This is a genomic window from Spirillospora sp. NPDC052269 (genome assembly GCF_040679435.1).
GTDB lineage: Bacteria > Actinomycetota > Actinomycetes > Streptosporangiales > Streptosporangiaceae > Spirillospora.
Genome location: NZ_JBFAUU010000026.1, coordinates 1 through 57,671 on the forward strand (window position 1 = coordinate 1; position 57,671 = coordinate 57,671).

Consider the following 57,671-nt stretch of genomic DNA (forward strand, 5'->3'; position numbering starts at 1 on the left):
ACTCACCATCGACAGTGAACCCCACACGCCCCGACACAGCGGACGCCATCCGGCGTGTCACCAGACCCGGCGAACGTATGTGGTCAGCGCACTAGCGTTTCGGTGACACCCATGTAGCGACAGACCCGTCTTAACGGGACGTACACCAACCAGTGACCTCAAAAGGCGATGCTCCTGAACGTTTCAGCCGCCGCGCAAAGGTCGGCGGCTCGACACCCAGGGAGTCGACGTGCCCCTTCACGTCCACACCGCCAAGGCCCTGGCCGTGCTCGGCGCAGCCGCTTGCGTCGCGGCCGCCGCCACGAGCTCCGCGACCGCCTCACCGATCGCTCCCAGCTCGTTCCCGCCCGGCTACTGCCACGCCTCGAGCCTCGACCCGGCGACCACGCACCCGGACCCGAACTGCACGCCCGGGGCCCTCAACCCCGACGTGACGCAGTCGACCATCCACCAGACCATCTGCGTCGGGGGCTACTCCGGCTCGATCCGCCCGCCGTCGTCGTACACCACGGCGCTGAAGAAGCAGCAGATCATCGAGTACGGCTACAGCGACACCAGCACGTCCTCCTACGAGGAGGACCACTTCATCCCGCTCAGCCTCGGCGGCGCGCCGCGCGACCCGCTGAACCTGTGGCCCGAGCCGGGCGGCTCCCCCAACCCCAAGGACTCCATCGAGTTCAAGCTATACAAGGCCGTCTGCGCGGACCAGGTCACCCTCGCGGCCGCGCAGCACGCGATGGTGACGGACTGGACCACCGCCGACCAGATCATCCCGTAGCCCCACACGAAGCACGATCCACACGAAGCACGACCCGCGAAGCACGACCCACGCGTGCCAACGCGTGCCGCAGGCCCCGGAAGCCCCTTCCGGGGCCTGCGGCCTGTTCGCCGCGAGGCGCGGCCACAGCGGCGATTCGGGCCAGAGTGGCGAAATATGACAATCGGTTATAATGGGTGCGCGATATGTGACCATTGGGGCTTGAATCCATCTTCGCCCCCAGTTGTGGGAAACCGAGACTCGCAGGCACGTCCGAATCCAGGTGGAGGAGTCGTGTCCACACCAGGTGTCAGACCCGCGACCATCGCCCCGCCGGCGGCCCGATCGACGCTGACGGTGGGAGTGGAGGAGGAGTTCCTTCTCGTCGACGCGCACACCTTCGAGCTGGCCGCCAAGGCGAAGACCGTGCTGGCCGACGCCGACGACGGCAGTGGAACCATGCACATGGAGGCCACCCGCTACCAGGTGGAGTCCGCGAGTCCCATCGCCCGGACCGCCGGCGAACTGCACGACGACCTGCTGCGGACGCGACAGCGGTTCGCCAAGGCGGCCGCCGCGCGCGGATGCCGGCTGGTCGCCACCGGCACACCCGTGATCCGCAGGATCGACGAGCCGATCCTCGCCGACGAGCCGCGCCGCCACGTGCAGCGCGCCCGGTTCGGCGCGCTCACCGACACCCTCGTCGACTCCGGCTGCCACGTCCACGTCGGCACGCTCGACCTGGACGAGGCGGTCCACGCAGCCGACCACCTGCGGCCCTGGCTGCCCGTGCTCATCGCACTCGGGGCCAACTCGCCGTTCAAGGACGGCACCGACACCGGTCACGCCAGCTGGCGCACCGTCGCCGCCTCCGAGTGGCCCTGCTCCGGGATCCCGCCGCGGCTGGGCTCCCCGGAGCACTACCTGGCGGCTTTGGACACGCTGATCGAGTCCGGCACCATCATGGACGAGAAGATGGTCTATTGGGACGTCCGCCCGTCCATGTCCTGGCCGACCGTCGAGGTCCGCGCGCCCGACGTCGCCATGAGCGTCGAGGAGGCCGTTCTGCAGGCCGTCCTGACGCGGGCCCTCGTGCGCGCCGCGCTGCGCGCCCAGAGCCAGGGGCAGCCCGCCCCCGAGGTCTCCGACGAGGTCCTGACGCTCGCGCGCTGGCGCGCCGCCCGGGACGGCCTGGAGGGGCAGGCCGTCCATCCCTGGACCGCCGAACTCGTCCCGGCCCACGTCCTCGTCGAGGACCTGATCGCCTACCTGGCCGACGACCTCGGCGACGCGGGCGACCTGGACTACGTCGACGCCGTCGTCGACCGGCTGCGGCGCGACGGCTGCGGAGCGCACCGCCAGCGCAACGCCTACGAGCGGCGGCTCCGCTTCACCGACGTCGTCCGGTACCTCGCGGACGTCACCGAGGCCCAGGAGCCGTGATCCGCACACCGACCAGGCGCAACGCTTTCCCAGACCGGTCGGGGCAACCTCAGGGGTGACCACACCCGTGTCCCGGCCCTGGTGTCAGCCGTCCAGGCTGCCCGCAGAGAAGGAGACCGAGCGATGACCAGCTGGCGTATGGCTCCCAACCTGGAGTTGAACCAGCTCGTGGACCGAAGGAACGCCGCCGGAGCCGACATCCTGAACCTGGCGTTCGGAGAATCCCGTCTACCGCTGCTCGCTTCGCTGGCCGCGCTGCTCTCCGCGGCGGCGTACCAGACCACCTACGGACCGGTCGCCGGGACACCGGCCGTCCGCGACGCGGGCGCCAGGTACTTCGCCCGCCGCGGGCTGCCCACCGACGCCGGCCAGGTCGTCGTCGCGCCGGGCAGCAAGCCGATCCTCGAGGCCATCCAGTTCGCCGTCGACGGTGACGTGCTGCTGCCGAAACCCTGCTGGAACAGCTACGCGCCGCAGGCGCGGCTCGCCGGCAAGGTCCCGATCAGCGTGCCCATCACCCGCCTGTACGGCGGCGTCCCCGATCCGAGCGCCCTGCGGGCCGCCATCCGGACCGCGCGGGCACGGCGCCTGAACCCCAGGCTGCTGATCTGCACGGTGCCCGACACTCCGACCGGCACCGTCGCGTCACCGGACCTGGTGCGGGCGATCTGCGAGATCGTCGAGGACGAGGACCTGATCCTCGTCTCCGACGAGATCTACCGCGACACCATCCACGACACCCGGACGCCGTTCCTCAGTCCGGCCGAGCTCATCCCGGACCGCACGGTGGTCACCACCGGCCTGTCCAAGAGCCTGGCCCTGGGCGGCTGGCGGATCGGCCTGGCCAGGTTCCCCACCGGTGAACGCGGGGAGCGGATCCTGACCGGCGTCATCTCGGTGGCGAGCGAGATGTGGTCGACACTGGCCCGTCCGATGCAGGAGGCCGCCGACTACGCGTTCGGCGATCCTCCCGAGGTCCGCCAGCGCCTGACCGCGAGCGCGCGCCTGCACGGCGCGGTCGCACGGGCGCTGCACTCGGTCCTGGTCGACGCCGGGGCCCAGTGCCGTCCGCCCACCGGGGCGTTCTACGTCTACCCCGACTTCGAACCGCTGCGGACGCCGCTGGAGACGCTGGGCATCACCGACTCCCGCACGCTCCAGAAGTACCTCTTCGACGAGTACGACATCGCCGTCTTCGCGGGCCACCTGCTGGGCGACGAGTCCGAGGGGCTGCGCTTCAGGGCGGCGACCAGCATGCTCTACGGCTGGACGCGCGAGGAGCAGGAGGACGCGCTGACCAGCGCGGACCCGGTGTCCCTGCCCCACATCCGCAAGTCCCTGACGCGCGTCGCGGACGCCATGGCCGACCTCCGCTCGCGCTGCTTCGCGGAGACCGCCATCTGACCGCCGTCCCATCCGAAGGGATTGTCGTAGGACACGGAAAGTGGCGGGTCGGGCCGTCGGGTCCCATGCCCATGATCAACTGGCATGCGGTGACCGAGGGCCCGACCCGACACCGTTTCCGCGGACGCGCGGGGGTTCAGCTCTCGCGGTCCAGGACGCCGGTCACGACGGCGTGCAGGTTGTCGCGGAAGCGGTCGAGGACGGCCAGGTCGTTCGAGCCCAGCCTGCGTCCCGTGGGGTCGATGACCCCCGCCTGGCCGTAGGAGTGCGCGGTCCACACGATCGTGTAGATCAGCATCTCGACGTCGACCCCGGCGCCGATGCCGGCGCGGTCAAGCACCGTGCGGACGGCGGTGGCGACCTCGGTGAGGAGGGGGCCGGCGAACTCGATCTCGATCTCCGCCACGTCGGCCCCCTCCGACAGCCAGCGGCGTATCCACAGCGTCCCGACCTCGGGACGGCTCAGGCAGAACGACAGGTAGGCGTCGACGAAGCCGAGCAGCCCGGCCCGGGTCTCCTCCGCCGAGGAGCCGCAGGTGTTCAGCTCCTCCAGGGCGGCGACGACCACCTCCCGCTGCGCCAGGTGGGTGCGGCGCATCACCGCGCGGTACAGGTCGGGCTTCCCGCCGACGTGGTAGGCGACCGTCGCGATGTTGAGTCCGACGGCGTCCGCGATGGCGCGGGTGCTGGTGGCGTCGTACCCGCGCTCGGCGAACAGCCGGGTGGCGGCCGTCAAAATGCGTTCGCGGCGGCTGGGGCCGTCGTCGGGCTGGGCGCTCATGCGCCGAGGCTATCGGACGCCCCCACCGGACGCAATCAAGTGATGGAGACAAAAAGACCAGGTCAGAAGGTATTGCACAGGTCTCCATCATTCGATTGAATGAGCGCCCTCGACGGAAGGGAGGGCCTGGCATGGGCGCGACGAGGGTGGCGGTGGTCGGCGCCGGGGCGGCGGGACTGGCCGCGGCCAAGGCACTGCTCGACGGCGGCCTGGCGGTCACCGTCCTGGAGCGGAGCGACCGTCCCGGCGGTCTGTGGGTGCAGGACGAGCCCGGCGGAACGTCCCCGGCCTACGACAGCCTGCACCTCAACACCAGCAAGGGCCGTACCGAGTTCGCCGACTTCCCCATGCCGAAGCGATGGCCGGACTATCCGTCGGCCTCGCTGATCGCCGGCTACCTCGCGGAGTACGCCGACAGGTTCGGCGTCACCGGCCGCATCCGGTTCGGGACCACCGTCACCGCCGTACGCCGCACCGGCCCGGCGTGGGAGGTCGACTCACAGGACGAGACCGGCACGAAGACGGAAGAGTACGACGCGGTGGTCGTCGCCAACGGCCACAACTGGGACCCCAAGTGGCCGTCCCCCGCCTATCCGGGCACGTTCGACGGCATCCAGATGCACGCCCACGACTACCGCAACCCGGACGTGTTCGCCGGCAAGCGGGTGCTCGTGGTGGGCATGGGCAACTCGGCCATGGACATCGCGGTCGACGCGTCCTACGTGTCCGAGGGGCCGGTGTCGCTGTCGGCCCGGCACGGCGCGCACATCGTCCCGAAATACCTCTTCGGCCGCCCCTCGGACGCGACGGGCGGGGCCCTCGCGGTGCTGCCCTGGCGCATCCGGCAGAAGATCGCGCAGACCATGCTCCGCCTGGCGGTCGGCACCCCCGAGAGCTACGGGCTGCCGCGCCCGGCCGGCGGCCTCTTCCAGAACCACCCGACGATCAGCGACACGATCCTGCACCGGCTCACCCACGGCGAGGTCGTCCCCCGTCCCGGCATCGAACGGCTCGACGGCGGCAAGGTGGTCTTCACCGACGGCGCCGCCGAGGACGTCGACGTGATCGTGTGGGCCACCGGCTACCGCGTCACCATCCCGTTCCTGGACCGCGACTGGACCGGCGACGACCCCGAGGCCCTGCCGCTCTACCAGCGGGTCTTCCACCTCAAGGAACCGACGCTGGCCTTCGTCGGCCTGATGCAGTCGACCGGTGCGGCGCTGCCGGTCGTGGAGGCGCAGGCCAAGCTCGCCGCCGCCTACCTCAGCGGGCGCTACGCCCTGCCGTCGCGGGCCGAGCAGCGCGCCGCGGTCGGACGCGCCCACGCCGCGGCCGTCCAGCGGTGGGGCGGGAAGCGGCCGATGATGCGCATCGACTTCGACCAGTACGTCGCCGCCCTCCCCCGCGAGATCCAGGCGGGCGTCCGCCGGGCGGCCGACGGCGCCGCCGTCCACTCCCCGACCGCAAAGGCAGACACGTGACGATCTCCTCCCGCGAACGGCTCCACGACCCCCGAGGACGGCGGGTCCTCATCACCGGCGCGTCCGGCACCATCGGCCGTTCCCTCGGCGAGCGGCTGACGCGCGCCGGGGCGCGTGTGGTCGGCCTCGACCTGCGGCCGTCCGGCGACGAGCCGTTCACCGTGATCGAATGCGACATCACCGACCCCGGCAGCGTGACGTCCGCGGTGGCCGAGGCCCTCGACGAACTGGGCGGGCTCGACATCCTGGTGAACAACGCCGGGATCGGCGGCCCCGCCCCGGCCGAGTTCGCCCCCGAGGACGAGGTGCGCCGCCAGCTCGAGATCAACCTGCTCGGCACCTGGCGCGTGACGGCCGCCTGCGTCGACGCCCTGGTCGCCGCGCGCGGACGCGTCGTGATGGTGACGTCCCGGATGGCGGTCATGCAGCTCCCGCTCGCCGCGGCGTACGGCGCGTCCAAGCGGGCCATGGTCGCCTACGCCGACGCGCTGCGCCTGGAACTCGGCACCCACGTCACGGTCAGCTGCGTCTACCCGTCCGCGGTCAAGAGCCCGATCCACGACTCGACGAAGGCGGCGGGACTGTCGCTAGAGGGCATGAGCGTGTACGAGTCGCTGGACGGCGTGGTCGGCGCGATCCTGCGGACCGCGCTGGCCGTGCGTCCGAGGCGGGACGTGACCACGACCCGCAAGGGCGCGGTGGAGTTCTTCCTGGCCCGCCACCTGCCCGCGCTCACCGACCGGATCGTGGCGCGCACCCTCGCCGCGCGGGCCAAGGCCGGCGCGTTCGACGGGGCGTCCCTCGCCGCCGGGGTGGTCGAGCGGCACCGGAACCGGCCGTGACCTCGCCTGACACGCGGCCCCGCTCCCTGGCCGGGGCGAGCCGGGGGACGCTCGCGGTGTACGCCTCGGGCTCGGTCGGCATGGGCGTCTGGGTCACCGTGCCCGGGCTCCTGCTGCTCTACTTCCTCACCGACGCGCTCGGCGTCCCCGCATTCCTCGCCGGTCTGGCCCTGCTGCTGCCCAAGGTGGTCGACATCGTCGTCCACCCGCTGCTGGGGTCGCGGTCGGACCGCGAGGCCCGCCGGTTCGGCCACCGCCGCCGGATGATGCGCACCGGGCTGCTGCTCGGCGTGGCCATGGTCGCGATGTTCAGCGTGCCGTCCGGCCTGTCCGGTCCGCCCGCGGCGCTGTGGGTGGGCGGCTGGTTCGTGGTGGGCAACCTGCTCTTCGCCGGTTTCCAGGTGCCGTACCTGACGACGCCGTCCGACCTGCTCGTCGGGTACCACGAGCGGACCCGGGTCTTCATGTTCCGGATGGTCCTGCTGACCCTCGGGCTGCTGGGCGCGGGCGTCGCCGCCCCCGCCCTGTCCTCGGCCGGGGGACGGGGCGACTACACGCGGATGGCGCTGCTGCTCGCGGTCGTCATGGTCGTCTCGGCGGCCGTCGCGCTGGTCGGCGTGCGCCGCCTCACCGACGCGTGCGGATTCCGCGCGCCGGACGAGCGGGCCGGGCACTCCACCCTCGCCGACCTGCGTGTCGCCTGGCGCGACCGGGACTACCGGGCGCTGGTGCTGTCCTACCTGTTCACCGGGACGACCACGCACCTCTTCCTGGCCGCGCTCCCCTACGTCACCGAGTACGTCTTCGACGACTCCAAGCTCACCGCGCTGTTCATGGGCCTGTTCCTCGGACCGGCGCTGTTCGCGGGCCCGGTCTGGACGGCCTGGTCGCGGCGGATCGGGAAGCAGCGCGGACTGCTGATCTCCCAGGCCGTGTTCGGCGCGGGTGCCGTGGCCCTGCTGCCGGGGTCCGCGCTCGGCGGGACGGCCGGTGTCGTCGCCACCGCCGTCGTCGTGATGGCGATGGGCATCGCGTTCTCCGGCCTGCAGCTGTTCGCGTTCTCGATGCTGCCCGACGCCGTCGCGGCGGCGGAGGAGGCCGGTTCGTCGAAGGCCGGGGCCTACACCGGGGTGTGGACCGCCACCGAGGCGACCGGCACCGCCGTCGGCCCCTACGTGTACTCCGCGGTCCTGGCGCTGGGCGGTTTCGTGTCCAGCACCGGCGGCGAGCACGTCGCCCAGTCCGGGACGGCGCTGACCGCGCTGCGCATCGGCGTCACCGCCGTCCCGGCCGTCCTGATGGGCGTCGCGCTGTGGTTCCAGCGGCGCTACACCCTGGACGGCAGGTGACCGGTTTCGAGCCGGTGGCCGTCGCGGCCGTCGCTCTGGGCGCGTTCGCGCAGGCGTCGACCGGGATGGGCTTCTCCCTGGTGGCGGCCCCGGCTCTGATCGCGACGCTGGGACCGCACCGGGGCGTCCCTATGGTCCTGCTCCTGGCCGTCCTCGCCTCCCTGCTTCCGCTGTCGCGCGATTGGCGGCACACCCGTCCGCGCGACGCCGGACGGCTCCTGCTCCCCACCCTGCTGGCCACGCCGGTGGCGGCCTGGCTGATGAGCGGGGTGGACACCCGGTTGCTGGCCGTGGCCGGCGGATGCGGCGTGCTCATCGGGGTGGCGCTGCTGGCGCGCGGGCTGCGCTCGTCGTTCCTGAGCCGTCCGGGCGGCGCCTGGTTGACCGGTCTCGGCAGCGCCGGACTCAACGTCATCGGCGGCGTGGGCGGCCCCCCGATCGGCATGTACGCCGCCAACGCCGGATGGCCCGCGCGCGAGACCCGCGCCACGCTGCACGTCTTCTTCCTCGTCCAGAACGCGGCCACGGCCGCCGTCCTGGGGTTCGTCCTCCCGTCCTGGCCCACCGTGCCCGCCCTCGCCGTCGGCGCGGCCACCGGCATGGCCCTGGCTCCCCGGCTCCCCTCTGCCGCGACCCGCACCGGCGTCCTCATCGTGTCCGGCGTCGGAGCCGTCACCCTCATCGCCACCGCCCTCACCTGACCCGCCCCGGCCGCACGCGCGTCACCGGTGCTCGCTCAGGAAGGCGGGGATCTGCCGGCGGGTGGGGAAGTTCGGCAGCGGTGCGGGCTGACCTTGGAGGAACGCGCTGATGACGGCGGCCGCCCGGTCGTTGTTGCGGTCCAGGCCGTTCCACATGTGATGCCCGACTCCGGGCATGTACTGCGTGCGCTGGATGGCGGGGTCTCCAGCCAGGACGGCCGTCTCCCACTGGCGGATCTGTGACGAACACTCGGCGATCATCAGCATGGCGGGCGTCTTCGAACGCGCCAGCTGCGGGGCGATGGACGGGGAGTCCCGCACCGTCCGCTGGATGTGGAGGCTGGCGGCGGCGCTGAAGGAGAAGTTGTCGGCCGTGTCCTCGCGCGGGATGCGATGCGCGTCGCGCGCGCAGTAGGCGGACGCCGTGTCGCTGCCGAGGTCGGCGGCCTTGAACGCGTTGACGCCCTCGGCCTGTCCGACCAGCCCGGTTTCGGGGCTGAGCAGTCCGAGTCGCATCAGGCCGAAGGCCACGGCGTACCGCGGGACGCGGGTCGACCGCGGTCCGGTCAGGCCCGGCGCGAGGCCGCGCGCGGACGGACGTCCCTTGTGCCCGGCGACCCTCGAGGTGACGCCGTCCATCGGGCCGGGCTCGGCGACGACCGCCCGGTGGAACCGCGCGGAGACGGAGGGGTCGGCCAGGGCCCGGGTCAGCACGGCCCCGCCCGAGGAGAAGCCGAGGACGTCGACCTCGCCCTTGCCCAGCCGCTGGACGAAGGCGCCGAGGTCCCGGACCGATCTGGAGATCGTGTACTGGCCCATGGGGAGCAGGTCGCTGCGCCCCCCGCCCGCCTGTTCGTAGGTGTAGACGTCGTAGCCCCGTCCTGCCAGGAGCTGCAGGAACCGGTGGTCGAGCACCGAGATGCCGCGGACCGGTCCCCCGTTGAGGTACACGAGCGGAATCGGATGCCGCGCGCCGGAGCCCGCGGCCGGGTAGTGGTACACGGCGACCGTGCTGCCGGTGTTCAGACTCCAGTGCTGTGTGGCCACGAAGGGCAGGTCAGGCGGGAGTCGCCGGGCCGTGGTCCCGGTCGGGACGCAGACCGTCGCCGTCAACGCCGCCGCGACGAGCACCGGCACGAACGGCACGAGCCGCGCCGCCCCGGTCCGGCGCCGACTCCGCCAGAACGCGAGGACGAGGGCGATCGCGAGAGTCGCCAGCCAAGCGGCGGCTCCCGAACCGGCCCCGTCCGTGAGGACGATCGCCACCAGGAAGAGAACGACCGCCGTCACGACGGCGGCCAATGCCAGAAGCAGGCGCCCGGTGAAGCGGAACAGACGTGGAGCGAAAGCGGACATGGGGGGTCCCATCGTTTTAAAACAGTGTTTCAAAACGACGTTATCACGCGCGGTAGGCTTCCCGGCATGGGCAGACCGAGGACGAACGACGAGGCGGTCGGGGAGCGGCTCGTCGCCTGCGCGACCGAACTGCTGGCCACCGGTTCACGTGACTCGGTCACCGTCCGCGCCGTGGCTGCCGCCGCCGACACGTCGACGACGGCGGTCTACTCCCTGTTCGGCGGCAAGGACGGCCTGTTCGGAGCAGTGCGCGACAGGGCCGTCGCCGGCCTGTTCCAGGAGCTGTCGGCAGTGCCGACCTCCGAAGACCCCCTCGCCGACCTCCACGCCCTGGCCGCCGCCTACCGGCGCTGGGGACGCGGCCACAGCCACCTCTACACGGTGCTGTTCGGAGGGGCCCAGTCCTTCGACCCGTCCGGCGCGGTCGGCGCCGCCGACCCCGTCCGCCCGCTCATCGCGGCGATCGACCGGGCCGTCGCATGTTCCGTCCTCGAGGGCGACGCGACGTCGATCGCCCTCTCACTCTGGATCACCCTGCACGGCCTGGTGGCACTCGAACTGGCCGAAGCCCTCGACACCCCCACGGCCGACGCCGCGTTCCACTCCGCGATCCCCGCCGCCCTACGCGGCTGGGCGACCCCCGCGACGTTCCGCACCCTCCGCCACCCCGACCCCGCGACCTGACGAGCACAGACCAGCGCACGCCGCCCCGGGCGGCTCCGTCCCGTCCCGGACCGGGTGCGCTGGCGGGCGCCATGGACATCCGACGAACCTCCGAACGACAGCACCGCGCCCCGAGCCCGCGTCGCACGGCCGACGCGAACGCCGTCGCCGCGCCGTACACCGCACGGCTGCGCACCACCCAGGGCACGATCGCGTTCGCGGCACTGACGGACAAGGCGCCCTGCACGGCCTACTCGTTCCGCTTCCTGGCCGAGCGCGGCTTCTTCGACAAGACGCACTGCCACCGCTCCACGACCCAGCGGATCTTCGTCCTGCAGTGCGGCGACCCCACCGGCACCCGCAGCGGAGCGCCCGGCTACCAGTTTCCGGACGAGAACCTGGACGGCGCCACCTACCCGGCCGGCACGGTGGCGATGGCGAACGCCGGCCCCGACACCAACGGCAGCCAGTTCTTCTTCACCTGGAAGGACACCAAGCTCTCACCCGCCCTAGCCGATTCGCCCCCTGAGCTGGGGACGCAACCTGCAGAAGAATGGCCGTGCGGTCCGCCTGCACCCGCAGTCGCGGCTCAGCGCGTGAACTTCACGCTCTGGAATTCGACCGACTGAGAACTCTCGCCCGGAGCCATGACCGTGACGGCTTTGCCACGGCAACCAGGTCCGCCGTACAGCTTGGCGGACCGGTCGGTCCCGTTGCTGGCCGCACCATCGGCGAGACCGACGTCATAGCACTGGTCGTCTACCGGCTTGTTGAACACCTGAGTGTCCCCCGGCCGATGGTGAAACATGAAGATGCCCGTGGCAGCGCCTGCGACACCACCGCCGGCCAGCGCGAATGTGGAACCTGCCAGCAGACCGCCCACGATGGCGGTGGCACGACCTCGCATACTGCCCCCCCGTGTTGATATGCACACCGTACGTGATCAAGTGGGAACGTCCACGGCTCTACCGAGGGGCCCGACGGAATCCTCCGGCAGCCGAACTCCGAGTTGACTTTCCAGCTCGGCCGGTTCCTGCGCCTTCAAGGGCTCGTCCAGCCGGTCGGTGAGGCTTGCGCCGGACCGTCGTCCTATCGTGTGATCACGGGCGAGTTCCTGTAGGACCCGGTCGCGTAGAAGTTGCGGTCGATGGCGTCGTCAGGCATCTCCCGCCGCATGTCGCGGGCTTGTTCGCAGACCAGCCGCAGTTGAGCAGCGGACAAGCGTCGCACCTCCCACAGCAGGGCGGCCACATCGGCGGCAGCGGGATCGTCCGGGGGCTGCCCGTCCGGCAAGGCGATTCCGATGATCGCAGCCAGGTCGCCGGCGGGGATGTCGAGCAGGGTGGTGAGGTTGGCCAGCCTGTCCGGAGTCAGCTCGGTCCGGCCCGCCGCGATCCGGAAGACCGTCGAAGGGGACACGTACATGCGGCCGTTGGAGCAACACGCGAGAGCCACCGCCACCTCCCACCCGAGGTTCCGGTTGCTGAGCAGCATGTTCCCGACCATGGCTCCGACCCCGGCCTCGCTCGGGTCGTACACCTGCGCCCCCGCATAGGCCACTTCACGCGGCTCCTGCGGGAGGTCTCGGACCATCCGGCGCACCCGCGATCGCTGTTCGGCCGGAAGGCAGATGACGTCGGGCACCAGGTCGTCGAGGTACCGCCCGGCGGAGGCGTCCAACGGGGCCAGCGCGTCCGGCACCGGCTGACCGGCCATCACGAACAGATCCGCCGCGTGCAGATCCAGCGCCTGAGCCAGTTCCCGCAACAACGTCGGGCTGGGTGGGCGTCCATCGAGGACGCTACGCAGCTCGTCTTCGGGCACCTCGACGGCTTGGGACAGCGAACTGAAACTCAACCCACGATGGTCGATGAGACGCGTCAAGAGGACGCCGAACTCCGGGGACTCCGCCACCGCCCCAGGCTAGTCCCGTGGGCTACCGCGCCACGGTCTTGGTGCGTGTGAACAGCCAGTGCAGGAACCAGATCGGCAGCCACAGCCCGCACGTGAGGACCGACAGCAGCAGGTGCACGGTGTGCGCGGTGCCGCTGAGCTTCTTTCGCGTCACCGTCGGCCCCTGCAAGATCACGATTTGCGGCGGTGGCTGATCGCCGTCGATGCGGCCGTGGTGCGCGGGGTCGTGCGGCTGATGCGGCGGCGGAGTATCCAAGATCCATCCCTCCCCGATGGGCTACTGGCCACAGTGTGGGGCCTGACCTGCGACAACCAGCCGCGGAACACGCGCTGCGGCCGTTGTTGGAGGCATGGCGGATCGGAGCGTTGCCGCGTGGTGATGTGTGGTGGCCTGGCAAGGACGGCACGGGCGATCGCACTAGGGACGAACCCCAGTTCAAGGCGATCGGCACACGGCGGGCTCTGGGGTGCGGCCCTGGTGCGAGGGCGTGGAGCCAGGTGGTGTCGTGGTCGTCCCAGGACGTCCCCAATGCCGAGAAGGTTCGTCATGCCGATCCCCGTCGTCTTCATCCACGGTCTGTGGCTGCACAGCACCTCGTGGCAGCCCTGGATCGACCTGTTCCGCGCCGAGGGGTACGCCCCGTCCGCGCCGGGCTGGCCCGGAGACCCCGACACCGTCGAGGAGGCCCGCCTGAACCCCGAGAGCATCGCCGACCACGGGATCGACGACGTCGTCGGCCACTACGCGGCGCTGATCGCCGACCTGCCGGCCCGGCCGATCCTGATCGGCCACTCCTTCGGCGGCATGATCGCCCAGAAGCTGCTCGGCCAGGACCGCGCCGCCGCCGCGGTCGCGATCGACGCCGCGCAGATCAAGGGCGTCCTGCCGCTCCCCCTGTCCGCGCTCCACGCCACACTCCCGGTCTTCAGGAACCCGGCCAACCGGCACCGCTCGGTCTCGCTCACCGCCGAGCAGTTCCGCTTCGCCTTCGGCAACGCCATCCCGGAGGACGAGTCCGACGAGCTGCACGGGAAGTGGACCATCCCGGCGCCCGGCAAGCCGCTCTACGAGGCGGCCGCCGCCAACTTCAACCCCCACTCGCCCGCGAAGGTCGACACCGGGAACTCCGGCCGGGGGCCGCTGCTGCTCATGTCCGGCGGCGAGGACCACACCGTCCCCGAGAGCGTCACGCGGGCCACGCTCAAGCAGTACCGCCACTCCGACGCCGTCACCGACCTCCTCACCCTCCCCGGCCGCGGCCACTCGCTGACGATCGACCACGGCTGGCGCGAGGTCGCGGACGCCGCCCTGGCATGGCTGAGCCGCCAGGACATCAAGGCCGAGGCATGACCGCCTTCCTCTGAGCCCCCATCGCACACCTGCAGGAGTACCGAGTGAGATTCCGCATGCCCAGGTTCCGGCGGCTGCTCACCACGCTGGCCACGCTGGCGGTCGGACTGGGCGCGATGACCGGCGCGACGGCCGCCACGCCACCGCGCCCTCCCGGCGAAAGCCTCCCCGCCGGATTCAGCGAGCACAGGACACGCGTCGCCGGGATCGGCGTCAACTACGTGATCGGCGGCCACGGCCCGGCCCTCATGCTGATCCACGGCTACCCGCAGACCTGGTACGAGTGGCACGGCGTCATGCCCGCGCTCGCCGAGCACTACACCGTCATCGCCCCCGACCTTCCCGGCGCCGGGAAGAGCGACGCCCCGGCCACCGGCTACGACAAGAAGACCATGGCCGGGGACCTGCACGCGCTCCTGGTCGAGCTGGGGCACGCCGACGACGTCCGGATCGTCGGCCACGACATCGGCACGATGGTCGCCTACTCCTACGCCGCCCAGTACCCCGGGACGGTCAGGAAGCTCGTCCTCAGCGAGGCGCCGATCCCCGATCCCGGCGTCTACCGGTTCCCCTCGCTGACCAGCCACGGTCCGGGCGTGTGGAACTTCGGCTTCTTCAATCTCACGAACGGCCTGCCCGAGGACATGATCCGCGGACGTGAGGTCACCTGGACCTCCGGGTTCATCGGCGGATATGAGGTCGTCAAGGGCGCGGTGAGCCCCGCCGACATCCAGGTGTTCGCCCACTACCTGCGCGACCCCGCCCACCTGGAGGCCGGCCTCGCCTGGTTCCGCGTCTTCCCGCAGGACATCCGCGACGACGCCCGGTTCCAGAGGACGCCGCTGCGCATGCCGGTGCTCGCGATCGGAGCGTCCGGCAGCCTCGGCGCGTTCGAGGAGACGCAGGCCAGGCAGTACGCGACGAACGTGACCGGCGCCGTCATCGCGGGCTCCGGCCACTGGATCTACGAGGAGCACCCCGGCGAGCTCACCCGCATGCTGCTGCGGTTCCTCGGCCGGCCATGACCCCAGGAGGACGACGCCGTGCACTTCCCCACGTTCGCCCCCGCCCCTGAACGCGAGCCCTTCTGGTTCCTCGGCGGCCAGGCCAGGATCCTCCTTCCCGGCGGCGCGACCGACGACGCGCTCAGCCTGATGGAGTTCGCCGACCCGGTCGGCCACGCGCCGCCGCTCCACGTCCACGAGAACGAGGACGAGCTCTGGTTCGTCCTCGACGGCGAGGTGACGTTCCTCGTCGGCGACGAAAGCCACGACCTGGTCGCCGGCCAGGTCGCCCACGGCCCGCGCGGCGTGCCCCACAGCTACCTGGTCCGCTCCCCGAAGGGGGCCCGGCTGGCGGTGGTGTTCAGCCCGGCCTCCATCGAGCGGTACTTCCGGGCCAACGGGACGCCCGTCGGCGAGGCCGGCGACCTCCCGCCGGAGTTCGACCTGGAGACCGTGATCGCCTCCGCCGCCGCCTTCGGCCTCCGAGTGGCCGGGCCGCCCCCCACCTTGTGACCGAGAAGACGAGAGGTCCCCACATGCCCGACACCAAGCCCCGTGGGCCGCGACGCGGAAGACTCGCGGTCTCCGCGCTGGCGGCCACGCTGCTGCTGGCGGTCCCCGCGGTCTCGAACGCCTCACCGGACGGGACGAGCCGCGCCACCGGCGCCCCCAAGCCGACCGTCGTCCTCGTGCACGGCGCCTTCGCCGACTCCTCCAGTTGGAACGACGTCGTCACCGGGCTGGAACGAGACGGCTATCCCGTGATCAGCGTCGCCAACCCGCTCCGGGACCTGGCCGGCGACTCCGCATACCTGTCCAGCGTCCTGAACACCGTCCCCGGTCCGGTCGTCCTGGTCGGCCACTCCTACGGCGGCGCCGTCATCACCGACGCCGCCACCGGTCACGCCAACGTCAAGGCCCTCGTCTACATCGCCGCGTTCGCCCCCGACCAAGGCGAGAGCGGCCTGGCGATCCTCGGCCGCTACCCAGGCAGCCAACTGCCGCCCGCCTTGGTCGTCCGCCCCTTCCCCGAAGGCCAGGACGCCTACATCAACGCCGCCGACTTCCGAGACGTCTTCGCCCAGGACGTCCCGGCGCGGCGGACCCGGCTGATGGCCGCCTCCCAGCGCCCGGTCGCGCTGGCCGCGTTCGCCGCCCCGTCCACCACACCCGCCTGGAGGACCATCCCGTCCTGGTACATGATCGCCGGGGCCGACCATGCCATCCCGCCCGCCGCCGAACGCGCCATGGCCGAACGTGCCCACGCCCACACCGTGGTCGTCCCGGACGCCTCCCACGCCGTCCTGGTCTCCCACGCCCGGGCCACCGCGAACCTCATCGAAGCCGCCGCGACGGCCACGTCCTGATCCGGCGGGCGGGGGGCCTCGGACGCGGGGTCCCCGCCCGCGACACGCCCCGGCCTGCCCACTGCCTCCACCGTCCGGCCCTGACCAGTACCGGCCTGTTCGCCGACAACGCCCTCTGCCGCCCGGCGGACACCTGGGGCCGACCGGTGCCGGGCAGTACGCTGCCATTTCAGGCAGAACGGCCAGTCAGGCCCGGCCGGAGAGGACCTCGTGGAGCTCATCGGCCGGGGAGGACCGCTGGAGTTCCTCCGCAGTGCCTTGGCGGACACCGGAGGCGGTGGGAGCGCGGTGCTGGTCCGCGGCGCCGCGGGCATCGGCAAGTCCGCGCTGTTGGGAGCGGTCTCCTCCGCCGCGGAGGCCCTGGGGTTCCGCGTGCTGCGGACCGTCGGGGTCGAGGCCGAGAGCAGGGTGCCCTTCGCCGGCCTGCAGCAGCTGCTCCGCCCGCTCGGCCCGGGGATGCCCGACCTGGCCGCGCCGCAGCGGTCGGCCCTGCGAGCCGCCCTGGGCCAGGTCGAGGCGGACGTGCCGGACGTCTTCCTGGTGGGTCTGGCCGCCCTCGACCTGGTGGCCGACGCTGCCACGACGGCGCCGGTCCTGGTCCTCGCCGACGACGTGCAGTGGCTGGACGACGCGACCGTCAGCGTCCTGGCGTTCATGGCGCGACGGGTCGTCGCCGAGCCGGTCGTCATGGTGGGGGCCGCCCGGGACGGCTACCGGTCACGGCTGGGCCGGGACGAGATCACCACCCTGGCCCTCGGGCCGCTCTCCGACGAGGAGGCCGCCGAGCTGCTGGTCGGCGTCGCCCCGGACCTGTCGCCGGCCGCGCGCCGCCGTGTGCTCCACGAGTCGGCGGGGAACCCGCTGGCGCTGACCGAACTGTCGCGTGCCCTCGGCGTCGACGTGGCCGGCTCCGGCCTGCCGTTGACCGAGAGGCTGCAGCGCGCGTTCACCGATCGCCTGAACACCCTGCCCGAGGCGACCCGCGGGCTCCTTCAGGTCGCGGCGCTGGACGACGGGCCCTCACTCTCGGAGATCTTCGGCGCGACCCGGCTGCTCATCGGCCGTCCGGTCGGCGCCGCCGACATCGATCCGGCCGTGCGCGCGGAACTGGTCGGCGTCGTCGGGTCGGAGCTGCGGTTCCGGCACCCGCTGATGCGCTCGGCGATCCGGCAGGCCATGGCGACGTCCCGGCGGCATGCCGCCCACGCCGCTCTCGCCGAGGTCCTGGAGGGCCAGCCGGACCGGCAGATCAGGCACCGGGCCGCCGGGGCGGCGGCCCCGGACGAGTCGGTCGCCGCCGCGCTCCAGAACGCCGCCGCCCGTGCCGCGCGCCGGGGCGGCATCTCAGCCGCGGTCGGCGCCCTGGAGCAGGCCGCCGCGCTCAGCGAGGACCCCGGACTCCGCGTCGAACGGCTGCTCCGCGCGGCCGACTTCGCCGTGGAACTCGGCCGTTCACAGGCCGTCGGCCAGATCCTCGACCAGGTGATGAACGCGGAGCTGACGCCACGCCAGCACGCGGCGGTCGTCTGGCTCCGTGGAAGCTTCGACGAGGGGCTGCACCACCACTCGTCCGGTGCGATCTCCCTGACCGCGCTCGCCGAGGACATCGCCGCCGTCGACCGGGTGCTGGCCCTGCGGATCCTGTGGAGCGCGGCCCAGCTCTGCTTCTGGTCCGATCCGGGGCCGGAGGGACGGCGCGGCGTCCTGGACGCGGTCGAGCGGATGGAACTCGGCGAGGCCGATCCCTGGCGGCTGGCGATCTGCGCGTACGCCGCGCCCGTCGAGCGAGGAGCGTACGTCCTGGACCGGGCCCGCCACGTCGCCTTCAACGACGGCGACGACGGCCGCGCCTACCGGATGCTCAGCACCGCCGCCCTCCTCGCCGGCGGTTTCGACCTTTCCCGGGCCTTCTCGTCCGCCGGCGGCGCGGGCCTGCGCGCACAGGGCCGCCTCGGCCTGCTGGCGCGCACGGTCGGCGCCGAGGCGTGGAGCGCCCTGGTGGTCGGCGACCTGGGAGCGGCGATCTCGGCGACCGAGGAGTCGCGCCGCCTGGCCCGCGAGACCACGCAGACGATGATGTACGCGCTGATGACGGCGACCGCGGCGAAGCTGGCGGCGCTGCGGGGCGACCACGACGGCGCGCTGCGTCTCGCCGAGGAGGCGGAGGGGATCGGCCTGCCGGTCGGCGCGCGGCCGGTCCTGGCGACGGCCGTGACCGCCCGGGGCCTCGCCGCTCTGAGCGCCGGCCGGTTCGAGGAGGCACTGGCCCATTTCCGGCGCCTGCACGACCCCTCGGACCCGTCGTACCAGCTCGCGCTCCGCCTGACCACGCTGGGCGACCTCGTCGACGCGGCGGTCCACTGCGGCCGTCCCGACGCCGCCGCGCCCATCGTCGCCGAGCTCCAGGACGTCGCGAAGCTCACCCCGGCGCCCGTCCTGCACGCCGACCTGCGCCTCGCGCACGCCCTTCTGGCCTCCGCCGAGGACGCCGACGCCCGTTTCGCCACCGCGCTCCAGGCCGACCTCGCGGCCTGGCCCCTGATCCGGGCGCGCACCCACCTGGCCTACGGCGAGTGGCTCCGGCGGCACCGGCGCCATGTCGAGGCCCGTGACCAGTTGCGCACCGCCCGGGACATGTTCGACGCCCTCGGCGCCATCCCGTGGGGCGAGCGGTCCCGCGCCGAACTCCGCGCGGCCGGGGAGACCAGCCGGCGCCGCCCGCCGGACGCCCGCGACCGGCTCACCCCCCACGAGCTGCAGATCGTCCAGCTCGCCGCCGAGGGCCTGACCAACCGGGAGATCGGCCAGCGCCTCTACCTCTCACACCGCACCGTCAGCTCCCACCTGCACCGCATCTTCCCCAAACTGGGCGTCACCTCCCGCACCGAACTCCGCGCACTCGTCCCCGCCCCGCGCCGACCCACCCGCGCCCGGTCGTGTGGCGGTGCGCGCCTTGCGCTCATCCACCGTCATGTGACGCTCGCTCGCGTCCGGACTCAGACCTAGCGTCGGTGGCGTCAACGCGTCGAGGGGATCCGTCTCGTGGTACGGCGAGGTGTCACGGTCATGTCCGAAATGCCGCTGGTCGGCCGCCGAGCGGAGTGCGCGGCCATCGACGAGATGCTGGAGGCCTTGCGGGACGGCTTCGGCGCGGTCCTGGTGCTCACCGGCGAGCCAGGGGTGGGGAAGACGCGGCTGCTCCAGTACGCCGCCCGCGCCTCCGAGGACGTCACCGTGGTCCATCTGGTCGGCATCGAGTCGGAGACCCGCCTGGCCCACGGCGCCCTGCACCGGCTCCTCCGTCCTTTCCTGCCGGCGCTCACCTGCCTTCCGGAGCACCTGCGGGACGCCCTGAACGCCGCGCTCGGCCTGACGGGCACCGCGTCCCGCGACCGGTTCCTCGTCGGCCTGGCGACGCTGACGCTCCTCGCGGAGGTCGCCTCGGACCGGCCGATGCTGTGCCTGGTCGACGACGTCCACTGGCTCGACCGCGAGTCGGCGGACGTGCTGGCCTTCGTGGCCCGCCGCGTGCACGCCGACTCGGTGTCCATGGTCTTCGCCGCCCGGGAGGACTCCGGACGGCCCCGCCTCCTCGACGGCCTGAACGCGACCCGTCTCGAAGGCCTGCCACCGGAGGACGCCCGGACCCTGCTCGGGCAGGGCGTGCCCGGGCACCTGGACAGGGCGGTCGCCGACCGGATCGTCGACGGCACCGGCGGCAACCCCCTCGCCCTGGTGGAGATCACCGCGCACCTGAACGCCGAGCAACTCGCCGGAGTCGCCCGCCTCCCCGAACCGCTGCCGGTAAGCCGGCTCCTCGAGGACCGGTTTCGACGCTCGGTCGCGGCGCTCCCCGACGACACGCAGAACCTCCTCCTGCTGATCGCCACGGCGCCCACCGACGACCAGGCCGCCCTGTGGCGGGCCGCCGGCGCCCTCGGACTGTCCGTGCGGGCCATGGCGCCCGCGGTGAGGGCAGGCGTCCTCTGCCCTGGCACGGCCCTGGAGTTCCGGCATCCGCTGATCAGGTCCGCCGTCCACGCGGCCGCCGACGCCGAGGCGCTGCGCCGGATCCACGCGGTCCTCGCCACGGCGAGCGCCCCCGACCGCAGGGCGTGGCATCTCGCCGAGGCCACCGAGGGCGCCGACGACGCCGTGGCGACGGAACTGGAGACCGCCTCCGAGCGGGCCCAGGCCCGCGGCGGGTTCTCCCAGCAGGCCCTGTTCCTCTCCCGCGCCGCGGAGCTCACCACCGACCCCGCTCGCCGGGCACGACGCTTTCTCGACGCCGCCGAAGCCCACCTCACCTCGGGTGACGCCGGTGCCGTCCGGATGCTCCTCGCCCTCGCCGCACCGGACCTCGCCGGATCCCCCGAGAAGGCTCGCGCGCAGCGCCTGAGGGCGTCCGTGGACATGCTGTTCCTCCGCACCGGTGAGGTGTCCGCGATGCTGCTGGACGCCGTGGACGGGCTCGGGCCGAGTGATCCGGCGACGACCTGGGAACTGCTGTACGAGGCGATGCACGCGGCACTCGTCAGCGGCGGCCTCACCAGCGGGACGACGCTCGCGCAGGTCGCGAAGACCGCCGCCGACGCCTGGCACGACCCGGCCCCGCCGTCCTGGAGCCCCGGCCCCCTCATGGCCGGCCTCGCCCACGAGGTCGCCTTCGGCTACGCCCAGGGGGCTCCGCTGCTCCGCGACGCGCTCAGGCGGCTGCGCGCCTCGCCCGAACTCCGCGAGCTCAACAGTCCCTTCAGCGTGATCGTCAGCTACGCGGCCGACGAGCTCTGGGACATCGAGGCGAAACGGGAGATCGTCCAACGGCTGGCAGCGGTGGACCGCGGCCGGGGAGCCCTCTACGGACTGAGCCTCGCCCTGCTCGTCCTGGCCACCCTGGAGATCTGGGAAGGCCGGTTCTCCGTGGCCGAGAGCCACTACGCCGAGTCGGACGAATACGCCGCCGCGACCGGATTCGCGGGCGGCGGTGAGATCAACAAGGCGCTGTTCTACGCCTGGACGGGCCGGGAGCCCGAACTACGGACGGCCACCCAGGCCATGAGGAACCTGGCGGAGACCCTGCGGCTCGGATCGATGCGTCGGACGGCGGCCCAGGCGCTGAGCATCTTCGAGATCGGCCGCGGCCGCTACCGGGAGGCGCTCGACCACGCCCTTCCCGTGTTCCTCGAGGACGGCCTCCCCCTCGGGAACCTGATGCTGCCGATCATGGTCGAGGCGGGCGTCCGTGCCGGTGACCGGTCGTCCGCCGAAGCGGCGCTCGCCCGGATCGAGGAGCGGGCGCCGCTGGCCGGGACACCATGGGCACTCGGGTCGCTGGCGCGCTGCAGGGCCTTGATGACCACCGGCGACGCCGCCGAGGAGTGGTACCTGAAGTCGATCGAGCAGCTCGGAAAGGTGCCCGTGGCCGTCGAACTGGCCTGGTCCCGGCTCGTCTACGGGGAATGGCTGCGGCGGAGGAAGCGGCGTTCGGACGCGCGCGTCCCGTTGCGGGCCGCGTACGAGTCCTTCGACTCCTGGGGAGCGGCGGCCTTCACCGGACGCGCCCGAGCCGAGTTGCTGGCCACCGGGGCGACCGCCCGCAAACGGACCGCGGACACGCGACACGACCTCACACCGCAGGAGCGCCACGTGGCCGTCCTGGCCGCGTCGGGCCTGACCAACGCGGAGATCGCCACCCGGCTCTTCATCACGACCCCGACCGTCGAGTTCCACCTCAACAAGGTCTTCCGCAAGCTCACCATCACCTCCCGCCGCCAAATCGCCTCGGCACTCGACCACCCCTCACCCTCCTGATCACCCACCGCGTCGCGCGTCGGCGGTGACCGGAAGGCCGAACGCTCCTGATGAGGGGCGCGACCGTGAAGCCGCGCCGACCGGCGGCCGCGGTGGTCAGCAGACGCCGCCGTCCGCGCGATGGTCCACGACCGCGTTCTTGCCGGACACCGCGGTCGGCGAGCGCCGGAGAGAAACGGACACCGTGGTCAGCGAACGCCGTCCTCGCCCACCTCGTGGCCGAGGTAGGCGAGGGTGGCCTTGAATTCGGAGCCGGAGCAGGGGACGTAGCGGCGATGCGTGACGGTCGGCGGACACTCTTGTAGCAGGCGGCCGCTCAGCGGACACCTCGGTAGCGGGCAACCGCTCAGCGGACACCGTGTTCAGCGGATGCCGCAGTCGGGGATGGCGTTCGGGTCAGAGGGAGACGAGTTCCTCCCAGTGGGGGATGCGGGGCTTGAGACGCAGGGGCAGACCCGCTTCGGACGGGGTGCGGTCGGCCTTGCGGTTGTTGCAGCGGCCGCAGGCCAGGACGGTGTTCTCCCAGGTGTCGCCGCCGCCGCGGGACTGCGGGAGAACGTGGTCGATGGTGTTGCCGCGTCCGCCGCAGTAGGCGCAGTGACCGCGGTCGCGCAGGTAGACGCCGCGCTTGGTCCACGGAGGCCGCCTGCCGTGGCGCCAGCGCATGGCGACGTAGCGGACGAGACGGAGCACCCTCGGCACGGGGAACCGACCGATGGTGCGCCCCTCCTCCGCCTCCTCGACGACCGCCACCTCACGCACGAGCATGCGTATGGCGTGCCGCAGATCCACTTTTTGTAAGGGCTCATAGGACGCGTTCAGCACGAGCACGTTCACCGCTCACCTCCCCGACCACGTGCAGCTCCCCCACCAGGACTCGAACCTGGATTTCCGCATTAACGGTGCGGCGTTCTTCCTTTGAACCACAAGGGAATGGACTGCAAATTCCTCAGGACTCCGGCATTCCGGAGCCCGAGAACAGCCTGCCTACCGCGCCCACCCCACAGCAACGGGTTTTCCACCTGCCTCCCCGACCTCACGTCCCTGGGCCCACACCCTCCCCCTCACGTCCCCAGACTCACAACGGAGGGCAAGGCGGCGGAAGCCCACGCCATGGAATCCGTCCAGGGATACAAGTCCCCAAGCTCACGTCCACAAGAAAAGGCGGCAGGGGGCTCGCCCCATGGCCTGTCGGAGGTATCTCTCTAGGAGAGATACCTCCAGCCAAGGTCGGCTCTGTCGCACTTTCGATGGTGACGGTGGGTGTGCTCCTGTCACGCTGAGGTGTGGTTGGGGTTGATCGGTTGGTGGATGTGGTGTTCTCGGGGCCGTCCTGCCTGGTCATCGAGGATGTTACGGACGAGAGCGAGTTGATTCGGGTGCGGGCCAGCAGCCGCGGTGTGCCGGTTCCTTGTACTGGGTGTGCCGTCCAGACCGCTCGTGTGCATGCGTGGCGTGAGCGGACCGTGGCCGATGTCCCCATCGATGGGCGGCGGGTGGTGCTAAACGTGCGGGTGCGTCGGCTCGTGTGTCGGGACTGGCGGTGACCCCGGCGGACGTTCCAGGAACAGATCGCCGGAGTCCTGGAGCGGTATCAACGACGGACCGTCCAGTTGGCCGTCCAGGTCGGGGCGGTGGTGCGGGAGTTGGCGGGCCGGGCCGGCGCTCGGGTGCTGTTCGCGCTGGGAGTGCGGATCTCTCGTCATGCCGCGCTGCGGATCCTGCTGGGGATTCCGCTGCCGGTGACCAAGACGCCGCGGGTATTGGGTGTGGACGACTTCTCGCTGCGGCGATCTCGGACGTACGCGACAGTCCTGATCGATGCCGAGACCCGGCGGAGGATCGATGTCCTTCCTGACCGCCCGTCTCACACTTTGGCGGCGTGGCTGCGCGAGCATCCGGGCGTCGAAATCGTCTGCCGTGACGGCGCCGCCGGCTATGCGGAGGCCGTGCACCAGGCCATACCCGATGCCTTGCAGGTCGGCGACCGACGCCACATCTGGCACAACTTCGCCCAGGCCGTCAGGAAGGAAGTGGCCGTTCACAGCGACTGCTGGGCCACCGCCACCCGGATACGCAAACTCGCCGGCGGGAAGACCACCACCCTGCAGCGGTGGCAGCAGGTCCACGACCTGCTCGACGCAGGCGTCGGGCTCCTGGAGTGCGCCCGGCGGCTGAACCTCGCCCTGAACACCGCCAAACGGTATGCCCGGATCGACAAGCCCAAACAGATGCGGCGAGCATCGCAATACCGGCCCACCCTTATCGATCCCTACCGCGATTACCTGCGCAAACGCCGAGCCTAAGACCCCGCGATCCCGGTCCTTCGACTCCTCGGAGAGATCCGGGAACGCGGCTACACCGGCAGCCAGAACCTCCTCTACCGCTACATCACCCAAGGACGCGTCGAGGACGACCGCCCTGCCATCTCACCCCGCAGACTGTCCCGGCTGCCACTCAGCCGCCCCGACCAGTAGGAACTCCTCCACAAAACCACCAGCGCGTGCCCCGAGATGAGTCGACTCCCGTCCCTGGTCCGCGCCTTCGCGCAACTCCTCACTCCCGCGGCCGGCAGCGAGGACCGGCTGGAGGAATGGATCAGCACCGCCGAGCAGTCGGACCTGCCACACCTCCACTCGTTCATCCGTGGCCTGAGACTCGATCAGGATGCTGTCCGCGCGGCTTTGACCAGCAAACACCACAACGGCGGGACCGAAGGCGTCAACACCAGAACGAAGTTGATCAAACGACAGATGTACGGCCGGGCCGGCTTCCCCCTCCTACGCCACCTGTCCAGGGGCCGATCACAGCCACCCGGAACATGTGACGCAGATCACTTTCTCGATCGAATCGCCCCCTTTCCCCACGCCAGAGTGATCGCTAGCTTTAGCTCGCTTTGTGTTCTACTTACCTTCGTGGGGTGTCTATGATTACTTGGCGTCGCGCGGTGCATGTGCGAAGTTCACGGTGTAATGGGCGATCGCGCCACGGGCTCCGCATCGTGTCGGCAGCGATGGCATCGTTGTTGGCGATGCCCATGCTGTCCGTTCCCTTCGCCACAGGGGCTGTGTCCGCGCACGCCGACACAGCGCCCAATGCGGCAGTGTCCCAGGAGGAGGCACTGGCGGCAGCCAAGAAGTCCGGCAGAGCGGTGATGGTCTCGTCCCTCCTCTCCTCAAAGCGTGAGGTGCGGGCTCTGCCTGACGGGCGCTTTGAAGCAACCTTGCATGCCGCGCCGGTACGCACCCTGAAGGCGGGCAAGTGGGCCAACATCGACACCAAGCTTCACCAGCAGAACAACGGCGAACTCGTACCTGCAGCCAGCACGGTGGGGCTGCGGTTTTCCGGCGGCGGCGGTGGCCCGTTCGTTCGGATGACGCGAGCAGGCAAAGAACTCTCACTGGCGTGGCCGTATGGAAAGTTGCCCGCACCAACGGTTGAGGGAGACACCGCGACCTATGCCGAAGCCCTCCCTGGGGTGGATCTGGTGCTTCGCGCAACAGCGGCGGGATTCAGCCATGTGCTGAGGGTCAAGACCCCGCAGGCGGCGCAACAGTCCAAGCTGGCCAGAGTCGAACTGAAGCTCGGAGCCTCTGGCGTTGCCGTCACCCCGGACGGCGCAGGAGGGCTGAAGGCGGTCGACAGGGCCACTGGAGGGACGGTGTTCTCCGCTCCTCAACCAGCGATGTGGGACTCCACCAGCCAGCAGGCAACAGTTCCGCCAGGCAGTTCTCGGAAGACCGGAGTCGTTCCAGAGCCCCCGGACCTGAACAAGGGCCCGGGTGACGGATCACAGCATGCGCCGATCAAGACCACTGTCGCGAACGGCAAGCTCACACTAGAGCCGAACAAGGCCCTGATGACCGGCCCCGCCACCAAGTTCCCCGTCTACCTCGACCCGGACTGGCAGGGGCCAGGAGAGTCGAGCGCGGTGATGGTCAGTACCAGCTATTCCGATGCCTCGTGGGAGGACGAGGGCATGGGTTTGTGTGACAATACCGACCCCTACATGGGAGGCCTGTGCGGCAGCAGGCCTGATTCAAAGCTAACCAAGAGGCTGTTCTACAAGTTTGCCCTGCCGTCGGCGGTCATGAACACCAATATCCTGTACGCCGAGTTCAAGCCGTATCAGACAGGTGCCTATAACTGCACGCCGGCCGAAGCCGAGGTGTGGAAGACCAAGGGCGTTTCCGGCTCGACGAGCTGGGGCACGCAGAGCGCTTCCGGGTTTTGGCAGCACAAGTTGGTGGAGAAGGCGTTCAACTACGGAAACGAAAGTGTCGGCTGCTCCAACAGCACAGTCGTGCTGTCAAGTGACGCACTGAAGGACGAGATCGACAAGACCGCCCACGGATCTGGATCGATCTGGCTGGGGATGAAGGCGGGCAGTGAATCCAGTAGCAAGTACTGGAAGCGCTTCAACAACGATGCTGTGCTGCGCGTCCTCTACAACCTTCCTCCCAAGCCTCCCACCTATGTGCGGATGGAAGCTGAGGGTGGCTACTACCCGTGTATGGCGATCAATGAGGCTGTACCGCGCTTGAGAGTCTGGCCAACGATGTCGGCCAGGATCACCGATCCGCAGTCCAGTGACAAGGTGCAGGCCGAGTACGTGGTCGGCTGGGGCGATGCACAAGGCAATAACTTCAAATGGCGGATCGGCGCCGGCAACCTGGGGCCCGACTCAGCTCCCCTCTACTCCGGGTCAGGCGAATCGGGCTCGAACTTCACCAAGGCGTTGTCACTCTTCGCGTCCAGCCGGGGCATCCCCAAGAACATCCCGATTGCCTGGATGGTTCGAGGCCATGACTTCAAGAGCGGCCTGGAGGACGGCGATCCGGGCCACTGGCAGGGAGCGAGCGTCTGGAGTGACCAGCTTTCCAGCGCAGGTCATAAGTGTTGGTTCGTCTATGACGACGCCGCCCCGCCCCCACCGAAGGTGACGTCGTCCAAGTACCCGAACGACCCGATCGAACACGACGGCGTCAACCAGCCTGGGACTTTCACGATCACCGCCGCCGCTGGGGAGCCGATCGCCAAGTTCGGCTACTCCTTCACACCTCCAGGCGGACCTGCCGAGCCGATGCAGTACCTGGCCCTGGGAGCCAACGGCTGTACCTCCACTGCATGCACCATCACCAAGACTCCCGACCGCAAGGGAGACTGGCAACTCAACGTGTCGGCGGTCGACCAAGCCGGCCGGGGCACCAGCGCACCGGCCTACATCTTCCGCGTCCGGAACATAGCCACCGAAGACGCCCATTGGCGGCTCGACGATCCAGCCGGGTCGACGAAGCTCACGGATGAGATCGCCGCGGGCGAGCTGTACCAGGCGTTGAGTGTCAACAGCGGCAAGTGTCTCAACGTCGAAGGCGGCAAGACGATCGACGGCGCACATGTCATGCAGTGGGACTGCGAAGGTGTCGAGTGGGAGAAGTGGAAGTTCACCGATCTGGGCAATGACGTTTTCACCTTGACAAGCAAGCGCAGCGGAAAATGCCTGAACGTCGAAGGAGCGTCGACCGCCAACGGCGCCCACGTCATCCAGTCCGACTGTGCGGCCGTCGACAGTCAAAAATGGCAGCGTGTCCAGGTCGCTGACGGCACCTACAAGTATGTTGCCAAGCACAGTGGCAAGTGCCTCAATGTCGAGGGCGGCAAGGCCGCCAACGGCGCACACCTGATGCAGTGGGATTGCGAGGGTGTGGCCTGGGAACAGTGGCGTCTGACATCAGTGAACCAGGCGGCCCTGACCGGTAGTGATATCTCCCTGGGCAGCCAGGCCCGAGTGGGTTCGACAGCGCTACGCATGAACACCGACAACGATCCAGCGACTGTGGGCTACGCCCAGACCCCAACTCCTGTGGTGAATCCGGCCAGCAACTACACGGTCTCGGCCTGGGCCAAGCTCAACTCGTCGGGCCAGTACGGAACGCTGGTCGCCCAGGACGGTTCACTCAACAGCTCGTTCTACCTTCAGTACTCACAAGTCGACCGCCGGTGGGCGATGTCCGCCGTCTCCGGAGACCAGAAGGACGCCCCGGGAGTGCGGGCCCTCTCGAGCGCGGCCCCAACCATAGGCCAGTGGACGTACCTGGTCGGCGTCTACGACGCCACCGCCAAGCAACTCAAGCTCTATGTCGACGGCAAGTTCCAAAGCAGCAAGCCCTTCGACGCCAGTGCCTGGGCCACCGCCGCCCGCGGACCGTTCACCATCGGCCGCGCCAAGTTCAACGGCTCCAACGTCGACCTGTTCCCGGGAGAGATCGACGACGTCCGGGTGTTCGCACGCGCCGTCACCGACCAGGATGTGGCGCGTTGGTACCGCGCAACTGCCCAGGCGCGCTGGCGGTTCAACACCCCTCCGAACACCGACGCCACGATTCCCGACGACTCTGGCGCTGGGCACACCTTGTCCCTAAACGGTGGAGCCGCAATCAAGGACGACGGGGAAGCCTGCGGCGCGTTCTCCGAACAGTGCCTCGCTCTGGACGGAACACACGCCGACGGAAGCGGCTCATGGGCGCAAACCGCCGGACCAGTCGCGGACACCGACGGCAGCTTCACCATCGCCGGATGGGTTGATGCCGCCAAACCCACAGTGCCGATGACCGTCTTCTCCGCTGCCAGCGCCAAACAAAGCGCTTTCACGGTCCGCTTCAACCCCAAGATCAAGAATGACAATTACGATCCGGATCGCGACGATCCGTCCGCCGAGTACAGCGGCGGATGGGAACTGGAGATAGCCAACTCCGACAGCGACACACCGACTCGTACAAAGGTGTACAGCAACCAGTCCTGCCAGGTCTGCGCGAACGAGGGCCCGGACCACCTCGCAGTGGTGTATGACGCACCAAGCCAGACGATGACGCTATACGTCAACGGCGCCGTCGACGAAGTGCAGAGTCACAGCGGTCACGCCGGTGGCGTCGTCACCTTCAAGGCAAGCGGCCCCTTCCAGATCGGCCGCCGCTTTGCCGACGGCAAAACATCCGACACCGATGCCAACCGCGAATACTTCTCCGGGGTCATCGACGACGTATGGGTTTACAAGGGCGCACTGACCGACGAGGAGGCGCAAACAATAAAGGGCGCCCTGTACGCCGACACCTTCCAAGGAAACCCACAACTACCAGCCGACTACAACTAGCCTCGATCTTTCGTGTGGTCGGTCGGGTCGCGGAGCGACCCAACCGACTCTTGGTTTTCGGTGGTGGGTCAGGTGTGGGGCCCGACTGTCGCGTCGGGTGGGCGGGGTTCCACGGGCCCGGGTGTTCTCCCTTTCTGGTGTTGGTGGGACGGTTTGTGCTGGTCAGGGTGCTGGGAATGTCTGCAGGTGCCTGATCGCGGTGGTGATCAGGCCGCTCCAGGGCCAGTGGCGGGCGAGTCTGAGGCGCAGTCGCCTTCCGCCGCGGGCCAGGCGTCCGGCGGCTGAGAAGACGCGCAGGCGTAGGCGTTTGGGTTCCCAGCGGCGGGCCGGGTGGTCGGCGAAGGCGAGCATCTGGGCCCAGGCGGTCAGGTCGGTGGCGAGTGCGAGGAGTTCGAGCCAGAGCTGGTTGGCGGCGGCGTCGTGCAGGGGCAGGTTCCGCAGTCCGGTGTCCTTGGCGCAGCGGATGCGGTCCTCGCAGCGGGCCCGGCGGCGGTGGCGTAGTTCCAGGTCGGCGAGCTGCCCGCGGCGGGTGCCGGTGACAAAGCAGGTGAAGCGGTGCCCGTCGATGTCGGTGAACCGTAGTTGGGCGCCGGGGTGGGGGCGTTCGCGGCGAACGATGGCCCGCATCCCCTTGGGCCAGGACGACAGGTCCAGCAGGCCGGTCAGCTCGGCCACCCACGCCCCCGGCCGGGGCTGCCGGTCGGTGTCGTAGGCGCACTCCCACACGTGTTCGGGCAGTGTGAGGATCGCGGCGCACAGGTCGTCGGTCAGGTTGAACCCGATCGAGTATTTCAGCCGCCGGCGGGTGACCCAGTCGATGAAGGCGTGGGTGCCGCCGCCCGCATCGGTTCGGACCAGGACCTGTTTGTGCAGGTGGGCGGGGATCTGCTGCAAGGCCAGGCGCCCGGCGGTGATGTGGTCGTCGGCGGTGTTGGACCCGGCGTTTCCTGCCCGCAGCAGCAGGGCGGCGGCCTCCCCGGTCCCGCCGGGGCCGTGGTCGATGAACGCGGTCATCGGGTGGAACCCGAAAGTGCGTTTCCAGGTCGGTGCCGCCTGCTCCTTCTCCGAGTGCGCGAGCACGATCGTGGCGTCCAGATCCACCGGAATCAGGTTCCCGCCGGCACCTGGGGCGTGCTCGCCGGCCAGGTCCCAGGCCCGCGCACGCGCCGACGATCGGGCCGTGCGGATCGCCCGCAACGCCTGCGGGCCCGCGTCGGCCAGTGTCCTGACCAGCCGCGACACCGTCGGATCCGACGGAACGGGCCCGAACAGCTCCGGCTCGGCACGCAGGATCGCGATATCGGACAGGCCGTCCCCGCCCAACGCCAGCATCAGCGCCAGGTCCGCGACGACCTTGCCCGGGTCATGGACCGCCCGCGGCCTGCGCCAGCGCACGAGCCCTTCCGAGAGCGCCCGGTCCAGGCCGGTGACCCGGAGCGTCTCGGTCAGCAGCACCCCACCGGCCTGACCCACGATGCCCGCACCGTCCGAAGACACCACGAGCCTGCCGGTACGACCTGTAGTCTTCACGTGAAAAGTGCCTTCTGGACTGGCGCGGACAGGACCCTCAACAAGCCCTATCCTCCCAGCACAGAGGCACTTTTCTTATCTAAACAGTCACTCCCGACCCGCCACCCGGTGAAAGCCCGAGGCTAGGGCACTCCAAATAGGCCGCCTGACAACCCGCCGAATACCACCGGGAATGCAGCCTTGTCCAGGCGGAGTATGGATAAGGCTGCATTTCCCGCCAAAAGACAAAACTGGATTAAGAACCTTCCATACACGACCACCCTGGCGACCAACAACAAACACCATGGGCTGTCTCGTAACGGTCGGGTCTGTCCAGTTAACGGCTCTGTCGCAGTATCGGTGGTTAGGGAGGGTGAGGTTATTGGAGGAGGATCCGGTGGCGTAGGAAACGGAAGCCTGCCCGGCCGTACAGCTGCATCTTGATCAACTTCGTTCTGGTGTTGACGCCTTCGGTCCCGCCGTTGTGGTGTTCGCTGGTCAGAGCTGTGCGGACCGCGTTCTGATCGAGTCTCAGGCCGCGGATGAACAAGTGGAGGTGTCGCAGTTCTCCTTCTCGGCGGTGCTGATCCAGTCGTCCAGCCGGTCTCCGTTGCCGTCCGCGGGAGTGAGGAGTTGCGCGAAGGCGCGGACCAGGGAGGCGAGTTGACTCATTTCCGGGCACACACTGGTGGTCTTGTGGAGGAGCTCCTGCTGGTCAGGTCTCAGGGTGTCCGGACGGCTGAGTCGTAGCAGGGCCAGCCCTAGCGGTGAGATGGCGCGGCGGTCGTCCTCGGCGCGTCCTTGGGTGATGTAGCGGTAGGGCAGGTTCTGGCTGCCGGTGTAGCCGCGTTCCCGGATCTCACCAAGAAACCGAGGGACGGGAACCGCGGGGTCGTCGGCCCTGCGTTGCGCAGGTAATCGCGATAAGGGTCGACGAGCGTGGGCCGGTATTACGGTGCTCGCCGCATCTGCTCGGGTTTATCGATCCGGGCATACCGTTTGACGGTGTTCAGGGCGAGGTCAGTCGCCGGGCGCATTCCAGGAGTCCGACGCCCGCGTCGAGCAGGTCGTGAATCTACTGCCAGCACTGCAGGGTGGTGGTCTTCCCGCCCTCGAGTCTGCAGATCTGGGACGCGGTTCTGTTCGAGGATGAGTGGGCGTTGGTCGCGCCGCTGATTCCGCCTCCGAAACCGTGTGGTCACCCGCCGGTGCATCCGCGTCGGGAGATCGTGAACGCGCTGGCCTACTGGGTGCGGGCCGGGTGTGCCTGGCGGTTGCTCCCGCAGGACCTGCCGCCAAGGCAGATGGTCTACCACTATGGCGGTCCTCGCGGATCGCCGGCTTGTGGGAACGGTTACTGACCCACTTGCGTGAACACGAGCGCCGTTACCGGGGAGGCGAGGCCGCACCGAGCGCCGGCATCATCGACAGCCAGAGCGTGCGGGTTACAGACCGGGGCGGCCAACACGGGTACGACGGCGCCAAGAAGGTACCCGGGGTCAAACGGCATCTGCTGACCGACACGTTCGGCACCGTCCTGGGCGCCCGCGTCAGCCCTGCCAAGGTCAGCAACCGAGACGGCGTACTGGTACTGCTCTTTAGGTAGATCACCGTACCCATCCATGGGCACTTACTTCAGGACCGCCTGCACCCTCCCCGGTGCAGAAGGACCGGCTGGTCAGCTCGCCACCGCACTCCTGGCTGCCGCTCGGTACACGATGATGATTCAGCGTTCCAGTGTCTTGAGTTGTTAATTCGTGTGCAGTATACGGCGAAAATGTCGTCGGCGTCCTTGGCCCAGATGAACGGTTTCTCTGCAAGTATCAAGAGCACGCCTCCGGCGCGCGCCACAGGCTGACGACCGGCCGAGGCAGGCCCGCTTCCTGCCTCCGGCCCGGCAGCCCATCCCGGCACAAAAAGATCTCGGTTACCCGAACACCGCCTCGCGGCCATGCCAGAAGTGTCCATCTCGCCCGCCAAGGACGGCCGGATCCGCAAGGACCTACGTACCCCTCTCTGCTTGACGGCAACGGTGACGGTGACGTAGGCGAACGAGGGCCACCCTTGGCACCAACCAGGTGCCAGCCTGCGAGTTATCGATCTTCAAAGAAATGACGATACCCTGGCGTTAAATATTACCAGGGCACCATCTTCACGTTCCAGCAACGCGTCGTAATGAGACTCATCCATTACTAGCTCCTCATATCCCCAGATCGCCTGAAGGAACTCAGAGTCAGAATAGTTAGCGAACAGCCAGTCGGACGGCAAATGCGGGTCCACCACGTCAAACATTTCCATGGGATACCAGCACGGGAGCTGGGCGTCGTCTCGAATCAACACCATCACCATGCCGGAATATATCGATATCGCGGCTACCGGATAACTCGACCCAATAGTAACATCGGCTACTGCCATAGGATTATATGCAGCCGAAATCACGGTGACGATGGCACGTCCTCTAATGCAGACTACTTTCATTCCAGCTCCTCAAACCACCCGCAGCTTGCGATGTAGTTTAGCTTGACCGTCATGCCGTTGGAGTCGGCTACCACCCCTGCTGTGGACAGGATCGTAACCGTGCACCTTGTCTCACCACCAACCGCAGCGGGGATGCCACCTCCCAACCACCAACTCAAGCTAGATAACTACACTCCAGCAACCTTACCCGTTGCCCGGACACCGCTGCGATGGAACGACCGCATCGCCGGATAACGAAAATCAAGCGCCAAGAGCCCCCGAGTCCATTATTAATGGATCCCCTTAAAGCACGAAACATGCCCGGAGGTCGGAAATAAATTCCCGACCTCCCCATATCGGCCAGCATAGATTCAAGGGACTACTTAAACTTGTAATCGTCGACACTCCCAGTGACAGTGTTCATTACATAATGAATCTCCACGTCACCCTCGACCCCCATGTTAACTCTCTGGGTCATTTTCACCCAGCCATCCGATCCCATCCACCGGGGATCGGTCATGCCCTTCTTTAGCGGGATGACCCGTCCCGCTGTCGGGTTCGCCATGACGGTTTCCATCGCGAGCTGCTCATATAGACTATTTGGCATCGCCCTTCCAGTTGACCCTCTACCCAAAGGCTTAAGGTCGATCGTCACACCATTGGCGCCAGTGATAAAGCGCGCCGTTGGGCACGGTTCCGAATTATGAACGAGCACGGGAGTATCACCGGCGAGCACGTAAAAGGTGTGATCGTTCGCGACAGTCAGGTCGTGGACACGCGGGTGTTGATTAAGGCTAGAGACTGAGACAACTCGCGCCATCCCGCCGTCTGGCATACGGAGACTGTCCCCCGTCTTGAGCAAATCGGCTCGTCTCCATCGCCCTTGGAGCGGATTCCAGAATGCATGATGTTCGGTGGCGAGTACAACGCCACCGGCTCTTGCCCTACCGTCCACCCGTATCCTTACCAGGTGGTCATATTGATTCCCGCCGAAGGCGGCCAATACTACTTCTGTGCGAGTTCTACCGGTTTTCGTGTCAGTGGCGATCACCTTGTCGCCAACCCGAATTTTCTCGATTGACTCGCGAGTGCCGTCACCCATCAGAACCTGGGTGCCAGGGACAAAACTGTTACATTGCCGGAGCATCGCCTTAAGTAGGCTGGGTTTCACCGCAGCTCTGAGTGAATTGAGCCCGAATTTCTTCAGTAGTGCCTTACCTGCACCGCCGACGCCCCCACCGAACATGTCGGGGCCCATCGCGACAAACAAGGCCCCCCGGAGCGTGCCTTGCCAGGGACTGTCTCTGCACGATTTGATGGCGAAGCAGGCGTCAACGGCAGCTCGCAGGTCCCATTCAGCTTGAGCATCGGGCATCTTCGTCGGCACGCGCCCGTCGTAATAGCGCATATAGGCGGCCAAGAACTGCTCGCGGAAGACCTCAGGCTTCACAACCGGGGGAATCGGTACGATATTTGCCCAGCCGACTGTGTCGTTGGGGGCACTAACCGGGCTTCCGGTGACGTAGTTGCCGTTGTTGTCGTAGACGTCGTAGCCGTTGTCGTTGTTGGGCCGGGGGCGTCGGTCGACTCCGTCGCCGTTGTTGCAGTCGAGGTCGCCGTTGATGCGCCGGCACCAGGTGCCGTCGGCGTCGGACTGGCTGACCGGGCTGTTGTCGGCGTAGGCGTAGTTGTTCCAGGACTGTGGGTCCTTGGCGTCGAACACGGGGTCCGGGGAGATGAAGCGTCCGGTGGCGGGGTCGTACTCGCGGGCGCCGAGGTGGGTGAGACCGGTGTTGTCCTTGGTGCCGCCGACGAAGCCCCTGTCCATCCGGGTGGGCCAGAGGAAGGCGGGTGTTCCTCGTTCCTCGCCGAACGGGCTGTAGCGGCGACGGCTGATCTTGGAGAGATTGTTGGCCTCGATGGCCAGTTGCGCGGTGTTGTGCTGGTCGTTGATCAGGAAGGTGACGCCGGCGGCGGTGCGCATGGCGACGGTCTGACCGGAGTGGCCGTAGTAGCGGGTCGCGGTAGTGGTACCGCTGGCCAGGCGGACTTCCATGCCGGCCAAGTAGAGGGTGGTGCCGGTCGAGTCACGACGGATGAGGCGGTTTCCGTCGGCGTCGTAGACGAAGGTGTTCTTGCCGTTGGCGGTGTCGTCGCTCTGAGCGATCTCGCCAGTGCTGTCCCACGTGTACTTGAGGGAGTTGGTTCCCTCAGTGCGTTGGGTGGTGTTTCCGGCCGCGTCGTAGCTGTAGGAGTAGGTCTTGCTTTGGGCTCCGCTGGTGCCGTCGACCTGCTGGGTGTACTCGGCGAGTTGGTGTCCCGCGTATCCGGTACCCACACCCGTGTCACCGGCGTAGCGGTAGTCGCGGTTCCAGCGCCAGGTGCCTCCGCCAGGCCCGCCGGCCCAGGTCTCCTCTTTGGTGCGGTTGCCGTCGTCAGAGTAGGAGTAGCGCTTGCGGTAGGCGTCGGGACCGGTGATGTCGGCCGTGGCCGGGTCTGACGCGCAGCCGGTGGTGCCCTGTGTCCAGGCGTTGGTGAGGCGCTGCTGGTAGTCGTACTGGAAACACTGGGTCTCGGTGGTGACGCCACTGGTGCTCGCCCCGGTCACATCGGTGACGCGGCTGATGGTGCCGACGGGGTTGTAGGAATAGGTGGCGTCTCGGTCGTAGCCGTCGACTCCTTCGCGGCTGGCGACAGAGCGAGTCAGCCGTCCGGTGGCGGAGTCGTAGTCGAAGCCGACGTCGATTTGCTTGCCGCCCGCGGCCAACAGGTAGCCGCTGATCTGGTTGATGTTGGTGTAGCTCGTGCCGGTGACGTAGCTGGACAGTCCGGTCAGCTTCACGGGCCGTTGGAGGTCGTCGTAACTGCTGGTGACCACCTCGGCGGGAAGGTCACCGGCGGCGGGAAGCCCGGCGGACTGAACGGTGCCGTCCGGGTTGTAGGCGGTGCTGAACTGATAGGTGCCGTCGATGCCCTGGCCTTCAGCACCGGCTGGAACGGTCATGCTGGTCAGCTTGGGGCGGTTGGCCGAGTCGTAGTCGTCGATGCGGGACTTGTACTCATAGGTCTTGCCGTCGGCGCCCTTGGCCATCCGGGAGGCGAAGGTCAACTGCCCGGGCCGGACGGTGTCATACCCCCACAGCGCAACCAGGTCGCCCTTGTTGCCGTCCTTATCGGCGGCGTAGAGGCGCACCTTGCGGCCGAGCTCGTCGTAGTCCGTGAAGGTCTTGCCGGCGTTGCCGCGCGCGTCCGCGGCAGAGATCACGCGATCGAAGTCGTCGTAGGTGAGGGTGCCGGTTCCCTTGTCCGGGTCACTGGACGAGGTCAGGCGTCCGCGCTGGTCGTAGTGGTTCTCCCACGTCTTGTTGCCGGGGCCCGTGATCTTCGTGACCCGGTCGGCGGCATCGTAGGTGTAGCGGGTGGTGAGGAATCCGCCGGATGCCGAGCTCTGCTGCCGGGTCTCGATGTTGCGACCGCGCGCGTCAGCGTAGGCGGTGGTGGGGGTGCCGCCCTCGGGGGGCGTCGTGGTGACCCAGTCGCCGTTGGCGTCGCTGCCGTAGGCGTAGCCGGTGGCCAGCACTTCGGCGTTGTCGCCTGCGCCGGGGAGCAGCGCCTCGCGGGTCTTACGGCCGACCCCGTCGTAGCTGTAGCGGGTCTGGCTGTGCACCAGGCCCTGCATGTCGGGACCGAACAGGCTCGGCGCAGGTCCGGACTGGTCGTTGTAGAAGGAGTTGTAGACCCAACTGACCTGGCCGCGTCCGTCGTACATGGTGTCGGTGATGACCCGGCCGCCGTTCTGTCCCGGCGACTGGACCTGACGGACGCGCTGGAGTCCGTCGAAGATCTGGTACGTGAAGGGTCCCAGCGCACCGGTGTTGGTGACCTTGTGTGCGCCGGTGACCACGGGGGCGCCCTCTGCGACTTGGTAGGTGAACTCCAGGCTCGGGCCTTGGCCGGCCGTGCGGTTGCGGTCGGGGAGCCAGACCCGGGTGGTACGGCCGAGCGCGTCGTAGTAGATCTCGGTCTTGCTGCCCGAGTCGTCGTTGTTGACGATCGGCTGGGCCCAGGCGACGTCCATGGTGACCGACGAGGTCAGTTGGAGGCTGGTGCCGTCGTCCTTCTTCACCGGCGGCTTGGTGACGTTGACCTTGTTGGTCAGTCCAGGGCTGCCAGCAGGTCCGGTCTGCGTGTAGACGGTGGTGGTCACGGCGCCGTCGGCGCCCTCCACCTTGGTCGCGCGTCCGAAGTCGTCGAAGCCGGTGACGGCCGACACCTTCTGGTAGGTGGGCTTGGAGCCGTCGACGGCGGCGTGGGAGACCAGTCGCTCTGAGTAGGTCAGCCGGCCGCGGGTCACCGTCTTGAAACCGCTCTTGGGAGCGGCGGCCGTGCCGTCGTAGTAGGTGCGGGCGGCGGACAGCACGTCCTTTGTGCGGTCGACGTCGCTGCGCTCGCAGGAGCCGGTCAGCACTTCCTTCTCGGCGACCAGGCTGCGCACCCACGCGGTGGTGTTGTCGGCGTAGGTGTAGCGGGTGCAGCGGTCGTCGGCCGTGCCCGGTCCGCCCAGGTCGGAGATCCAGTTCGGACGGGCGGTCTCTGCGTCGTAGTCGGTGCGGGTCTCGGTCTTGCGCCATGCACCGGGCCCGGTGGGAGTGAAGGTGCGCGCGTACTCCGTGGCCACGAAGTCGGCCGTGACCGTTCCCCACGGCCGTGTCCGTGATGCGGTCTGGAACTTGCGCGGGATGTTCTGCTTCCAGTCGACGACGCTGCCGCCCGGCTTGCTCAGCCGGACGGTGCGCAGCTCCTGGCCGGCGAAGGCGTCGTCGTCCCTGACCGTGCCGCCGTTGCCGTCGTCGACCAGGACGCCGCGGGTCGTCTTGGGGTCGGTGGCCGAGGAGCGGTCGCCGTCCATGCCGCGCAGGTAGTAGTGGTCGGTCTGGGACGCGAGATCGTCGAGCAGGTCCGAGCCGGTCAGGACGCTGACCTTGGAGTAGCCCCGCCACTGGCTCCAGGACTTGTACTTCTCCTTGATCAGCCCGTCGTCGTCGTCGAAGTGCCAGGCCGCGCCCTCGTTCTCGCCGTAGGCGTACTTGGTCACCATGTCCGGGGTTCGGCCGGTCCGGTCCCGGACGATCACGTCGTTGACGACGTACTTGTTGAACCAGTCGAGCTTGGGGTCCATCGAACCCGCGTAGGACCAGTAGACCGGGAAGCACCGCTTGGTGTTGTTCTCCGGGCTCGGAAGCGTGGTCGGGGTGCACTGGGCGGTGCTGTAGTCGACCGAGATCTCGCTGCCGTACTCGTCGGCGACGTAGTCCAGCCGGTACTTCAGCAGGCCGCCGGTGTCTCCGGTGCGAACCCGGTTGCTGCGCTCCTCGTAGTCGAGGGTCGTCTTGGGGAGAGTGATCGGCGTGGTGGCTGCGAGGCCGGTGTGCTGGATCGACAGCGGCAGCAGCGCACGATCGTAGTCGGCAGTGCCCCACTTGTAGTTCAGCGTCCAGGAGTCCACCCCGCGCCAGGTCCCGTCCGCCTTCAGAATCTGGGTGGTGACGGTGTCCAGGCGCTTACGCGTCCAGAACGTCGGGGACGAGATCCCGTGGAAGTCCTTGCACTCGGTGTCCTTCTTGCAGTTGAGGTCCCACGGAACGTCCGGCCAGAGGTTCTGGTTGTCGGCGATCTTGTCCGGGTCGCAGTTGGTGTCGCTGTCCAAGCAGCGTTCCTTGCTGCCGAATAGGACGCGCGCCGGAGCGGTGGCGGTCAGGTTGTCCGAACGCAGCCCGTACTCGATGCGGTTGAGCACCCCACCGCGGATGTAGGGCGTCTCGTCCTCGGCCTTGAGGTTGCGGCCGTAGTAGTTGTTCTCGGTGTCGTAGTAGTAGGTGATCGCGTTGCCGTTGGGGTCGACAACGTAGTCCAGGTTCCAACGCCATGCCTGCTGGCACCAGGAGTCGGCGAAGGCGTCCTTGTGGCAGGGCTCGTCCTTGTCGTCGCCGAACACCGGGACGGTCCAGGTGGAGTTCGTGGCGGGCTTCTTGCCGTCGGCACCCTTGTTGGAGCCGAAGTAGTAGGCGGTGCCGTCGGTGGTGGTGAGCTTCCAGTACTCGTTGTCGTTGTCGCCGTTGTCGACGTTCGCGTCGGTCAACCGCTCAATGCGAGTACCGTCATCGTTCTTCAGGTGCCACTTGCCGTTGCCATCTGGGATGAGTTCGCCGCCGTGGCCGTTCCAGGTGATGGTGGCGTTGTCATAACCCCAGCACTGGTCGCCAGGATAGTTGCCGTTCGCGTCCTTGGGCGCATCATCGTCGTCGCAGGACTTGTAGCGGCGCTCGATGAAACCGGACCACAGGTCGAACCCCTCGCCGACCCAGCCTGATTGGGCGCCGCTTCCGGACGTGCGTCCGTCGACTGCGCCCGAGGAGTAGTTCAGGCCGACCTTCGGCTCCCGGCCTCCGGGAACCGGCGGGACCTTCATCGGGTAGGACCAGGAGAACTCCCCAGTGCTGGTCCCGACGTTCCATGTCGAGGACGGCGACAACGACGTCGCCTTGTAGTCGCCGTTCTCACCCGACGCCCCGGCCTCGGTGGCCAGCACCGTCGCGCCTTGGAGAGCCGCCGGGGAGCCCGATGCGGAAGGACGGACCGACCCAACGCTCGGAGAAGGGGAGGTCGGGGCATCACTGGGTGCGGTCGCCGGACGATTGCTGCCGGGCTCGGGGCTCGCCTGGACCTGGGTGGCGAGTGTGTGGCGTTGAGTGTCGTTATCGGTGACCAGCGGGACGGCCGTGCGGCACTCTGGCCGCTCAGGCGTGGTCAGCACACAGGCCGGATACTGCACCAGGCGCAGACGCGAGGCATAGTTCCCGCCGAACGCGGTGGCGAAGTCCGAGTAGTCGAGGCCGACCATGACGCCGCCCGGAGTGTTCTGGTCGACGCGGCTGACGGCGAACATCACGCCGTCCACTCCGGCCCGCTTGCTCAACTTTCGGTCGAGTACCTGAACCTTGACCTGCTTGGCCGCTTCCTGCGCGCGGACAGGAGTTCGCGGTCCCAGACGCCTTTGGCGGTCCGGTCGCGGAGCCGTCACCCAGACCGGGAGCTTCCCGACGTGGTTCCAAGAGCCGGCAGCAGCGACCTTGCCCTCGGCGTCACCCGGAGCGGGCCAGCTCGGACGGCCGAGAGGCTGTTCGGTCAGCTTCTTGTTGGCCGCCTTGCGGGATCGGACCGAAAGGTCGTGCCCTTTGACGGGCTTGCCGTCAGAGAACCTGTGTCGATCCGCGCCTGTTGGCTGAGCGGAGGCCGGCGTGGCCAAACCGGCTACCAAGGCCGCCGTGACACCCACCGCAACACTCATGCGCGCCCGACTCCATCGAGTCAACGACATGCGAGCGCCACGCGTCTTCACAACTACCTCCATAGCTCCGTCCAGAACCCCCTGGGCGGACTCTTCGCAGCCTCTTCGGCAAGAACAAGGGGTGAGCGATCACTCTCAACCCACGGATCACATCGGCGACCCATGGCCGTGCGATGAGCGGGCCAGGTTTCGCGGCTCACTCATCGGTGCGTGACTAGTCGTCGGTGTAGGCGAGGGGCAGTTCTGGATTGTCTTGGTGGGTCTCCGGATCTATCGGGTTGCTCAGGGGGCTGACCTCGTCCTCGGAGAGCACCCCCTTGGTCACCCACACGTCGTCGACCATGCCCGAGAGATATTCACGGAAGGGATCGGTGTCGCCGGTCTTGCCGTCGACCAGGCCGCGACCGATCTGCAGCAGTCCCGTCGCCTTGAAGATCGACAGGCCTGAGGTACTCGACGCGAAATCGGTCGGGTCCTCTTCGGCGCCGTTCAGAAAGAGCGACACCGTGTGAGTCGGGGCGTCGTATACCAGGGACAGAACGTCCGGCCCGTCGTTGCTGCAGATCCGGCGGGCGGACACGTTGCGCACCACCGCCGGGGCCGTCGTGGCGCCTTCCAGACTGGTCACGGGCTCCCAGCCGGCGATGCTGGGGCCGAACGTCGCCGGGTCGTCGTAGTCGGGGTCGCACGGACGCTCCCCGACCTTGGGGTTGTAGCGAACGCGGAACGTGCTCTGCTTGTCCCCGGCTACCGACAGGGCCGTCATCGGCGCCGTCGGCTTGGCCGCGTCCACCATCGCCGTCACCGTGAAGCTGCCGTCGGCGTCGACCACCGGGCCTGAGGCCTGCGCCCCGGCCCCGCCCACCTGCTTGCCGCCGGGGACGAGGCACTGCTTGTTCGGGATCTTGCGGTTGTTCCCGGCGGCGATCTGTGCGCCGCCCTTCAGCGTCAGCGCGTTGCCGGGCCCGGAGTCGCCGCTGACCGTGCCGTTGGAGCCGGGCGGACCGTTGAGCTTCCAGCGGGCCTGCACCGTCGGGCGGTACCAGGCCTCGACCTGCGCGGGGGTGACGGCGTGGTCGAAGGCCCAAATGTCGTCGATCTCTCCGTTAAAGTAGTCGGTCGGGCCGCCGTGCCAGAGCGTGCGGCCGAAGGCGAACTTACCGCGCTTGGTGAGGTTCCATCCGCTCATGTCCACGTCGACCGGGGCGCCGGCCGGCTTCCCATCGACGTAGAGGCTGATCTTGCCCTTGCCGTCCTTATTGGGCACCTCGAAGACGCCAACCAGCTGCGTCCGCTGCCCGACCTTGACCTCGGACGCGGAGTAGGTCGCCCGAATCTGCGCGTTGGGATCGTCGGTGAGCCGGACGACCACGCCCCACTTGTTGGTCCAACTCGACTGGCCGCGGTAGCCGCCGACGTACTCCAGCTGGAACGCAGCCTCGCTGTGCCCGTCCTGGCTGGTGACGGTCTGGTGCCCCTCGTCCTTGCCGAGCTTCGCCCAGGCCACAACGGAGTAGCTCTTGACCGGATCGATCACCGAAGCGCGGTCTCGGCGTAGCCCACGGTGTTCGCGTCACCGTCGGAGTTCAGTTTGAGCGCCGTCGATCCGGTTCGGGCCTCGACGCCGAGCGTGTGGTCGGTGCCGCCGAGGACGGCGGTGTTCACCGAGGTGAGCTTCCAGCGCTGGGCGGCGTCCCCGCTGCAGGTCCACTGCAGGACTCGGGCGCCGTCCCCGGTGGACGATTCCCACACCTCCACGCACTTGCCGCTGCGCTTGGAGACGATGTCGACGCCGTTGTCCTGCTTGACGATGTTCCAGAGCTGACCGACGGCGTCGTAGCAGCCCCACTGCCAGACCTCGGCGCCGTCGCCGTCCGCGCCGACGTCGGCGCACTTCCCGCTGTTCACGTTGACGAGCTTGTAGTCACCGTCGCTCACCTCGCGCAGCGTCCACTGCTGGCTGGGCTTGGCGTTCAGAACGGGTTCCATCTGCCCGTTCGGCAGGGCATTGACCTCCCACTGCGAGGTCAGCAGTGAGGAAACCTGGACCGGCTTGCCCGTCTTCCTCGCGGCGGCCAGCGCCGCATCCTGAGTCGTGGCCACGCCGGGAGATTCGTCCGCATGCACCACCTCCGCCGCTCCGGCGAACGGAACGGAGGGCAGGGTCAAGCCGAGAATCGGCGCCATCCCTCCGGGGACCAGTCGCAGACGGCGTCTGGTCGGACCACCACCCATACTCCGGACACACCACCGCAAAGGACGCCAACCGGCCACAGACACCCCAGGAAAGTAAGCGCAACGTAAAGCGGGCTAAAGGTAGCCGTGCGCCGCGATCACTGGGAAGACCCAGTCCCTGGGCCGACTATGACTTACATCACTAGGCCAATTAGCCTCAGGCTGCACTCAACGACCACTCAGCCAGGAACGATATCTCTCTGAACTGCGAGGACTTGGACGTCGAACTCGACCACGAAGACTGGACCAATCTGCCTGGCAGGCGAGTCCAGCCAGGACTCATTCACCCCAGCGAAACTGTCGTGATCTACGTCACCTTCAAGGAAGGTAAACCGGAGATCGACAGGACGCGTCCCTAACAGCCCTCTTGACTGATTCCTAGGTCAGTGACTACATAAGGTCATGGCCAGAATTCATTGCGTGCGTGGACCCGAGCATTGGAGAACCGCCACGGCGCTGCTTCTGCGCGCAGCCAGTTCGCGGGCGCCCTCAGTGTTCGCCACGCAGACTTCTGCCCCGTTCGGAAGAGCGCCCCCCAGATCGCGAGGGCCGAGAGCTGGGTGCCCTGTCCGCCCGTCCAGGGACCCACGCAGCGGCCGACCTGGAGAATGAAAATGAGCCCCAGCGAGCTGGGTAGGCCCGAGTGAGCAACCCGCCGTCACCGGGACGCGCACTCGTGGTGTCAGCACCGCGAGACCCGCCAGTGGAACAGGCCGATGGCGCGTTCGACGACGTAGCGGTGGACACCTAGACCTGAGCCGTGGTCGGTTCCGCGGCGGGCGATGACCGGTTTGATGCCCCGCCTCCAGAACAGCCGCCGGTATTCGTCGTGGTCGTAGCCGCGGTCTGCCAGCAGGCGTTTGGGTCTGGAGCGAGGGCGTCCGACCCGGCCGCGGACCCGCAGGACCTTGTCCAGCAGCGGCAGCAGCTGGGTGACATCGTTGCGGTTCCCGCCGGTCAACGTCAGCGCGAGCGGGGTGCCGTGACCGTCGGTGAGGACGTGGTGTTTGGAGCCCGGCCGTCCGCGGTCGGCCGGGCTCCGTCCGGTTTTGGGCCGCCCTTCATCGCCCGCACGTGAGAGCTGTCGATCACCGCCCTGGACCAGTCCAACTGGCCGACGGCCTGCAACTCCTCCGGCAGCGGGCAATGCAGACTCGTCCACACTCCGGCCCAATGCCACTCGGCCAGACGACGCCAGCACGTCATCCCCGACCCGAACCCCAACTCCTGCGGCAGGAACTCCCACCGGATCCCGGCATGCAGGACGAACAAGATCCCGCACAACACCTTCCTGTCATCCAACCGGTTGCGGCCCGCATGACGCTTGCGCCGCTCGACCTTCGGCAGCAGCGGCTCGATCCGCTCCCACAGGCTGTCAGGCACGATCCACGGGGGTTGCTCGCCCTCATGCACCCACCCACACCACACCCGCCCGTCACCACATGTCGCGCTACATACACATCTTGTTATGGCCTCTAAGTCCAGCCTGGCAGCCCACGTTTGTGACGCACCACTTCAAGCGCGAACGGACTGGCAGGCCATTCGGTACGCCACTGCTCTTCTGCGTCGACATCCAGTGAGCGGCCGGGAGATTGCAACAACCCGTAGCGCAAATGGAGCGGCAGGATGACCACATTCATCGGCGCCATCGGTTCCGTGCGCGAGGCGGTGCGTTGCCCAGACCAGCACAGCAACCTCCCCGATGGACGGACCGTTCGAGACGCCGGCGTCTGGCGAAGGTCATCACGACACCGCCTCTGGCATCCGCGGCTCTGGCGCCCGTGTCTTGGGCAAAGACGCCAGGCCACCAGATGTGTGTCGGTGAACGGCGTGGTCAGAGGGAGACGAGTTCCTCCCAGTGGGGGATGCGGGGCTTGAGACGCAGGGGCAGACCCGCTTCGGACGGGGTGCGGTCGGCCTTGCGGTTGTTGCAGCGGCCGCAGGCCAGGACGGTGTTCTCCCAGGTGTCGCCGCCGCCGCGGGACTGCGGGAGAACGTGGTCGATGGTGTTGCCGCGTCCGCCGCAGTAGGCGCAGTGACCGCGGTCGCGCAGGTAGACGCCGCGCTTGGTCCACGGAGGCCGCCTGCCGTGGCGCCAGCGCATGGCGACGTAGCGGACGAGACGGAGCACCCTCGGCACGGGGAACCGACCGATGGTGCGCCCCTCCTCCGCCTCCTCGACGACCGCCACCTCACGCACGAGCATGCGTATGGCGTGCCGCAGATCCACTTTTTGTAAGGGCTCATAGGACGCGTTCAGCACGAGCACGTTCACCGCTCACCTCCCCGACCACGTGCAGCTCCCCCACCAGGACTCGAACCTGGATTTCCGCATTAACGGTGCGGCGTTCTTCCTTTGAACCACAAGGGAATGGACTGCAAATTCCTCAGGACTCCGGCATTCCGGAGCCCGAGAACAGCCTGCCTACCGCGCCCACCCCACAGCAACGGGTTTTCCACCTGCCTCCCCGACCTCACGTCCCTGGGCCCACACCCTCCCCCTCACGTCCCCAGACTCACAACGGAGGGCGGCTCGTATAAGGAAGGGGGCGTGGCCGGGGAGGTTGGTGAGTGGGACGGAGTGGGTGGACGCCGGGGCAGGGCGGGCAGCGGGACGCGTTGGTACTGAGAGGTCGGATGTGGGTGCGGTGGGAGCGCCGCGGCCTGGGTTCGCCACCACTCGGACGCGGGACGGCGGTCGGCGGGACGGCTTCCAGCGCGGTCTCGCAGGCGGGGCAGGGAGTGGTCGCGGGGATGAGCCTCACGATGACGGACGGGCCGAGAGCGGTGGGGAGACCCCAGAAGCGGAGGACGTCGGTGGTGGCGCATCGGGTGAGGGGGCCCGGCAGGGGCGTGACGGAGCCGGCGGACGGGTGGTCGTCGAGGGTTCGGAGCGTGGGGTGGTGCACGGTGGCCAGGCGATAGGCGAGACCGCGGACGAGGTTGGCGGCCAGGTGGATGTGGCCGAGCGGAGCACTGCGGGCGGAGATCTCGGGGAGGCCGAAGCGGTGGAGGCCGGCGGTGTCGGCTCGGATGAGTCCGTCGCCGTCCGGGGAGATGAAGACGCCGACCCAGCCGTGGGCCAGGACGAAGCCGGACGGCTCGGGCTCGGCGCCCAGCACCTGGCCGGAGTCGAGGTCGGCGAGGACGCCGTCGACCGCGGTGGCGACGGCCCGGGCGAACAGGCGGACGGCCTGCAGATTCGCCGGAAGTGAGGCCCTGCTCGGACGAGCCTCGACCAGGCGGTGGAAGGGGGCGTCCAGCGCTCGGGCCACCTCGGACTCGAGACCGGCGCAGGCGCGGAGAGGTTCCGTCCAGATGGACGGGCTGGGCAGGGGCGGGCCCAGCAGCGGAAGGTCGCCCGTGTCCAGGAAGCGCTTCGCCCGAACCCGCAACTCAGGATCCGCGGTGAGTTCCGGGAAGAGGGCTCGTAGGGCGGACGGGGCCGGAGCCTCAGGCGTTGCGGACGCGATCAGGAAACGGGCGGTGAGGCGGGCGGATCGGGGTGACGGCATGTGCTGCTCCCAGGTCGGACGCCCCTCTCGCGGGGCGCTGTCCAACCAGGGTGGCCACTCCGACCGGCGGTTCGAAAGTCACCCGCGAACCTGTGGATAACTCGAACCTGACGCTGGCCGCCAGGCCCCGGACAGCCCTCCGCAGGGCCCCGCCCCATGTCCTAGAACGCGAACCAGAGGATGTGACAGCATTCGGAGCACACCATGCACGTGGCGTTCTTGTTCGCCCAGGCGAGGTCCATGAACTCCATGCCGGAGGTGTTGAGTTTGTAGTACCTACGGTCGAACAACTCGTTCTGGCACACCGGGCAGGACAGCCTCTGTCCGTTGGGCAGGGAGTAACGCTTGGGGCCGCCGCGCCCCTTGAAGAGCTTCACGAGCAAGGAGGATAGGGCCAGGTCAAGCCCGCTTCGTCCGCTCTGTCTCGCGTGTGCCGTGCATCGGGCTCACGCCAGGATGAGGACGATGAAGATCAGGCAGCAGAAGATGTTGACCAGCCAGCTGTGGGTGTCCATCCAGTCCCGCACCGCGGGCATGGCGCGCTCCGCCCGCCGCCCCAGCAGCAGCAGGCCGAGCAGGGGCAGGGACGCGATCAGGATGGTGGCCAGGATGAACACCGCCGCCGAGCCGAACCCCTCGTGGTTCTGCTCGAGGTTGGCCCCGACCGTCAGCATCACCATGACGTCCGACGGCATCAGCAGGATGATGAGGAAGCCGGTCTTGAAGGCTTTGCGGGGATCGGCGTGCATCAGCCCCTCGAGCCATTTGGGCGGCTCCGACGTCGCCCGCGTCAGGTAGTTCCTCAGGATCAGGAGCACCAGCAGGGCGACCAGCACATATTGGATGATCTTCCCCACGGACGAGTTGTCCGACTCCTTGCCCAGCGAGACGTTGCTGCCGAGCAGGTGGAACAGGGTCCGCGTGATCGCGATGCCCACGATCACCGCGAGGAGCACGCCGGCCAGGAACCCCACCGAGACCCGCACGGCCCTGGTGGTGGTCGTCAGGATGATCGCGGACATGATCTGCGGGCCGGCCATCATCGTGATGGCCAGCGGGAGCACTTGCAGGCTCACGATCCCCCCGATCGGTCCAGGGCGAGACGAGGTGCCGTCCGCCGGGACCCCGAAGCCGTGGACTCGCCTCACCGAGAGTCACGATACGGGAGAGATCAACGGGCTATCCGTTACGCGGCGTGTTCTTGGCCAGGGCGTGGTCCTTCTCCGTGGCGCTGTTGGCGTCAGAGGGCCGGAAGGTCGACGGCCGAGACCAGGTACTCGCGGGACTCGCGTTCGCGGCGGAAGCCGATCTCCTCGTTGACGGCGAGCATGTGCGTGTTGTCGCCGGAGTTGTCGGTCTCGATCTCGGTGACCTCGGGGCGCTCCTCGGCGAGCCAGGTCAGCATCGCGGCCTTGACCCAGATGCCGAGGCGGCGGCCGCGGTGCTCGGGGGCGACGGCGGTGTCGTACTGGGCGGCCCGTCCGGACGCGCCCGCCGGGACGACGATCTCGGTGAAGCCCGCGATCACCTCGCCCCGGACGGCGGCGACGGTGTAGAGGTCGTCGCCGCGCTTGGCGACCATCTCGGCCATCTCGCGGACGCGGTCGGCGTCCCAGGGCACGCCCTCGTACTCGGCGAGGTCGGCCATGGCGTGCTTGGCCTTCGCCAGCGCGCCCGCGTACGCGTCCGGGACGACGCCGCACCAGCGGACCAGGTCGTATCCGGACGGACCGGACGCGAGCAGGCCGTCCACCCGGCCGGGAGGCAGGTCCGGCAGCCGCAGCAGCAGGCCCTGGAGGGTGAGGACGAGCCGGAAGCCGTGCGCCTCGAGGAAGCCCACGGCGGGCGGACGCGCGAGGACCTGGGCGATGGCGCTGGTGCGTCCGTCGGCGCGCAGCGCGTCGGCGGCGACGGCGAGCAGGCGGGTCGCGACGCCGCGGCGCCGGTGCGCGGGGTGCACGTGGATGTCGATCTCGCCCGGACGGTCGGCCCCCGGCTCGCCGGGCAGCCGCAGGGTCGCGACGCCGATCATGTCCCGTCCGGACCGGACGGTCCAGAGGCGCTGCCGCGAGCCCTGCTCCGCGCCGAGCAGCCGGGCGGCGGTCTGGTGCTGCTGGGGGGCGGGCTCGCCGTCCGGCTCGGCGGCGTGCACGGCGGCGAGGACCGCGTGCCAGCCCCGGATCTGAGGGTCCGTCGGATCATCGAGCGCGATGACGTCCATCCCGACTTTGTACAGGATCCGGGCGGCCTGCGAGCCGGACGCGACCCAACCGATACGACGCGACGGGAACCCCGGTGCGCGGTTCGGCCCGGTCTCGGACGTCCCGTCCCCCGACGCGCCGCTCGGGCGGCGGCCGCGCCGCCGGAGGTCAGCGGGTGAAGGCGGCCAGGATCCGCTCGGCGGCGAGGGCGGGCGTGAGGGTGCCGGCGGCGACCTCGGCGTCGAGTTCCGGGGCGAGGTCGCGCACGGCCGGATGCGCGTGCAGTTCGGTCAGGAGGCGGTCCCGGACCATGGCCCACGTCCAGCGGACCTGCTGCTCGCGGCGGCGGCGGTCGAGCTCGCCCGAGGCGGCCAGCCGGTCCTGGTGGGCGACGAGGGCGTCCCACACCTTGTCCAGGCCGACGTTCTCGATGGCGCTGCAGGTCAGGACCGGGATGTCCGAGGCGCGCTCCTCGCTGCGCAGCAGCCGCAGCGCCCCGGCGAGCTCGCGCGCCGCGCGCCGCGCCTCCATCTCGTGCGGACCGTCCGCCTTGTTCACGGCGATGACGTCGGCGAGCTCCAGGACGCCCTTCTTGATGCCCTGCAGCTGGTCGCCCGTCCGGGCGAGGGTGAGGAACAGGAAGGTGTCCACCATCTCGGCGACGGTCGTCTCGGACTGCCCGACGCCGACCGTCTCGACCAGGACGACGTCGTACCCGGCGGCCTCCATGACGACCATGGCCTCGCGGGTCGCCTTGGCGACGCCGCCGAGCGTCCCGGCGGTCGGGGACGGGCGGATGAACGCGTGCGGGTCCACCGCGAGGCGGTTCATCCGGGTCTTGTCGCCGAGGATCGAGCCGCCCGAGCGGGTGGACGAGGGGTCGACGGCGAGCACGGCGACGCGGTGCCCGGCCGAGGTGAGGTTCGTCCCGAGGGCGTCGATGAAGGTGGACTTGCCGACGCCGGGCACGCCGGTGATCCCGATCCGGCGCGCCCCTCCGGTGAACGGGGCCAGCTCGGCCAGCAGCCGCTGCGCCAGCGCGCGGTGGTCCGGCCGGGACGACTCGACCAGCGTGATCGCACGGGCGATCCACGCGCGCGAGCCGTCCCGGACGCCGGTGACGTAGTCCTCCAGCGTCGGTCGCGTCACTCCCCGGACTCCCCCTGCCCATGGTCGACGTCGCCGTGGCCGAGGCGGGAGGCGAGGTCGCGCAGCAGGTCCTGGGCGGCCTCGGCCAGGACGGTGCCGGGCGGGAAGATCGCCGCGGCGCCCGCCTCGCGCAGCTCGGCGAAGTCCTGCGGGGGGATGACGCCGCCGACGACGATCATGATGTCGTCGCGGCCGAGCGCGGCCAGCTCGGCGCGCAGCGCCGGGACGAGCGTCAGGTGCCCGGCGGCCAGCGAGTTCACCCCGACGACGTGCACGTCGGCCTCGACCGCCTGGCGGGCGACCTCGCCGGGGGTCTGGAACAGCGGGCCCACGTCGACGTCGAAGCCGAGGTCGGCGAAGCCGGTCGCGATGACCTTCTGGCCTCGGTCGTGGCCGTCCTGGCCCATCTTGGCGACGAGGATGCGCGGCCGCCGCCCCTCGGCCTCCTCGAACGCGGCCGTCAGGGCGCGCGCCTGTTCGATCGCCGACACCTCGCCCGCCTCTTCCCGGTACACACCGGAGATCGTACGGATCTGCGCGGAGTGCCGTCCGTAGGCCCGCTCGAGCGCGTCGGAGATCTCCCCCACGGTCGCCTTGGCGCGGGCCGCTTCGATGGCGAGGGCGAGCAGGTTCTCGTCCAGGCCGGAGCCGCGGGTGCCCGCCTCGGCGGCGGACGCGGCGCGCGTCAGCGCCTCCAGCGCCGAGCGCGCGTCGTCCTCGGACCGCTCCTCGCGCAGCCGCCGCAGCTTGTCGATCTGCTGCGCGCGGACGGACGCGTTGTCGACCTTGAGCACCTCGATGCTCTCGTCGGCGTCCGGACGGTACTTGTTGACGCCGATCACCGGCTGGCGGCCGGAGTCGATGCGCGCCTGCGTCCGCGCCGCCGCCTCCTCGATGCGCAGCTTGGGCAGGCCTTCGTCGATCGCACGGGCCATGCCGCCCGCCCGCTCGACCTCCCGGATGTGGCCCCAGGCGCGGCGCGCGAGGTCGTAGGTCAGCCGCTCGACGTAGGCGGAGCCGCCCCACGGGTCGATCGTCCGGGTCGTGCCGGACTCCTGCTGGAGGAGCAGCTGGGTGTTGCGTGCGATGCGGGCGGAGAAGTCGGTCGGCAGGGCCAGCGCCTCGTCCAGCGCGTTGGTGTGCAGCGACTGGGTGTGGCCCTGCGTGGCGGCCATGGCCTCGACGCAGGTGCGGGCGACGTTGTTGAACACATCCTGCGCGGTCAGGGACCAGCCGGACGTCTGGGAGTGCGTCCGCAGCGACAGCGACTTGGGGTTCTCCGGGTCGAACTGCTTGACCAGCTTCGCCCACAGCAGGCGCGCGGCGCGAAGCTTGGCGACCTCCATGAAGAAGTTCATGCCGATCGCCCAGAAGAACGACAGGCGCGGCGCGAACGAGTCGATCGACAGCCCGGCGTCGCGTCCGGCGCGGATGTACTCGACGCCGTCGGCGAGCGTGTACGCCAGCTCCAGGTCGGCCGTGGCCCCGGCCTCCTGGATGTGGTAGCCCGAGATCGAGATGGAGTTGAACTTCGGCATCCGCCGCGAGGTGAACGCGAAGATGTCCGAGATGATCCGCATGGACGGCGCGGGCGGGTAGATGTAGGTGTTGCGGACCATGAACTCCTTGAGGATGTCGTTCTGGATGGTCCCGGCCAGCGCCTCGGGCGCGACGCCCTGCTCCTCGGCGGCCACGATGTACAGGGCCATGATCGGCAGCACCGCGCCGTTCATGGTCATGGACACCGACATCCGGTCCAGCGGGATGCCGTCGAACAGCTGCCGCATGTCGTAGATCGAGTCGATCGCCACGCCCGCCATGCCGACGTCCCCGGCCACGCGCGGGTGGTCGGAGTCGTAGCCGCGGTGGGTGGCCAGGTCGAACGCGACCGACAGGCCCTTCTGCCCGGCGGCGAGGTTGCGCCGGTAGAACGCGTTGGACTCCTCGGCCGTGGAGAAGCCCGCGTACTGGCGGATCGTCCACGGCTGGGTCGCGTACATGGCCGGGTAGGGGCCGCGCAGGAAGGGCGCCACCCCCGGCAGGGTGTGCAGGAAGTCGAGCGGGGCCAGGTCGTCGCCGGTGTACACCGACGGGACGGCGATGCCCTCGGGGGTCTCCCAGACCAGCGTCTCGTCCCCGGCGGCGGCGCGCCAGCGCTTGGCGGCCTCGTCGGCCGTGACGGGCGCGCCGAGCTCGATCTCGGAGAAGTCGGGGATCATCGGTTCACTCCCAGATCGGAGAGGGTGGTCGTGAGGACGTCCACCGCGTCGCATCCGGCGAAGATCCGCGCGTCGACTCCTTCATGGGAGCCCTTACCCGCGAGCCAGACCTTCGTCGCACCGGCGTCGCGCAGGGTGCGGGCGGCGTCCGCCGCCTGCTCCTCGTAGACCTTGTCGGACGAGCACAGGCACGCGATCGTCGCGCCGGACGCGGCGAACCCGTCGGGCGGGCCGCTGACGGTCTCGACGCCGCCCGCCTGGAACAGGTTGGCGGCGAAGGTGAGGCGGCCGGTGTGCGCGGCGACCGGGCCGAGCGTCGCCAGGAACACCTTCGGGCGGGCGCCGGTCGCGGCGTGGTGCGCGTCGGAGCGGTCCCGCAGCGCCTCGAAGTCCTGCCCGTAGGTGACCACCGGCAGTCCGCCGGTCTCCGGGGCGGACGGGGCGGGACGCCTTGCCGGCAGGTTCTCGCCGAGGTTCGGGAACTCGCTCAGGCCGGTCAGCGGCGCCTTCCGGTGGGCGACGTCGCGGCGGCGGCGCTCCCAGGTCCCCCCCACGCGCCGCGCGACCAGGCCGGACGCGAGCGCGGCGGCGAGCCCGCCCGCCTTCTCGATCTCGGTGAACCAGGACCAGGCGGCCTGCGCGAGGTCCTCGGTGAGGCGCTCGACGTACCAGGAGCCGCCCGCCGGGTCGACGACGCGCGCGAGGCTGGACTCCTCCAGCAGGAGCGTCTGGGTGTTGCGGGCGATGCGCCGGGAGAAGTCGTCGGGCAGGCCGAGGCGCGCGTCGAACGGCTGGACGGTCACCGCGTCCGCGCCGCCGACCCCGGCCGCGAAGGTCGCGACGGTGGTGCGCAGCATGTTCACCCACGGGTCGCGGCGGGTCATCATCGCCGAGGACGTGACGGCGTGGATCGTCGCGACCGTCCCGTCCGAGGCGCCGGACACCTCGGCGACGCGCTGCCAGAGGCGGCGCGCCGCGCGCAGCTTGGCGATCGAGGCGAACTGGTCGGCGTTGACGGCGAACCGGAACTCGATCTGGCCGAACGCCTCGTCCACGGTCAGGCCCGCGCCGGTGAGGACGCGCAGGTAGGCGACCCCGGCGGCCACGGCCGCGCCGAGCTCGTCGGCGTCGCCGCCGCCCGCGTCGTGGTAGGGCGTCGCGTCAACGGTGAAGGCGCGGACCTTCGGGAACCCCCGGACGCACCGGACGGCCAGCGCCGCCACGTCGTCCATGACCGCGGGCGCGCCGGTGCGGGCGGCCAGGCCCAGCGGGTCGGCGCCCAGGTTGCCGACGGGCTCGGTGCCGCGCTCGGCGGCCAGGGACAGGAACGCCTCGGCGGCCTCGCCGGTCTCCGCGCCCGCGTCCAGGACGACCGGGGCGAGGTTCAGATGGACGTCGCGGAGCACGTCCGGCAGCGCCGCCACCGGGACGCCGCCCGCGCCGAGCGTCAGCCAGACCGAGGTGGCCCCGTTCTCCAGGTCGGCCAGGATCGCCGCCCGGGTCGTCTCGGCGTCGGGGTGGCCGTGCCGCTGCCGGACGTCCCAGCCCGCGAGGCCCTCGCCCTCGGGCATGACCTCGCGCACGCGCGGGGCGAGTCCGGGCCGTCCGGGGGCGGAGTCCTCGGCGGTGTAGAGCGCGGCGATCGGGACGCCGTCGTAGGTCTCGTGGGCGAGCAGCCCTTCGATCTCGTCGAGGGGGGTGTCCTCGGACGCCGCGCCGGTTCTGCGCAGCACGCCCCGCACCATCTCCCGCCACCGGTCGCGTTCCGCCGGGGGGAAGGCGGCGGCCAGTTCGAGTTCTTCAGGCGGCACCGTCATGGCAGGGATGGTAGGCGAGCACCGCCCCCGCACCGACGACCGGGGTGCCCGCAGACACGCCTCGGGCGCCCCTAATTCCCGGGGCCGCAAACCCGAATCCCGGCCGGTTGACGTGACTCCGACCATGGGCGTGCAACCGGACGAAACGACACGTACCGTCAGATGTGACCGTCCGAGTCCGGCGTGGCCCCACCGGGCCGCGCCGAACCGGCCCCGGCACCGAGGTGGTGGGATGGCCCTCAGGTTCGGTATCGAGGAAGAGTATTTCGTCGTCGATCCGCGGTCCCGCCAGGTGGTCCCGCGCGCCGGGGCCGTCGTCGCCCGCGCGGCGGAGACCCTCGGCGACCGCGCGTCCGCGGAGCTGGTCTGCTTCCTCGCGGAGGCCAAGACGCCCCCGTGCGACGACCTGGACAAGCTGACCGAGCAGATCCGCGCGATGCGCGCCACGATGGCCGACGCGGCGCGCGCCGAGGGGCTCATGCTGGTCGCGACCGGCACGCCCGTCCTCGGCGACCTGCTCCCGCCGCCGATCAGCCCGGGGCCGCGGTACGCCGACAGCCTGGCCACCTACCGGGCGCTGGACGACGAGCAGTGCATCTGCTCCTGCCACGTCCATGTGGAGATGCCCGACCGGGCCCGCGCGGTCCAGGTCAGCAACCATCTGCGCCCGTGGCTGCCGACGCTGCTGGCGATGACGGCGAACTCCCCGTTCTGGGCGGGCCGCGACACCGGGCACGCCTGCTGGCGGGTCATGTCGTGGTCGCGCTGGCCGGTCGCCGGTCCGCCGCCGATGTTCGAGTCCCTCGCGCACTACGAGGACCTGATCGGCACGCTGCTCGGCTGCGGCGCCCTGATGGACCTGGCCACGGTGTTCTGGGACGTGCGCCCCTCCGCACGGCTGCCGACGCTGGAGATCCGGCTCGCGGACGTGGCGCTCGACACCGAGGGCGCCGCGCTGTTCGCCGCGCTCGTCCGGGCGCTGGCGCAGGTGGCGCTCACCGCCGTCGAGGCCGGGGAGGACCCGCCCGCGCCGTCCCAGGAGATGCTGCGCGCCGCGTACTGGCTCGCCGCCCGCGACGGGCTCACCGGACAGGGCCTGGACGTCCGGACGGGACGGCCCGCGCCGCTCTCCGACCTGGCCCTCGCCCTGCTCGCGCACGCGCGTCCCGCGCTCGACGACTCCGGCGACCTCGGCGTGGTCGAGGCGGGCCTGGCCCGGCTGCTGGCGGACGGCACCGGCGCGGACCGGCAGCGACGCGTGCACCGGCGGCGCGGGCTGCTCAGGGACGTCGTCGACGCGGCGGCGGTCGCCCTGCCCCGTCCGCCCGAGATCGGATGACCGTCGGACCGCCGAAAGAAGCCGGACCGCCGTAAGAAGAAGGAGCGGCACGGCCCCGGTAGGCCGCGCCGCTCCCGTCCAGGGCCGGACCCCGGTCACTCCGGCGAGTGGATGGTGATGCCGCTCCGCGTGCAGGACGTGCCCTTCGGGGCCGCGACGTGCCGGCAGGTCCAGCCGCTGAACGCCGCCGTGCCCGTGGGCGTCTTCTTCTGCGCGTAGACGCCGAACACCTTCTGGGCATGGACGCAGCTGATGCGGCCGGCCTTCACGCTGACCGTGCCGCACCTGGTTCCCGGCCCGACCAGCGGGCCGTCCGGCGGCGCGGCCTTGCCGCCCGGCTTGCCCGGGGCGGTCGACGGTCCGCCGGCCGGCGGACCGGACGGGTCGGCGCTGTCGGTGGGCGCGGCGCTGCTCGACGCCGGGTCGCTGGGCGACGCGTCCGCCGCCGCCTTCTTGCCGCCGCCCCCGCAGCCGGCGAGGAGCAGTGCCATGGACACCGCTCCGATAGCGACAAATCCTGACTTGTACACGAGATTCCCCTGTCTCCCGATTCCCCCGGGATCGTGATCAGCCGGGCCGTACAAGGCCCGCAGTAGAGCAGGGCATGGGTTAGTGACGGGTTAAGCACGGTGAGCAGCAGGAAAGGGCGTCACGGACACGCTTCGGAATCGAGTATTAACCGAGCGCTCATGTCCCTGGCCGTACGCTGGCGGTCGTGACGCTGGAGCGACGGAGCATCCTGGGCGTGGCCGCCGGAGCGCTGGCCACCGGTCTCGCCACCGCGTGCGGCGCACGCGGACGCCGGGCGGACGCCACTCGTCCGCCCGCCACCACGACCCCGCCGAACGACACGGGCACCCCGACGACACCCTCGCCCGCCGGGCCGGTCCACCTGGCCGGCGAGGTCACCCACGGGCCACGACGCGTCCCGCAGGTCGCGCTGACCTTCCACGGCGCGGGCGATCCCGCGCTCACGCGCAGGCTGCTCGCGGCATTCGCGGAGGGCGGCGCGACGGTCACCGTCCTCGCGGTCGGGACGTGGCTGGACCAGCGGCCCGAGGTCGCCCGCGCGATCCTCGCGGGCGGGCACGAGCTCGGCAACCACACCCTCAGCCACGGCGACATCACCTCGATGAGCCCCGAACACGCCTACGCCGAGATCTCCGGGTGCGCGGACCGGCTGCGCCGCCTCACCGGGTCGCCCGGACGGTGGTTCCGTCCGTCCCAGGCGCAGCACGCGTCCGGAATGGTCCGCGCCCAGGCCGCGCGCGCCGGGTACCACTCGTGCCTGTCCTACGACCTGGACTCGCTCGACAACACCGATCCGGGCGCGGACGCCGTGACCGGGACCGTCCTCGGAAAGGTCCGCAACGGCTCGATCGTGAGCCTGCACCTCGGCCACGCCGGAACGGTCCGGGCAATGCCCGCCATTCTGGACGGCTTGAGGCGCCGAGGCTTGAAACCCGTCACGGTCTCGGCTCTGCTTGCTTCATGAGCTGGTGTTCTCCTGCCGCGGGGCCGTCCCCGCTGATGCGCCTCTCCGTGGCGGTGTCGCTCTTATTCGGGCTGGTGGCATGTTCCGCTGAACGGCCGAGAGGACCGTTCGGACGCGGCGGACCCGACGGGCCCCCCATGCCGCTCCCGCCGTCGTCCTCGGCCACACCGGGCGACGACGGAACCGACGTGTACGCGCACGACCGGCCGGGGATGCTCAGCCCCGTTGTGAAGGACATGCCCGCCCGCGTGTACGTCCCCGACAGCAAGAGCGACGACGTGATCGTCCTGGACCAGAAGACCTTCAGGCAGGTCGACCGGTTCAAGGTCGGGCGCCTGCCGCAGCACGTCGTGCCGTCCTGGGACCTGAGGACGCTCTGGGTCAACGACAACGACTCGAACGACCTCGTCCCGATCGACCCGCGCACCGGCAGGCACGGCAAGCCCGTCTCCGTGGACGATCCGTACAACCTCTACTTCACCCCGGACGGCCGGTACGCGGTCGTCATGGCCGAGAGGAACGAGCGGGTCGACTTCCGGGACGCGCACACGATGAGGCTCATGACCTCGGTGAACGTCCCCTGCCGGGGTCCGAACCACGCCGACTTCTCGGCGGCGGGCGACTTCTTCCTCACCGCGTGCGAGTTCTCCGGGGACGTCCTGAGAATCGACACCGCCGGACGGCGGGTGGCCGGGTCGCTCAATCTCTCCCGCCGTGCCATGCCCCAGGACGTGAAACTGTCACCGGACGGTCGTACGTTCTATATAGCGGACATGGCGTCCAACGGCGTGTGGACGGTCGACGCGCGCACTTTCCGGAAAACCGGGTTCATCCCGACCGGGAAGGGAGCGCACGGCCTTTACGTCAGCCGGGATTCGCGGGTTCTGTACGTCTCGAACCGAGGGGAGGGCACGATCTCAGTGGTGTCCTTCGCCACGGGCCGGGTCGACCGGACGTGGCGGCTGCCGGGCGGAGGCTCCCCCGACATGGGTGGCGTTTCCGCGGACGGACGG

43 protein-coding genes, 2 tRNA genes and 2 pseudogenes (1 of these 47 running past the window's edge) are annotated in these 57,671 nt (G+C 69.5%); 22 read left to right on the forward strand and 25 right to left on the reverse strand.

The features are described 5' to 3' along the window. The first annotated feature begins 229 nt into the window (after window positions 1-229). The 3 genes from AB0L06_RS38975 to AB0L06_RS38985 all read left to right on the forward strand — a co-directional run bounded on the left by AB0L06_RS38975 (window position 230) and on the right by AB0L06_RS38985 (window position 3,604). The gene (locus tag AB0L06_RS38975; protein ID WP_500236265.1) at window positions 230-778 is read left to right on the forward strand and encodes a hypothetical protein; all 549 of its coding nucleotides are present in this window, start codon (window positions 230-232) and stop codon (window positions 776-778) included. A 273-nt stretch (window positions 779-1,051) separates the two neighbouring features. Continuing rightward, on the forward strand, window positions 1,052-2,200 hold the full coding sequence (locus AB0L06_RS38980; protein WP_500236267.1) for a carboxylate-amine ligase: 1,149 nt from the start codon (window positions 1,052-1,054) through the stop codon (window positions 2,198-2,200). 123 nt (window positions 2,201-2,323) lie between these two features. Beyond that, entirely contained in the window at window positions 2,324-3,604 is a 1,281-nt protein-coding gene (locus tag AB0L06_RS38985) for a pyridoxal phosphate-dependent aminotransferase (protein WP_500236269.1), read from the forward strand. Window positions 3,605-3,740: 136 nt separating this feature from the next. On the opposite strand, the gene AB0L06_RS38990 is transcribed toward AB0L06_RS38985, so the two are convergent. Further along, on the reverse strand, window positions 3,741-4,385 hold the full coding sequence (locus AB0L06_RS38990) for a TetR/AcrR family transcriptional regulator (protein ID WP_500236271.1): 645 nt from the start codon (window positions 4,383-4,385) through the stop codon (window positions 3,741-3,743). Window positions 4,386-4,516: 131 nt separating this feature from the next. Here AB0L06_RS38990 and AB0L06_RS38995 point away from each other — a divergent pair, with 131 nt between their 5' ends. The 4 genes from AB0L06_RS38995 to AB0L06_RS39010 are packed head-to-tail and all read left to right on the forward strand — an operon-like array spanning window position 4,517 to window position 8,758. After that, on the forward strand, window positions 4,517-5,866 hold the full coding sequence (locus AB0L06_RS38995) for a flavin-containing monooxygenase (protein ID WP_500236272.1): 1,350 nt from the start codon (window positions 4,517-4,519) through the stop codon (window positions 5,864-5,866). Beyond that, window positions 5,863-6,708, forward strand: a complete 846-nt coding sequence (locus AB0L06_RS39000; RefSeq protein ID WP_500236274.1) for an SDR family NAD(P)-dependent oxidoreductase — start codon at window positions 5,863-5,865, stop codon at window positions 6,706-6,708. The genes AB0L06_RS38995 and AB0L06_RS39000 overlap by 4 nt, the downstream gene beginning before the upstream one ends. Then, entirely contained in the window at window positions 6,705-8,057 is a 1,353-nt protein-coding gene (locus AB0L06_RS39005; RefSeq protein ID WP_500236275.1) for an MFS transporter, read from the forward strand. The genes AB0L06_RS39000 and AB0L06_RS39005 overlap by 4 nt, the downstream gene beginning before the upstream one ends. After that, the gene (locus AB0L06_RS39010) at window positions 8,054-8,758 is read left to right on the forward strand and encodes a TSUP family transporter (protein ID WP_500236277.1); all 705 of its coding nucleotides are present in this window, start codon (window positions 8,054-8,056) and stop codon (window positions 8,756-8,758) included. The genes AB0L06_RS39005 and AB0L06_RS39010 overlap by 4 nt, the downstream gene beginning before the upstream one ends. Window positions 8,759-8,779: 21 nt before the next feature. Here AB0L06_RS39010 and AB0L06_RS39015 read toward each other — a convergent pair whose 3' ends face one another. Beyond that, the gene (locus AB0L06_RS39015; RefSeq protein WP_500236279.1) at window positions 8,780-10,114 is read right to left on the reverse strand and encodes an alpha/beta fold hydrolase; all 1,335 of its coding nucleotides are present in this window, start codon (window positions 10,112-10,114) and stop codon (window positions 8,780-8,782) included. Window positions 10,115-10,180: 66 nt separating this feature from the next. Here AB0L06_RS39015 and AB0L06_RS39020 point away from each other — a divergent pair, with 66 nt between their 5' ends. Together AB0L06_RS39020 and AB0L06_RS39025 are read left to right on the forward strand one after the other, a co-directional pair. Further along, window positions 10,181-10,798, forward strand: coding sequence for a TetR-like C-terminal domain-containing protein (locus tag AB0L06_RS39020; RefSeq protein ID WP_500236281.1), 618 nt, complete (start codon window positions 10,181-10,183; stop codon window positions 10,796-10,798). Window positions 10,799-10,869: 71 nt separating this feature from the next. Continuing rightward, on the forward strand, window positions 10,870-11,406 hold the full coding sequence (locus AB0L06_RS39025; protein WP_500236283.1) for a peptidylprolyl isomerase: 537 nt from the start codon (window positions 10,870-10,872) through the stop codon (window positions 11,404-11,406). On the opposite strand, the gene AB0L06_RS39030 is transcribed toward AB0L06_RS39025, so the two are convergent. From AB0L06_RS39030 to AB0L06_RS39040, 3 genes are all read right to left on the reverse strand, one after another. After that, on the reverse strand, window positions 11,367-11,660 hold the full coding sequence (locus tag AB0L06_RS39030) for a hypothetical protein (protein ID WP_500236285.1): 294 nt from the start codon (window positions 11,658-11,660) through the stop codon (window positions 11,367-11,369). The two genes, AB0L06_RS39025 and AB0L06_RS39030, sit on opposite strands and share 40 nt — an antisense overlap. 206 nt (window positions 11,661-11,866) lie before the next feature. Continuing rightward, window positions 11,867-12,634 (reverse strand): hypothetical protein, encoded by a 768-nt coding sequence (locus AB0L06_RS39035; protein WP_500236286.1) that lies wholly within the window; start codon window positions 12,632-12,634, stop codon window positions 11,867-11,869. 79 nt (window positions 12,635-12,713) lie between these two features. After that, window positions 12,714-12,845: a hypothetical protein gene (locus AB0L06_RS39040; RefSeq protein ID WP_500236287.1), complete on the reverse strand. Its 132-nt coding sequence runs from the start codon at window positions 12,843-12,845 to the stop codon at window positions 12,714-12,716. 393 nt (window positions 12,846-13,238) lie between these two features. Between AB0L06_RS39040 and AB0L06_RS39045 the strand changes: the two genes are divergently transcribed. The 6 genes from AB0L06_RS39045 (at window position 13,239) to AB0L06_RS39070 (ending at window position 22,224) form a co-directional block, all read left to right on the forward strand. Next, window positions 13,239-14,042: an alpha/beta hydrolase gene (locus AB0L06_RS39045; protein ID WP_500236288.1), complete on the forward strand. Its 804-nt coding sequence runs from the start codon at window positions 13,239-13,241 to the stop codon at window positions 14,040-14,042. Between the two features lie 44 nt (window positions 14,043-14,086). Next, a complete protein-coding gene (locus tag AB0L06_RS39050) occupies window positions 14,087-15,067 on the forward strand; it encodes an alpha/beta fold hydrolase (RefSeq protein WP_500236290.1) in 981 nt (326 codons plus the stop codon). A gap of 18 nt (window positions 15,068-15,085) precedes the next feature. Then, on the forward strand, window positions 15,086-15,559 hold the full coding sequence (locus AB0L06_RS39055) for a cupin domain-containing protein (RefSeq protein ID WP_500236292.1): 474 nt from the start codon (window positions 15,086-15,088) through the stop codon (window positions 15,557-15,559). Between the two features lie 23 nt (window positions 15,560-15,582). Next, window positions 15,583-16,413 carry an alpha/beta fold hydrolase gene (locus tag AB0L06_RS39060; RefSeq protein WP_500236293.1) on the forward strand — a complete coding sequence of 277 codons (831 nt, stop codon included), beginning with the start codon at window positions 15,583-15,585 and terminating at the stop codon, window positions 16,411-16,413. A 210-nt stretch (window positions 16,414-16,623) separates the two neighbouring features. Further along, the gene (locus AB0L06_RS39065) at window positions 16,624-19,419 is read left to right on the forward strand and encodes an ATP-binding protein (RefSeq protein WP_500236295.1); all 2,796 of its coding nucleotides are present in this window, start codon (window positions 16,624-16,626) and stop codon (window positions 19,417-19,419) included. Window positions 19,420-19,479: 60 nt separating this feature from the next. Beyond that, complete coding sequence (locus AB0L06_RS39070) at window positions 19,480-22,224, forward strand: helix-turn-helix transcriptional regulator (RefSeq protein WP_500236297.1); 2,745 nt, start codon at window positions 19,480-19,482, stop codon at window positions 22,222-22,224. 396 nt (window positions 22,225-22,620) lie between these two features. On the opposite strand, the gene AB0L06_RS39075 is transcribed toward AB0L06_RS39070, so the two are convergent. Both AB0L06_RS39075 and AB0L06_RS39080 read right to left on the reverse strand, forming a co-directional pair. Beyond that, window positions 22,621-23,061 (reverse strand): HNH endonuclease, encoded by a 441-nt coding sequence (locus tag AB0L06_RS39075; RefSeq protein ID WP_500236299.1) that lies wholly within the window; start codon window positions 23,059-23,061, stop codon window positions 22,621-22,623. Between the two features lie 25 nt (window positions 23,062-23,086). Continuing rightward, window positions 23,087-23,157: transfer RNA gene (locus AB0L06_RS39080), tRNA-Asn, on the reverse strand. Window positions 23,158-23,510: 353 nt separating this feature from the next. Between AB0L06_RS39080 and AB0L06_RS39085 the strand changes: the two are divergent. Beyond that, window positions 23,511-25,013, forward strand: a pseudogene (locus tag AB0L06_RS39085) (ISL3 family transposase); the annotation flags it as partial. Between the two features lie 242 nt (window positions 25,014-25,255). Continuing rightward, on the forward strand, window positions 25,256-29,374 hold the full coding sequence (locus AB0L06_RS39090; protein ID WP_500236301.1) for a LamG-like jellyroll fold domain-containing protein: 4,119 nt from the start codon (window positions 25,256-25,258) through the stop codon (window positions 29,372-29,374). Window positions 29,375-29,536: 162 nt separating this feature from the next. On the opposite strand, the gene AB0L06_RS39095 is transcribed toward AB0L06_RS39090, so the two are convergent. The 3 genes from AB0L06_RS39095 to AB0L06_RS39105 all read right to left on the reverse strand — a co-directional run bounded on the left by AB0L06_RS39095 (window position 29,537) and on the right by AB0L06_RS39105 (window position 31,555). Continuing rightward, window positions 29,537-30,904 carry an IS1380 family transposase gene (locus tag AB0L06_RS39095; RefSeq protein ID WP_500236302.1) on the reverse strand — a complete coding sequence of 456 codons (1,368 nt, stop codon included), beginning with the start codon at window positions 30,902-30,904 and terminating at the stop codon, window positions 29,537-29,539. Between the two features lie 358 nt (window positions 30,905-31,262). Then, window positions 31,263-31,433: a transposase gene (locus AB0L06_RS39100; protein ID WP_500236303.1), complete on the reverse strand. Its 171-nt coding sequence runs from the start codon at window positions 31,431-31,433 to the stop codon at window positions 31,263-31,265. Beyond that, window positions 31,415-31,555 (reverse strand): hypothetical protein, encoded by a 141-nt coding sequence (locus tag AB0L06_RS39105; protein ID WP_500236304.1) that lies wholly within the window; start codon window positions 31,553-31,555, stop codon window positions 31,415-31,417. Before AB0L06_RS39105 ends, AB0L06_RS39100 begins: the two co-directional genes overlap by 19 nt. 425 nt (window positions 31,556-31,980) lie before the next feature. Between AB0L06_RS39105 and AB0L06_RS39110 the strand changes: the two genes are divergently transcribed. Together AB0L06_RS39110 and AB0L06_RS39115 are read left to right on the forward strand one after the other, a co-directional pair. Next, window positions 31,981-32,244, forward strand: a complete 264-nt coding sequence (locus tag AB0L06_RS39110; protein ID WP_500236380.1) for a transposase — start codon at window positions 31,981-31,983, stop codon at window positions 32,242-32,244. Window positions 32,245-32,249: 5 nt separating this feature from the next. Next, entirely contained in the window at window positions 32,250-32,489 is a 240-nt protein-coding gene (locus tag AB0L06_RS39115; protein ID WP_500236306.1) for a transposase, read from the forward strand. A 497-nt stretch (window positions 32,490-32,986) separates the two neighbouring features. Here the strand turns inward: AB0L06_RS39115 and AB0L06_RS39120 are convergent, their stop codons facing one another. From AB0L06_RS39120 to AB0L06_RS39185, 14 genes and pseudogenes are all read right to left on the reverse strand, one after another. Continuing rightward, complete coding sequence (locus AB0L06_RS39120) at window positions 32,987-33,361, reverse strand: hypothetical protein (RefSeq protein WP_500236308.1); 375 nt, start codon at window positions 33,359-33,361, stop codon at window positions 32,987-32,989. Window positions 33,362-33,719: 358 nt separating this feature from the next. Continuing rightward, window positions 33,720-40,688 (reverse strand): polymorphic toxin-type HINT domain-containing protein, encoded by a 6,969-nt coding sequence (locus tag AB0L06_RS39125; RefSeq protein WP_500236310.1) that lies wholly within the window; start codon window positions 40,686-40,688, stop codon window positions 33,720-33,722. 214 nt (window positions 40,689-40,902) lie between these two features. Further along, the gene (locus tag AB0L06_RS39130; protein ID WP_500236312.1) at window positions 40,903-42,225 is read right to left on the reverse strand and encodes a LamG domain-containing protein; all 1,323 of its coding nucleotides are present in this window, start codon (window positions 42,223-42,225) and stop codon (window positions 40,903-40,905) included. Continuing rightward, window positions 42,222-42,791: an RICIN domain-containing protein gene (locus AB0L06_RS39135; protein WP_500236313.1), complete on the reverse strand. Its 570-nt coding sequence runs from the start codon at window positions 42,789-42,791 to the stop codon at window positions 42,222-42,224. The genes AB0L06_RS39130 and AB0L06_RS39135 overlap by 4 nt, the downstream gene beginning before the upstream one ends. Window positions 42,792-43,626: 835 nt before the next feature. After that, a pseudogene (locus AB0L06_RS39140) lies at window positions 43,627-44,309 on the reverse strand (IS5 family transposase); the annotation flags it as partial. Between the two features lie 448 nt (window positions 44,310-44,757). Further along, a complete protein-coding gene (locus AB0L06_RS39145) occupies window positions 44,758-45,198 on the reverse strand; it encodes an HNH endonuclease (RefSeq protein WP_500236299.1) in 441 nt (146 codons plus the stop codon). A gap of 25 nt (window positions 45,199-45,223) precedes the next feature. Continuing rightward, window positions 45,224-45,294: transfer RNA gene (locus tag AB0L06_RS39150), tRNA-Asn, on the reverse strand. A gap of 145 nt (window positions 45,295-45,439) precedes the next feature. Beyond that, on the reverse strand, window positions 45,440-46,438 hold the full coding sequence (locus AB0L06_RS39155) for a hypothetical protein (RefSeq protein WP_500236315.1): 999 nt from the start codon (window positions 46,436-46,438) through the stop codon (window positions 45,440-45,442). A gap of 161 nt (window positions 46,439-46,599) precedes the next feature. Further along, the gene (locus tag AB0L06_RS39160) at window positions 46,600-46,815 is read right to left on the reverse strand and encodes a hypothetical protein (RefSeq protein ID WP_500236317.1); all 216 of its coding nucleotides are present in this window, start codon (window positions 46,813-46,815) and stop codon (window positions 46,600-46,602) included. 69 nt (window positions 46,816-46,884) lie between these two features. Next, complete coding sequence (locus AB0L06_RS39165; RefSeq protein ID WP_500236318.1) at window positions 46,885-47,514, reverse strand: GAP family protein; 630 nt, start codon at window positions 47,512-47,514, stop codon at window positions 46,885-46,887. Between the two features lie 164 nt (window positions 47,515-47,678). Further along, the gene (locus AB0L06_RS39170; RefSeq protein WP_500236319.1) at window positions 47,679-48,659 is read right to left on the reverse strand and encodes a GNAT family N-acetyltransferase; all 981 of its coding nucleotides are present in this window, start codon (window positions 48,657-48,659) and stop codon (window positions 47,679-47,681) included. Between the two features lie 148 nt (window positions 48,660-48,807). After that, window positions 48,808-49,788, reverse strand: a complete 981-nt coding sequence (gene meaB / locus AB0L06_RS39175) for a methylmalonyl Co-A mutase-associated GTPase MeaB (protein WP_500236320.1) — start codon at window positions 49,786-49,788, stop codon at window positions 48,808-48,810. Continuing rightward, the gene (gene scpA / locus AB0L06_RS39180) at window positions 49,785-52,007 is read right to left on the reverse strand and encodes a methylmalonyl-CoA mutase (RefSeq protein ID WP_500236322.1); all 2,223 of its coding nucleotides are present in this window, start codon (window positions 52,005-52,007) and stop codon (window positions 49,785-49,787) included. Before scpA ends, meaB begins: the two co-directional genes overlap by 4 nt. Then, window positions 52,004-53,824: a methylmalonyl-CoA mutase family protein gene (locus AB0L06_RS39185; protein WP_500236324.1), complete on the reverse strand. Its 1,821-nt coding sequence runs from the start codon at window positions 53,822-53,824 to the stop codon at window positions 52,004-52,006. The genes scpA and AB0L06_RS39185 overlap by 4 nt, the downstream gene beginning before the upstream one ends. 232 nt (window positions 53,825-54,056) lie before the next feature. Between AB0L06_RS39185 and AB0L06_RS39190 the strand changes: the two genes are divergently transcribed. After that, window positions 54,057-55,163 (forward strand): carboxylate-amine ligase, encoded by a 1,107-nt coding sequence (locus tag AB0L06_RS39190; RefSeq protein ID WP_500236326.1) that lies wholly within the window; start codon window positions 54,057-54,059, stop codon window positions 55,161-55,163. A 95-nt stretch (window positions 55,164-55,258) separates the two neighbouring features. Here AB0L06_RS39190 and AB0L06_RS39195 read toward each other — a convergent pair whose 3' ends face one another. Further along, complete coding sequence (locus AB0L06_RS39195) at window positions 55,259-55,654, reverse strand: hypothetical protein (protein WP_500236327.1); 396 nt, start codon at window positions 55,652-55,654, stop codon at window positions 55,259-55,261. 224 nt (window positions 55,655-55,878) lie between these two features. On the opposite strand from AB0L06_RS39195, the gene AB0L06_RS39200 reads away from it, so the two are divergent. Both AB0L06_RS39200 and AB0L06_RS39205 read left to right on the forward strand, forming a co-directional pair. Further along, on the forward strand, window positions 55,879-56,658 hold the full coding sequence (locus AB0L06_RS39200) for a polysaccharide deacetylase family protein (RefSeq protein ID WP_500236328.1): 780 nt from the start codon (window positions 55,879-55,881) through the stop codon (window positions 56,656-56,658). Window positions 56,659-56,795: 137 nt separating this feature from the next. Continuing rightward, a protein-coding gene (locus AB0L06_RS39205; RefSeq protein WP_500236330.1) for a YncE family protein crosses the window boundary here: on the forward strand, window positions 56,796-57,671 show its 5' portion. It continues 162 nt past the right edge of the window; only the first 876 of its 1,038 coding nucleotides appear in the window; the start codon lies at window positions 56,796-56,798; its stop codon lies beyond the right edge, outside the window.

Bases quoted from the DNA above. Each gene is read 5' to 3' on its own strand.
- AB0L06_RS38995 (WP_500236272.1), top strand. From the start codon at position 4,517: ATGGGCGCGACGAGGGTGGCGGTGGTCGGCGCCGGGGCGGCGGGACTG.
- AB0L06_RS39190 (WP_500236326.1), top strand. From the start codon at position 54,057: ATGGCCCTCAGGTTCGGTATCGAGGAAGAGTATTTCGTCGTCGATCCG.
- AB0L06_RS39090 (WP_500236301.1), top strand. From the start codon at position 25,256: ATGCCCATGCTGTCCGTTCCCTTCGCCACAGGGGCTGTGTCCGCGCAC.
- AB0L06_RS39105 (WP_500236304.1), bottom strand. From the start codon at position 31,555: ATGAGTCAACTCGCCTCCCTGGTCCGCGCCTTCGCGCAACTCCTCACT.
- AB0L06_RS38990 (WP_500236271.1), bottom strand. From the start codon at position 4,385: ATGAGCGCCCAGCCCGACGACGGCCCCAGCCGCCGCGAACGCATTTTG.
- AB0L06_RS39060 (WP_500236293.1), top strand. From the start codon at position 15,583: ATGCCCGACACCAAGCCCCGTGGGCCGCGACGCGGAAGACTCGCGGTC.
- AB0L06_RS39070 (WP_500236297.1), top strand. From the start codon at position 19,480: ATGTCCGAAATGCCGCTGGTCGGCCGCCGAGCGGAGTGCGCGGCCATC.
- AB0L06_RS39020 (WP_500236281.1), top strand. From the start codon at position 10,181: ATGGGCAGACCGAGGACGAACGACGAGGCGGTCGGGGAGCGGCTCGTC.
- AB0L06_RS39025 (WP_500236283.1), top strand. From the start codon at position 10,870: ATGGACATCCGACGAACCTCCGAACGACAGCACCGCGCCCCGAGCCCG.
- AB0L06_RS38985 (WP_500236269.1), top strand. From the start codon at position 2,324: ATGACCAGCTGGCGTATGGCTCCCAACCTGGAGTTGAACCAGCTCGTG.
- AB0L06_RS39170 (WP_500236319.1), bottom strand. From the start codon at position 48,659: ATGGACGTCATCGCGCTCGATGATCCGACGGACCCTCAGATCCGGGGC.
- scpA (WP_500236322.1), bottom strand. From the start codon at position 52,007: ATGATCCCCGACTTCTCCGAGATCGAGCTCGGCGCGCCCGTCACGGCC.
- AB0L06_RS39155 (WP_500236315.1), bottom strand. From the start codon at position 46,438: ATGCCGTCACCCCGATCCGCCCGCCTCACCGCCCGTTTCCTGATCGCG.
- AB0L06_RS39015 (WP_500236279.1), bottom strand. From the start codon at position 10,114: ATGTCCGCTTTCGCTCCACGTCTGTTCCGCTTCACCGGGCGCCTGCTT.
- AB0L06_RS39185 (WP_500236324.1), bottom strand. From the start codon at position 53,824: ATGACGGTGCCGCCTGAAGAACTCGAACTGGCCGCCGCCTTCCCCCCG.
- AB0L06_RS39045 (WP_500236288.1), top strand. From the start codon at position 13,239: ATGCCGATCCCCGTCGTCTTCATCCACGGTCTGTGGCTGCACAGCACC.
- AB0L06_RS39120 (WP_500236308.1), bottom strand. From the start codon at position 33,361: ATGAAAGTAGTCTGCATTAGAGGACGTGCCATCGTCACCGTGATTTCG.
- AB0L06_RS39125 (WP_500236310.1), bottom strand. From the start codon at position 40,688: ATGAGTGTTGCGGTGGGTGTCACGGCGGCCTTGGTAGCCGGTTTGGCC.
- AB0L06_RS39195 (WP_500236327.1), bottom strand. From the start codon at position 55,654: ATGGCACTGCTCCTCGCCGGCTGCGGGGGCGGCGGCAAGAAGGCGGCG.